Origin of the sequence: Cognaticolwellia aestuarii, from assembly GCF_002000025.1 — a bacterium.
GTDB classification, from domain to species: Bacteria; Pseudomonadota; Gammaproteobacteria; order Enterobacterales; family Alteromonadaceae; genus Cognaticolwellia; species Cognaticolwellia aestuarii.
Genome location: NZ_MUZV01000013.1, coordinates 1 through 57,671, shown reverse-complemented (window position 1 = coordinate 57,671; position 57,671 = coordinate 1). Strand labels below are relative to the sequence as shown.

Sequence of the window (57,671 nt, the reverse complement as noted above, 5' to 3'; positions counted from 1 at the left end):
TTATGCCCGAGGTGATGAACCGGTGAATTATGTTGAGAACATTCGCCGTTACTATGATACGTTAACTTGGATGGATAATCAGACCAAGCAAGTCTTAGTTGAGGCCGAACAAGTTGTTGCCGTTGAACCCTAGCAATGATTTATTAATATTATCCACGCTGTCATGAAACTGTCATATGCCTTAGTGATACTAATAACGTTAAGTGTCGTTAATTAAATAACGACACTAAATTATACAGTATCAACTAACGCTATCGGTAATATGTATGTTAAAGAGGTTAATATGAGAATTAAGAGATATTTAGCAAGTAATCAACGAAAAAGAACGTTACACCGTAATAAGGTTCGCTTGGCTAATCGCCGCCATATGCAGTTTTCTTTAGAACAGTATAGTGAGCAAGCAACTGGTAGTAAAATACACAACGAGCTAAGACCCTGTTAGTTCGAAAATAATAGTTAGTCCTATTCAATAAATGCTGATTACAGCTGCTCCAAATTTTACTACTTGGCTACTGATGTTTTCCTTGGCTCCAGTCTGTTGCTTTTAAAAGTTCTTCACCAGCTTTAACCGCACCATCTTCCATCGTTGTTCCCATAGAGTCGTTCCAACGATTTAAATAGCCAAACAATGAAATAACAGCGAGTATTTCAACTATTTCACCTTCATCCCAATGGCTATGTAGTGCTTGGGAGATATTATCATCAACGGCATTCGGAACACTTGAGGCGGCTAAAGCAAATTCAAAAGCCGCTTTTTCTGCGGCAGTATATAGCTTGCTGTCACGAAAATTCCAAATATTTTCAAGACGTTCATCTGTGCCACCGTAGCGTTGCGCGGCTAATATAGTATGAGCTTCACAATATCTGCAGCCGGTATTGGCGCTAGTAATATAGCCAATTAAGCGTTTTTGTTCGGCACTAACACGACCTTCGTTTGCCATAACAGCCATATTTAAATTAATAAATGCTTTAGCAATTGCAGGACGTCGCTGCATAGTTAAAACGCTATTAGGGCAAAAGCCTAAGGTTTCATTGAAAAATCGCGCAAGTTCAGCAACTTCTTCATTTTCATCGCTAGCAAGCGGGCGAACTAAGGGCATACGTATGATCTCCAAATAATACCAAGGTTGTGTAGCAGTAAACTATTTTTAACATACTTTACAGATATTGCAAATACAATATCTATAAAGTGTTAAGTTTTGCTTTTAAAATGTAAGTGGCATTGAAAATATAAGGATATGACTTGTATCAACTTTAGCTGCGAGGTAAAGTGATTTTTCGATGATTTTACTGATAATTTAAGGTGTCATTATTTCTACTTCAGCGAGAGAACAAGCGTTTAATCTAACTAACTTAGTTGATGAACCATTAAACCTATCCGAACATTTACCCTATCGTGTAGCAATTGTGAGTAATTTACTGGCACTTAATCGTGATTTGAGTATTCGTAGCCTATCGAATTTAGAACCGAGAGAAATGCGAGTATTACTTAATATTGGCTCATATATGCCGATTAAGTCAGCAGATATTGCTTATCAATCTCGACTCGACTCTTCTACGGTTAGCCGCGCGGTTAAAGTGCTTTTAACGAAAAAATTGATCGAGGCGAAACCTGACTCAGTCAGTAAAAATATTAAGTATTTAACCTTAACAGCTCTTGGCGTTGACTTATACAAGCAGCTAATTAATGCTTTAGAGCCTCGTGCTCAAGCACTGGAAAGCGTTTTAAATGATGATGAAAAGCAAGTATTCTATCAATGTTTAACTAAGATAGAAGCGAAAGCTGAGCAACTGTTAGCCCAACAAGCTTTATCATTTGTTAACCAAGGCCTAGAGATTCCTGCAGATCAAAAAGAGTTACTACGTTGGTATAAAAAAAGTCAGCAAAGTTAAAACGAGGAGTTGATTTAAGGATATGGTTGAGCACGGCACTTATACAGTCGAACTTGAAGGCAGCATGATAAAAGTTACCTTAATTGGTATGTTTAATGATCTTGCAACCCAGGCTGTTTGTTTGCAAATAGAAGCACTAGTCGATAGTTTTAATGGGCAAGGTTTCGGTTTATTATTTGACTGTACTGCTTATGAAGGTAGTACACCTGATGCGCATAAAGTATCAAACCAGCATATTTTGTGGTTAAACCGGCAAAATTGTTTAGCTCGGGCAATGGCATATAATCACAAAATTCAGGTTGAAATTGTAAAAAATGCTCAGCCGGCAGTGCTGCAATTAAAAAATCGCCAAGAGTTTTATAACTTACAAGATGCTCGAAATTGGTTATTAACACAGTTGTAAGTTCTTTTTTAGTTAACCGTAGGGAGCAAAGTCAACGATTAATTATTATCTCTTTCGAGCAATACCGGGCCAGTATTTTCACTGGCTAAGATATCTTCAGGGTTATATATCGGGCAGCTTTTCATGGAAAGGCACCCGCAACCGATACAACCATCAAGTGAATCTCTCAGTTTTTCTAAATAAGCTATTTTCTGATTTAATCCTTGCTGCCAGAAGCGAGACAACTGCTGCCAATCATCTTTGGTTGGTGTTCTTTTATCCGGTAAATTGGCAAAGGCGACTTTTACCTCTTCTAACGTTACGCCCATTTTTTGAGCGGCTTTTATGACTGAAATACGCCTTAATACTTCACGTTTGTAGCGCCGTTGATTGCCTTGATTACGTAGACTTTTGATTAAACCTATTTGTTCGTAAAAATGTAAAGTTGATATTTTTACGCCGCAGCGTTTGGCAACTTGTCCAACACTTAACTTAGCTTCCTCGAGCATAGATCTCTTCTTTTTTATAATTTATTGAAAGTAATGCTTTACCTCAAGTTAGCTTGAGGTTTTATGCTTGTACCCAGATTAACGCAAAGGAGCAAGGCAATGAAAGCTTTACTAAAAAGTTATCCGAAAAAACATTCAAAAAACCTAGGGCAAACAGAGACAAGTAATTTTGCTGCAAAGGTTATTTCTCGCACGTTAGAGATTTACTCTGCGACGTTATTAAATAAGTAACGACTTAGTCTATTAAAAATAAAAGAATCATAAGAGGAGTTATCATGTTGTATTTAGAACATTTAAATTTAGTTGTAAAAGATATTTCACCCGCATTAGCATTTTATCAGGCTGCTTTTCCACATTGGCGTATCAGAGGAGAAGGGCAGTCAACATGGTATGGTAAACCAAGGCGCTGGTTGCATTTTGGCGATGATGATATTTACCTCGCTTTTAGCGATCATGGTGAAAGTAATATTCGTGATAATCGTAAATTTCAAGTGGGTCTAAGCCATTTTGCGTTCGTGACTAACGAGTTAGCACAAATAACGCAACGTCTAAAGGTTGCGGGTTTTTTGGGTAAGCAAGGTGATGGTGCCCCAGGCGTTCGTCACAATACTTACTTTGTTGATACAGACGGCTATGAAATTGAATTTGTTGAATATTTAACAGAAGATTTCGAGCAAAGGAACGCTTATTGATTTTGTCAAAAAGGGCTACCTCGGGTATAACCGCTCAAGCGGTTTGCCTACTAAATGCGAAAAAACCATAATCTTCGTCACTTTAAATTTAGTTTAGCGCTATAAGTAACTGAGCAGCAATAACAAAGCTATAAACCCTGCCGCGTATAAAAGGTATTTCCCAAGAGTAGAATTATGCTGAAGTGTCTCTTGATGTTCAGCTTTAAATCTCGCCAATTATGAGCTGGTCAGCACAGAGCAATGGATACATTCATCTAAGGACTTAGGAAAGTATTGCCCACATCGCTCACAACGTTTTTGCTTTTGCTTTTGCTTTAGTTTTGCTTTTTAAGTGAAACTCATACCTATTAACATGATGAACTCCTTTGATAAGTTGTTTGCTGTTAATGAGCAAGAAACGACTTCTTATTGCTCAGTCACTTAACTACGTTATATGCCTAAAAAATAGCTAATATAACTACATGACATCGCGACAGTAATAAAGCTAAGGCCGCTGATGATCAGTGTACGTTCAGGTATTACATGAATCACTAAAGAAGGCATTTGCCGTAATACGCTAAAACAAGGAACAAAAAAAATAGAATAGCGTTCAAACTTGTTGTAGTTAACCATAATCTTAGCAAAAAATAACTTTAGCCCCGAAGCGTACATTAATACAAATGTTGAAGCGCCCAGTAACTCAACCATTGCCATAAGCTCGATACTCATCATGACTTCGGGCCCAGCAACAAGCATGACGATGATGACAGCTAATGAATGCCAAACACCTTTGGACATCGTTTCCTTGATTCGATCAAACACGAGTTTCCCTTTAAGCATTAAATTATTTTTAGCACTAGTTTGAACTTGCACCACTACCCCCGAGAAATATACTAGCCCCTATAAAATAACCAAAATCATACCAACCACCAGTGTTAGGAAAAGAATAAATTCTAATATCGGTAAATACACTCGCAATTAAACTGAATAAAATACAGAAACCATGCAACACCCCCATAAAGAAGCCCGGAGGATCGTAGGCATTTGCTGGCGGTTGAGATGCACAACTTACCAGAAAAACACTCACTAATAGTATTAAAGCTATATTTTTGTATGGCTGAAACCTTTTAAACTTCATAATGTACCTCCTGCACAGTAAAATTAGTGACAATATAGTTAGGCATTCGCATGCGAAGTGCTAGATAATTGCCATTTTTCCTTTTAACCCCCTCGTTATAGGAGAGTTATAGTGAAGTTTCAACCGTTGATTTAGCAACAACATCATTTTTCAATAGTAAAACTATCAGAAAAGCCAAATTAAGGACGACATCATACAAATACAATACCGATTAATGTAGTAACGTGAGAGGCGATTTTTTACGCTTGCCGTAGGTATGACTTAAGCCGCCAACGATGAACATTGAAGAAAAGTAAAAGCCCCTGAGTCAACATGGATAGCGCAACCGTTGTTTATTACCCCTTAGCTGTCATCAAATGTGAAAACTCTGTTTGTGATGCTACTGATACAAAGAAACAATTGATGCACTTAATTTATAGCCCTTATTATCATCGCATTTTACCCTGAATTCATTACGTTATACCTGTTTTAGCTTCTGCCTGGATTGATTAGCACTTGACCGAGTTAACCATAGAGATATAATTTAGCTATTATGGCACTTTGGAATTTTCCAAAATTAAAACTAGCGCGATTTTTAAGTAATAACATATGCGATTAAATGGAAACTTAGATAGCTGTTGTTTAGGCGTGTTTCTTATCTTAAGGCTTTCTTCACTATGTTACATACTTTTATCAGGCACTGGTTAATGCGAGTTTTACTGCTTCTCATCTTTGTTTTTTCCTCTATTAGCACTTATTCAAATGAAGAAAACGTTCAGACTTTTGACACTCCATCTAAAGTAGTCGATCTTTCTGATGCTGAGCTTTTACAAAAGGCCGAGACACTTAAGCTTATTGATCAAAAAATAGCTATTCAGCTAGCTACAGAGGTATTACAGCGAGCTGAACGTAACAATCAGCACTCACTAAGCGCACAAGCACACACATTATTAGGCGTTATAGCTCGACAAAATAAAAACCTCGATCTGTCATTATTTCACCTCTCGCAATCAGTACTTATGTACAGAAGTATCAATGATATAAGTAACCAAATAAGCTCTGCGATGACTTATATTGAGTTATTGATAGCTGAGAAACGTTATCGTGTAGCAGACGAAACAATTAATGAATTATTACCGCTAGCAAAGCAACACAGCGATGACTTTCTTATAGCTGAACTCTTGATCAAGAAGGGCTACAGCTATTATCAACAAAAGCACTATCAAGATGCTGTTGTATATTACACTCAAGCCACCAAGTACTTGTTAAATAAAACTACAAAAGTACAGCACAGCCTTGGCGAGACTTATAAAGTTATTGCACAGTCATACAAGCGTTTAAAAAATAGAGAACAAACAGCGTATTTTTATAAAAAAGCATTGAAGGTATTTACCGAGTTACAAAATAAAAAACTGATGGCCCGCACCCTAAATACTATTGCAGAGGCAGAACGTTATTTAGGTAACTTAGTGACTTCGCTTGATTACTCCATGCAAGGGTTAGCGTTGCATAAAGAGCTTGATGACCCGAACGGTTACGCTAAAGCCTTATTAGGTGCAGGTATCATATACCGACATATTGGTCGCTATGAAAAATCTCTTACGCATATTCATCAAGCGCACCTATATTATAAAAAGGTTAAGGATTCACTTGGCATTGCAAAAACTTCAAACCAAATAGGACTGCTTTATACTCGGCTAAAACAGTATGACGAGGCAAAATCATTCTATCAGCAGACATTAAACTTACCTGAAGGCAAAGTTGAAGATAAAACACTTGCTTCAGCATTGAGAGAGCTAGCGGTTATTAATTTAGACTCGGGTCAGTATGAAGTGGCTATGAAAATGGCCAAAAAAGCTTATGAAATATATAAGCGAAATAACCAAACAGAAAACCAATCAATCACAGCTAGAATTATGGGTAATATCTATCGCGAACAACAAGAAAACAGTAAAGCGGTCACTTATTACAAAGAGTCTTTAGCGTTAGCGGTGAGCGCAAACAGTAATATACACCAAATAAAAGCATTAAACCCGCTTGCTCATGCGCTAATTGAAGTAGATATCAATGAAGCCATTCGCCTACTAAAAGAGTCATTGAGACTTTCAAGTATTGTTGGTGATAAGCACCAAATGTTATATGCCTATCGCCACTTTAGAGCGGCAGAAAAATTTCGAGGACATTTTTTATCAGCATTAAACTATGCAGAAAAAGAGCTTTTACTTCTTGAGGTTATTCAAAAGGAAAATGAAGATAACCAGCTTACGCTAGCAAAAGCAAACTTGCACTCTCATAAAATGGAAGTGGAGCTGGAGTCATTAAGAGAAAAAGCTAGGCTAGATGCACTTGACTTAGCGAGAAAAAATAATGAAATTGAAATATCAACTCAAGCTAAAATGATTACTGAGTTACAGCTCATTAAAAATAAATATGCCAGCATTGCCTTAACCTTACTTCTGATCAGCTGTGTTTTAATCATTGCCTTTATTTACCGTCGGTTTATCGCTTCAAGTAAGCTTAATAAAAAGCTCGGCTATCTTGCGGCACGTGATCCTTTGACCGAGTGTTATAATCGTCGTGTTTTATTCAAGTTGATGAAGCAAAATTTTGCTGATATAGAGTTGCTTGACGAATACTGCATTATTTTGGCTGACATAGATCACTTTAAAGACGTTAATAATAATCATGGTCACAACATGGGTGATGTAGTGCTTAAAGGTGTAGTAGAAACACTGCAAAGTTGTGTGCGACAAAATGATATTGTCGCAAGGTTTGGTGGCGAAGAGTTTTGTATTGTTTTGCACAAGGTCAATCAAAAGCAAGCTATGGTAATCGCTGAAAAAATGCGCAGTAAAATAGCACAAACGAGTTTTGATGGTGTTTCAGTCACGTCTAGTTTTGGTGTAACGTCTATCAGCTTTGGCGCGAAAGATCCTGCGGAGCTGATCGATCAAGCCGATACCGCGCTCTATAAATCAAAATCACAGGGTCGTAATCAAGTCACGTTGTGGGATCAAGCGCTCTAATTTGCTTAAAAATATAAGGTTAATCATTGGTGTCATATCGATGGGTTGACTGAGTTTAGGCCGTATCAATGGCACTTTACATCGATGCAGAAATCATCTAACAAAGGCAGTAAAATAAAGCCTCGGCTAGTCCGTCAATAAAGTTTTAAAATAAGCTCGTGTTAGCGGGGGTATATATAGCTCAAACGCATATTATATGGCTTATCATTGACAACAAATATTGAGTAACAAATACTGGCTAACAAATTTACTGTCAACAACAAAACTAATATCAACAAAGCCAACGCCAACAAAACTAACATCGAAAAGTTAATATAAAAAAACTTCAGGAACAGTTTTTTTATATATTTTTCATTATATAAAAAAGCAGATACTGATTGCAGTATCTGCTTGTAGGTAGGTTAATCGTCGATTTATTTACCAGACCTCAACCTTGATAGGCAATTAACGTTGAGGAGTGATCAAGTACTTTTCACCCGTTGCTTGTTTAGAGTAAGCTGCCATCGACTGTAATTGTAATACCTCTGCTAATGACACTTCATGAGTGTAGTGACTAGCAAATGTTGTTGTGATTTCATCTGCAACACGTTTGCGCATTGCTATAACTGTTTTGGTGTCTAACTTACCTAACGCATTGAATAGTAAGAAACCATTAACACCCCATGCAAAACCAAAGTTACGATTTAATGTAATAGGGCCACGGTCTAACGCACCATAAATATACACTTGTTTGAAGGTATCAGAGCCATAAACACTGTGCTCTTTCATATCTCGAGACGCAGCTACTTCCATACAATTAAGAATATCACTTGTCAGTTTGCCACCACCAATAGGGTCAAATGCAATCGTAGCACCGGTTTCAATAATTGCTGCGGTTAAGTCAGCAAGAAAACTATCACTACTTGAATTCACAACATACTTTGCCCCCATATCACGTAATAATGTTTCTTGTTCGGTTTTACGGACAATGTTAATTAAATCAACGCCATCAGCAAGACAAATACGATTTAACATTTGACCAAGGTTTGATGCAGCCGCGGCATGAATAATGGCTTTATGACCTTCAGCACGCATAGTTTCAACCATAGCTAATGCCGTAAGCGGATTAACAAAAGAAGATGCACCTTCTTTTGCCGTGGTGCCTGCCTTTAATGGTAAACAGCTTTGCACGTTGGCAGCAATATATTGACGATAAGTACCACCACCAATTACGGCCACGGTTTTACCCATTAATGCTTGCGCTGCAGGTGATGAACCTGCCGCTATAACAGTTCCTGCTCCTTCATTACCGACAGGTATTGCTTTGCCAACACGCGTTTTAACCGCAGGCATAAACTTAGCTGGAACATCTGCCGTGATCACAGGGCTTTGCGCACTACCTGATTGCTTGGCTGTTGTCATATCTGCAACACTGAAAAGCACAGCTAAGTCTGATGGATTAAGTGGGGCGGCTTCAATACGAATAACCACTTCATCAGCACTAGGTTTGGGTATGTCGATGTTTTGTAGGGCAAGTGTTAATTTATTGTCTTCATTGATTGTTGAAGTTAGTTGGATATTTGATTCTGTCATAATGTTTGCTCCTGCAAATAGTAAATTTATGAGCCAATATGTTGATTATATTGACTGTACTTTGTTGGTCATTTGAATAAAAAATAGTAATTTTTATGCTGCGTATTTTACCTGTCATGATGCCGCTTGTTTTACAAGCAAACGCTACACTGCATTCGCTGCTTGGATCTGAGCGGTCACTTTCTGCATAAACTCAGGCATGTTTGCTTGGCGATCGGCTTCTACTTTTTGAGCAATGGCCGATTGGCTCATGCTATCGTTCCATGACTTCATTCCAGCTACTTCTGCCAGTACATCCCAGTTAAGTTGACTAGAACCAAAAGCGCTAACAATTGTGTTGACATAGTAAAGATAGATGTCAGCCATGGTAAATTGCTCGCCTGCAACCCAAGGTGAAAACTGACATAAGCGATTTAAACCGGTAATGCCACGTGCTAATACTTGGCGTACCTCAGCTTTAACTGATTCTGGCGCTTCAGTACCTGAAAGTGCATAAGGTATTAGGCGTCTGCTTGGCAGCTCAAAGTAAAGCTCTGCCATTTTCATGATTTGGCGCACAGTGGCACGTTCACTGGCGTTTGCTGGATAAAGTGCTATTTCAGGATAAGTTTCTTCGATAAAGTCACAAATAACACTCGACTCTGAAATATTCAAGCCATCAAGAGTGGTAAGAATAGGTACTTTTCCTGCTGGGCTAATTGCTAATAATGCTTCACTACTAGGGTAAATCAGGTTTTCTTTAAATGGCAACTCTTTGTATAGCAGTGCATGTTTCACTAGGTTGTAATAATTGCTAGCGGCAAAACCGTGTAAAGTCATCATAAGTTAGTTTTCCATCATTGCTGTAAACGTTTTGTTTAGCTGTGTCGAGGCATATCTAGTCGCCAAAAATACAATTAAAATTCCCGCTTCTATTATCTTGCTATAACAGCAAGTTTGTTATGTTAAGGGTATTATTACTTGTTTCAATTTGCTTATATATAAGAGAAAATGCGAATCACTATTGCTTTTAAGGCAATAATAAGGCGAGCTAATCAAGTATTAAATTAACGGAGCAATAAGTTGGATCAACTACGTGCAATACGCTACTTCAGCAAAGTCGTTGAAACCGGGAGTTTTACCAAAGCGGCAAGTGCATTAAATGTGCCGCCATCTTCTTTATCGAGACGTGTTGCTGATCTCGAAAAAAGCTTGGGAGCAACCTTATTAAAACGTTCAACTCGCATTGTTAAGCTGACAGAAGTGGGACAAATTTATTACAACGACATTCAACAAATATTAAGTCAACTAGAGCAAAGTAATGAAACAGTGCGTAGTTATCAAACAACGCCAATGGGTCGCTTATCTATTAGTTCGATGGTCGGCTTTGGAGAAAAAATATTACTCCCTTTGTTAGATGAGTTCAGCGCGTTATACCCTGAAATTGTCTTGGATATCAGCTTAAGCGATGAACTATCAACCCTAGGGCGTGATGATGTCGATATTGCTATTCGTGGAGGTTACGCACCTAATGAGCGCGTGTTAGCGATAAAACTCATGGACAATGGCTTTATTCCTGTTGCGGCACCAAGTTATTTAGAAAAATACGGCGTACCTAGCAATGTTATGGAATTAAAAGAGCACCATGGGATTTATTTTAAAACGCCATCAGGGCCAACGCCTTGGTTATGTAATATGAATGGGCAATGGCATGATGTTTCAGGGCCAGCGATAGCCATTTCAAATAACGGGTCATGGCTAGCGAAAAAAGCCTGTAATGGCGAAGGCATTTTAATGTCGACCCGATGGGCACTAGCGGCATATCTTGAGTCAGGACAATTACAACAGTTGCAGTTTGAGCATGAGCTAGCCATAACGCAAAATTCTGATATGGCAGTTTATTTGTTATATCAAAAACAGCGTTATTTAGTACCAAAAGTAAAAGCGGCAGTAGACTTTTTAGTTGAAAAAATAAAGTGATAGCAGCCGTGAAAACACGGTTAAGGTTAGTAAGTCTTAGCCGTTGAATTTCATGGTGTCGATTGAATTATAGCTGTAGTGCGTAAGTTAATTTAAGCATGTTGTTATGCTTTATTTGGTTCAGATAACATCATTCTTTTTGCTCGCTTTTCGGCTTTTTTTTCGGCTCTACGGCGTTTAAAAAAAGCTGATAGCATAGTACTGCACTCTTCAGCGAACAGTCCTGATTTAACTTTAACTTGATGATTGTGTTGTTGATGATTTAATAATGCGAACGCGCTGCCCGCCGCGCCAGTTTTTAAATCTTTACTGGCAAACACTAACTGTTTTATGCGGCTATGCACTAATAAGCCTGCACACATGCAACAAGGCTCAAGCGTTACGTATAAGGTACAGTCGAGTAGGCGATAATTTGCGATGTTTTTACCGGCATCACGAATCGCCATCATTTCCGCATGAGCTGATGGGTCATTATTCATGATAGATTGATTAAAGCCTTCGCCAATAATTTTACCGTTATGCACCAGCACAGCGCCGACGGGGATTTCGTTGTGGCTTTGTGCTAAATCGGCCAATGCCATAGCACGACGCATAAATGTTTCATCATCACTCGAAAACTTTGTGTTTTTTGACACATCGGATTCTATCAACAGCTCAGACTTAGCAGGCAGGTTGTCGTCACTCATAAGTTATAAAAACATTTCCAATAAATCATTTAAGTACCTATGACCTAATTTACTGACCGACCAAAGCTCGCCATCGAATTGCATCAGGCCTTTAGCTTGAGCTTGCTGTAATGTTGGTAATACAGTATCAATATTTAAACCGGTGTAGGCTTGATAATCATCAAGCGCAAAGCCAGAAAACAATCGTAAGCGATTCATCATGTATTCAAAAGGCAGCTCTTGGGCTGTCACGGTGTGGAGTTTATCAAGCGCCTCTCTGCTGGTATCTAAATAGCCCTTAGGGTGTTTTACTTTTACCGTACGGAAGATTTTTTGATTATCCAGATCAGTGACTTTGCCATGCGCACCGCAGCCAATGCCTAAGTAATCGCCAAACTGCCAATAATTTAGGTTATGCTGACATTGATATTCTGGCTTGCTGTAGGCCGATATTTCATATTGTTGATAGCCAGCTTGATTAAGTAGGGCAATACCTTGGTCTTGAATATTCCATAATATTTCATCTTGCGGCAGTTTTGGTGGTTTTGAATGAAACGCAGTATTGGGTTCAATGGTAAGTTGATACCAAGAAATATGCGTTGGATTTAAACTGATTGCAGTTTTTAAGTCATCAAGCGCATGCTCAACACTTTGATCCGGCAAACCGTGCATTAAATCAAGATTGAAACTTTTAACACCACATTCACTGGCAAGGTTAGCAGCCGTTTTGGCTTGTTGGCTATCGTGAATACGACCTAGCTTTATTAATTTATCTGATGCAAAGCTTTGCACACCAACTGATAAACGAGACACGCCACCATTAAAAAAGCCTATAAATTTATCGGCTTCAACAGTGCCAGGGTTTGCTTCTAAGGTTATTTCAATATCTGCTTTATGCTCAAAGCGTTGTAATACTTGCGTTAGCAATTGCTCGATGGCTGGCGCTGAAAATAAACTCGGTGTACCGCCACCAATAAATATTGAATGCAATGGCCTGTTGCTGAGATTAAAGCGCGCGATATCACTGTCTAAATCGAGCAGGAGTTGCGTGATATAGTCTTGCTCAGGGATCGCATGCTTTAATGCGTGTGAATTAAAGTCACAATAAGGACATTTTTCTACACACCAAGGTATGTGAATATATAACGATAGCGGCGGGGCAATTAACATTTACGTATTTTCTTCAATCAAATTTTTAGCCAGCTCTTTGCTCAATAGTGGCACGAGTTGTTGTAACGCTTGACCACGATGGCTGAGCTGATTTTTTAATGCTCTGGGTAATTGTGCGGAGGTCATCATATGATCCGCTTGCCAAAAAACGGGATCATAGCCAAAGCCTTGCTCTCCAAGTTTTTCACGGCCAATGCTGCCTTGCCAAACACCATGGCAAATCAATGGCGTTGGATCATTTTCATGGCGCATATAAACCAAAACACAATGGAAACGTGCTGTGCGGTTTTCATCGGCAACATTTTCTAATGCTGCTAGCAGTTTATTAGTGTTATCTTCATCGCTAGCGTTTTCACCTGCATAACGAGCAGAATAAACGCCAGGAGCACCATTAAGGGCGTCAACTTCTAAACCAGAGTCATCTGCGATAGCAGGCATGCCGGTAATTTTAGCCGCATGGCGTGCTTTGATAATGGCATTTTCAACAAATGTAGTACCAGTTTCTGCAACGTCAGGTACATTGAATTCGCTCTGCGGCTTGATTTCAATATTTTGTTCAGCTAATAAACTTGCCAACTCTTTAACTTTACCCTGATTGCCGGTTGCTAATACGATAGTGGTCATAAAAAATACCTTTTTTAATATCTGAATTAAATGCGATTAAGCGATTAATTATCACAATGGCGCGCATAATACCTTAAACAACAGCAAAGAGGGAGTGTCAACTGTCTAACTTATCTTGTTATAGCACTATCATATTGATAAAAAATTGATTAAGTCTTGATGCTATTATCTATGGTATAAGGCAACAAAATCAGGCAATAAAAAGCGGCAAATATATTGCCGCGATAGTGAGTTTTATAATGTTTAACTCAGGGGTTAATCAACATAAAACTTTTGCGAAAATTTCAGGTTATGCTGTTGGCCTTTATCGGTAATATTAATGTCAAAATAAATGGTTTCTTCATTGCTGTAACTGACTTGGGCGAGGTAGTAAACTGCTTCACCTTCTACGACTTCAGTAAACTCAAGCGACTTTATTTGCCCAACATCATTACGCGCTTTACCATTAATAATAACTGTTTTAGCAGGGTTACCTTTTTGGGTGTTGTCTAATACCGAAATATTGACTAGCCCCTTATAACGACTGCGCTCAATGCCGTAGGCTTTAGCAATTTCAGGGGTTAAGAATGTTGAGCCTAATGCAATATAATGAACATTAATATCGTCCATTTTTTTCATGTTTTCAGCGCTAGCCGTTGTAATAACAGCTAACGTTAATAATGCCACTGTTAGCAGCTTATTGATGATGTTTTTCATGTTTATGACCTTAATGATTAAGTCGTTTGAATTAAGTATATACGATTAAAAAACAGCTGTTATAACATTGCCCAGTAAGGTACCCAACCGCGTAATAAAATATTCAGTACATTTAAGAGTAAAAAGGCGATTAACACCGATAAATCAAGGCCGCCTATACTTGGGATAATACGTCTAATTGGTGTTAGCACAGGCGCGGTAAGTTGATGGAAAATCATTTGTGTTGGGTTATAACCTTGTACAACCCAGCTCATCAGTGCCATGACCAACATAACAATGAACAACAATACGCCTGTTTGTTTGATGAGGTAAATTAATCCCAGGTACAATGCAGAAATAATATCGATTGGACCAGCATTGATCAGTGGAATGATAATAAAAGTGAGGGTTGCAACAATATAGGCTAAAACAATGGTAGCTAAGTCGACACCACCTAGACCCGGAATAATACGACGCATTGGGATGACCAAAGGGTTACTGACTTTGACAATAAACTGACTTAAAGGATTATAAAAGTCAGCACGCACAAGTTGTAACCATACGCGGAGCACTAAAATCATCAGTACTGCGTCAAAAGCAAATTTAAGCAAGTAATTAATTGCTTCCATCTAAAACTCCAAAATTATGATAATGAATTTAACCGTTATGTATTCGTTATACCTAGCAAATTTACTTATCTCGAGTTCAGGTGCTTAGGTTCTTACGCAAGGAATAGTAATACGATTAAGCTTTTTGTGCCATTTCTTTAGCGCGATTCAATGCGGTATCCATTGCATGAGTAACTAGTTGCTCTAAGCCCCCTTCGCTAAAAGCACTGATGGCTGCCTGTGTTGTACCACCTTTAGAGCAAACATTTTCACGTAACTTGCTGATAGATATTTTATTTTCAACCACCATTTTAGCAGCACCTAGTGCGGTTTGTTGTACTAATTCGCGACTATCTTGTTCATTAAAACCATAGGCTTTCGCTTGTTTCTCCATCGCTTCCATAAACAAGAAAAAATAAGCCGGCCCTGAGCCTGAAACGGCAATAATATGGTCTATTTGCTGCTCTGAATCTAACCACTTTATAATACCAACAGACTCCATAAGCGCAGTAGTAAATGCTTTTTCTTCATCATTGATAAGGGCGTTTGCATATATACCTGTAACACCACAGCCAAGCTGTGACGGTGTATTTGGCATAGTTCTGATCACCGTGCAAGGTTGATTCAGTGCTTGTTCTATTTGTTTAATAGTGCAACCTGCAGCCACTGAAATAAAGCATTTACCGGTAAGATCTAAGTTTTCATTTAACTGCTGGCATACCTCAGCAATAAAGTGTGGCTTTACCCCTAAAACAATCACATCAGCAAATTTTGCCGCCTCAATATTACATGAGGTTTGTAAAATACCATGTGTTGATTGCAAAGCCTCACGTTTCGGTGCTGATGGGTTAGATACCATGATGTTTTTTGGAGCAAATCCGCCTTGTACTAAACCAGAAATAATTGCGCCGTTCATATTGCCTGCGCCGATAAATGCTATTTTTTTCATAATGTTCCTATGTGTTCCTATATAACAGTATTGATATTTAATCGTGAGCTAAATAGCAATACTGTATTGTGTGATACCAAGCTTTTTTGACATTGCTTAGTATGAAAGTATGTTGTCTGTTTGATTGCTACAAATTGTAAACCGCCGTGATGGCTTGTGATAGGCGACTTTTGTATTAGAGTTATTACTTTATTTTGTCGAATGTTAGCTTAGCAATGCATAGTGACGATTGTTTTAACCCCGAGCACCAAATATTGCTGAACCAATACGCACTAATGTCGAACCGGCGTTAATTGCAAGTTGTAAATCATCCGACATGCCCATCGATAATGTGTCCATGGTAGGGTACTGCACTTTAAGTGCCAGAAATAGCTGCTGCATTTGCATAAAGCTCGCTTGTGAGGCGTTTTTTTCTGGAATCGCCATTAAACCACGTAAGCATAAGTGCTCACAAGTTTCGATGAATTCAAGCAGTGCTGGAAGCTCATGAGGTAAAACACCAGATTTAGATATTTCACCGCTAATATTCACTTGTAAACAAATGTTTAGCGGAGTATCTTGATTTGATCTATGCTCGTTAAGACGTTTGGCAACTTTGATTCTATCTATGCTATGTACCCAAGAAAAATGGCTGGCAATTAATTTGGTTTTATTGGTTTGAATAGGACCGATAAAGTGCCAAGTAATATCCGGGTTCCCCTGCAAAGCGATTATCTTATCGACCGCTTCTTGTACATAGCTTTCGCCAAAATGGCGCTGCCCAGCTTGATATGCTTGCTCAAGCATTTCAATGGGTTTAGTTTTACTGACAGCAAGCAAAGTGACTTCATCAGGTTTACGATGAGCCTGTTGACAGGCAGCGGTTATTTGCAGTTCAACTTGGGCAATATTATCTTTAATAGCAATCATATTATTTTATTTCAGTTCTCAATGACTTATTCAGTTGTTAGATCAATTATTAACTCGATTAAGAGGTTTGTATGGACATTACCGAACTACTCGCATTTAGCGTAGAAAACAATGCGTCAGATTTACATTTATCAACCGGAACGCCACCATCTATACGAGTCGATGGTGATGTACGTAAACTTAATATACCGGCATTTGACGAAAAAGACGTTAACGCTTTGGTCTATGATATTATGAATGACCGTCAACGAAAAGAGTATGAAGAAAAGTTAGAGGTTGATTTTTCTTTTGAAGTGCCAAATCTAGCCCGCTTCAGGGTAAATGCTTTTAATCAAAATCGTGGGCCTGCTGCGGTATTTCGTACCATTCCAAGTAAAATTTTATCGTTAGATGACCTAGGTTGTCCTGATATTTTTCGTGACATATCCTCATTGCCGCGAGGTTTAGTGTTGGTTACGGGACCTACAGGCTCAGGTAAGTCAACCACACTTGCTGCTATGGTTGATCATATTAACAAAAATAAACATGATCATATCTTAACCATTGAAGATCCAATTGAATTTGTCCATGAAAATCATTCTTGTTTGATAAATCAACGTGAAGTTCATCGTGATACCTTGAGCTTTAGTGCCGCATTACGCTCGGCTTTACGTGAAGACCCTGATGTAATTTTGGTTGGTGAAATGCGAGATCTTGAAACTATTCGTTTAGCAATGACTGCGGCGGAAACGGGCCACTTAGTTTTTGGTACCTTGCATACCACTTCTGCCCCTAAAACTATTGACCGTATTATAGATGTTTTCCCAGGTGAAGAAAAAGCAATGGTGCGCTCAATGCTTTCAGAGTCTTTACGTGCCGTTATATCGCAAACTTTGATCAAAAAAGTCGGAGGCGGGCGCGTAGCTGCTCATGAAATTATGATGGGCGTACCTGCAATTCGTAATCTGATCCGTGAAGATAAAATTGCCCAAATGTATTCTGCTATTCAAACCGGTATGTCACATGGTATGCAAACGATGGATCAATGTTTACAAAATTTAGTCAACCGCGGCATTATTACGAAACAAGATGCGATGGAAAAAGCGCAAGATAAAAGCCAATTTATGGGTTACTAGTTCCAGCTAGTTCCGAATTAAATTAAAAGGTAACCAAATGAATTTTCATGATTTATTACAAAAGATGGTGCAACATGAAGCATCAGATATGTTTGTTACAGCTAAGTTAGCCGTTAGTGCAAAAATTAATGGCGAACTTGTTGCTATTGATGACAACGTACTTTCGGCTGAGCAAGCGTTAGGTTTAGTACATGATGCAATGTCAGAAAAACAAAAGCGCGAGTTTGATGAAGACAAAGAATGTAACTTTGCTATTTCAATTGACGGTATCGGGCGATTTCGTGTTTCGGCATTTTGGCAGCGTGATATGGCGGGGATGGTTATTCGTCGTATTGTTACTGAAATCCCTGAAGCAGACGAGCTTGGGCTGCCTTCTGTACTCAAAGATGTTGTGATGTCAAAACGTGGTTTAGTTTTATTTGTTGGTGGTACAGGAACCGGTAAATCAACGTCGATGGCAGCATTAATTGGTTATCGCAATAAAAACTCTCGTGGACATATTTTAACCATTGAAGACCCGGTTGAATTTGTTCATGAGCACGACAAGTGTATGGTGACGCAACGTGAGGTAGGGCTTGATACTGAAAGCTTTGACGCCGCACTCAAAAGCTCTTTACGCCAAGCGCCAGATGTAATTTTGATTGGCGAAATTCGCAACCAAGAAACGATGGAACATGCGTTAAGTTTTGCTGAAACAGGGCATTTATGTATTGCCACGTTACATGCTAATAATGCAAATCAAGCTATTGATCGTATTATGCATTTAGTACCAGCTGAGCAACACGGTAAATTACTTTTTGATTTAGCATTGAACTTGCGCGGTATTGTCGCTCAACAATTAATTCCCACTCGTGATGGAAATGGTCGAGTAGCGGCGATTGAAATTCTGTTGAACTCGCCATATATCGCTGAATTGATCAAAAAAGGTGATGTTGGCAGTATTAAAGAAGTGATGGAAAAGTCTACCGAACAAGGTATGCAAACTTTTGATCAAGCTTTATTTAATTTGTATCAACAAGGATTTATTAACTATGCTGATGCTTTACATCATGCTGATTCACCCAATGACTTGCGTTTAATGATTAAACTGCGCAGTAATGAGCAAGGTGGTACAGGCTCATTATCCGGTGTCACCATTGATGGATTGGAACCAAAAGCGTATTGATTATAAATGTACTACTATAAAGTCATAAATCGCTGTAAATAAAAAATACTTTGTCATAAAGTAATTTAAAGTGAGCTTAATAATACATAATCTTGGTGACCTTTGAGTTGCCCTAGAAGGTTAAATAACATTTGATTTCAATGAATAGCCATAATATTCGTTAGGAGAGTTATTTGGAACACAAGCCGTCTTCACTTAAAAAAGCTTCTTATCAAGATATTGCTGAGTTGTTATATGGCAATGCTAAAGCAGGAGTATTTGTAACATTTGTTGCCGCTACTTTGTTAGTTTTTGGTTTTAATACCCCTGAAATACAGACCGAAAAGTATACTTGGTGGGGTATTATGTCGTTGTTAATGCTGACCAGAGCTACTGATGCACTGTATTGGCACAAAAATGAAAACAATCAACAAGATGATGGCCGGCGCGCCATTATTCGCTTTGTTACTGGTACTTTACTCACTGCGGCAATGTGGTGTTTATATTGTATCTATTTTTCTCAATATGCCAGCATTATAGAACTCGCATGTATGATCATTGTTGTTTCTGCCTTTGCCGGTGGCGCCGCGACTGTATTAGGTGCACATAAGTTCACAGCAATCAGCTACGCATTACTTTTATTAGCTCCCTTTTCCATCGTGCTAATGCTATCTTCCGAACAATATAAGCTCATTCTAGGCCTTTTAGGGATTATCTTTAGTTTTGTTATGGTAACAACCGCTAAAAAGTCAGCTGACTTTACATCTAATGCCATTCGTTTAAAAAATGAAAATGCCGAACTTGTTAATAAAATGGAGCAAAAAGTTGCTCGTCGCACAGAAAAAATATATCAATTATCCAACCTTGATCCGCTAACGGGCTTATATAATCGCTCGGCTTTTATGCATAATCTGGAAGCGCAATTAGCGCTCAGTATCGAAAATAATAAGCCAATAGCCTTGTTATTTGTCGATCTAGATGGCTTTAAAAGAATTAATGACACGCTAGGACATGAAACAGGTGATAAAGTTTTAAAGAAAACAGCTGCACGTTTAGAGAATTTACGAGACGAGCATCATTTATTATGCCGATGGGGAGGAGATGAGTTCCTCATTGCTTATCTCGGAGTCGATCAGGACTCTGCCGTTAGTTATGCTGCGACTGTGATTGAAGAAATTTCAAAAGATTACTATTTTGACGGAAACCGCTTATCTGTTGACGCAACCGTTGGCATTGCGCTTTACCCTAAGCATGCGAGTAAAGCCAATGAACTTATTCAACTGGCAGATACTGCTATGTATTATCAGAAAAAAAGCCAGCCTAATTCAGTTGGGGTATTTAATACCGAAATTGGTTTGCGCATCTCTCGTGAAAATCAGCTCAAAATGGGCTTAGCTGAAGCAATAGAAAAACAACAATTTCGTATGGTTTATCAACCGATAGTGCAGTCGACATCTCATAAAATCATTGCCTTTGAAGCACTTTTACGTTGGGACTTTAATGGTGAAAATGTTCCGCCAGATGAGTTTATTACCATTGCCGAACAGTACGGTTTAATCAGTGATATAGGTACTTGGGTATTACAGCAATCTTGTTTAGCCGCAGCGGGTTGGTTAGCACTAAGTAAAGAGCAGCAACCATCAGTAAGTGTTAATGTTTCAGTGCTACAATTGCATGATGCAAATTTTATTAACATTGTTAAGTCTGCGCTAGAAACAGCGCAACTTGCTGCAGAAAAGCTGACCATTGAAATCACAGAGTCGATATTTTCACACGACAAAGAAGTGATCCTTAACTGTATAAAAACATTGCAAGTTCTCGGTGTTCAAGTGTCAATTGATGATTTTGGTACAGAATATTCATCTTTGTCTGTGATTCAAGATCTAGCCGCTAATACCATAAAAATAGATCGCTCTTTCGTCAATATGCTTGATAGTGGTGGCATGGCTATTATTGAAGCAGTAAAACAGATGGCGGTAAAACTTGATTATGCTGTCATTGCCGAGGGAGTAGAAACTCAAGAGCAAGTGGAACAACTGTCAGCCTTAGGCATAGAAATGCTACAAGGTTATTATTTTTCTAAACCGTTAGAGCACAGTCATATTGCCGATTACATGGAGTATAATAGTTAGATTTTATTTATTCATAGTTTATGAAATCAACACTATTAAGCATTCTGCAACCAATATATTCTTTTAAGGGGTTTAAGGGGTTTAAGGGGTTTAAACCTTCTGATCTTATAAGTTAATTTATCGTTCGATAAGCGGATAAAGTTCAAACCAGTCAGCATCAAAATCTGTTAAGACTATCATGATTTTGAAGAGTTAAAATAAATAAACTCCAAAGTTACTATGTTTTTTACGAGAACTAAAAAGGACCATTAACTTAAATCATTTAGATACTTAACCGTAATAGCAACGCACAGTAGTAACTGATTTGCTAATTGATATACGATGACACTGAGGTAAATAACCCCCATATTAAGTCGTTAAAGGTTATCACACTAGCTTACAATATCTTAATATTAGATATGGGTTCATGAAATAACATTTTATCAATACAATAGACTCGTTGAAAATATCTACTTAAGCGTCGAAATACAAACCTATGAGCTCTTTTTAAATATTACCGATGCTGTACAGCCCTTACTTTCGTTGTTCTTAATACTGAATTGCCAATGGTATTTTTCACATATATCACGAACAATATTGAGACCTATACCAAATCCTTCATAACCACGAGGCTTTGCATCGAGGCCAACGCCATTATCAATAACATCAATTCGTTCTGGTGAAATAAATAAATCAACATTTCCAGCAATACTGCAATTTATGGCATTTTTTAGAAGGTTTTTAATAACAGCTGAAAAGAGTAGGCTTTGAGCTGCTATATTAAATTCGCACTGTAATTGTTGATGAAACTCAACCTGGTTTGCTTTAATTGTGGGTTCAATATCTATGATTAAGTTTCTAATGTACTCTTTTGAAATAAAAGAATTCAAACCGGAGAGGTCTTCATCTCTTGCAAGGAGAAGGAAGGTATGAATTAACTGTTCCATCTCTATAACAGCCATGTCAATACGATTACACTGTTTATTAGACTTTTCGTTTTTAAGTAAGCGTAAAACACTAACTGCACCGCGAATAACTGTCATCGGTGTTCGCAGTTCATGACTAATATATCGTGTAAAAGCTTTTTCTCTAATAAATGCGTCTTGAATTCTACTGCGATAACTATTAACACCTTTAAGCGTTTGCATGATCTCAAGTGAAGGCTCACCCTCAACAGTTAATGGGGCATAGCTTTCATTTTTATTGTTCTCTAACTGAACAGCTAAATTTGTAAATGGCATACTAATGCGTCGTGCCATTTTTATACTTACCAGCACAGAAATGATGAAAATAAGCAGGCCTAGGCCAAAAATAATCAGTTGAAATATTGCAAAACTAACGTCATCCCATTCAATTGCATCAATATTCTCTACAGCGTATACAATCCTTTGACCTTTTGACGTCATGATCTTTTGTGCGAACACTCCAAATTCACTATCATCTTCAAAATGGAAATTAATACTTCCTTGCCACTCTTTATGTAGCCTTCGTTTTATCAAGGTTGGTAATATGTCATATTGGTCGTAAATTTTTAGCATCGGGTTAATTTTAATTATGCTAGCGCTATCTTGGTTGAATAAAGCGAAGTGGTATGGTGCAACTAATGCTAACCGTCGTTCGCTGTTCTGGTTTTCTGCATATAGAATTGAGTGGTTAAGAATAGCACAATAAAACATCAGTAGTGCTGTCGCACCGAGTAAATAGACTTGTATTATCTTATTAAGCATTGGTTTGGCATTAATCATTTTTCTGCCACCAATCGATATCCTAATTTAGGCACAGTTTCAATTATATTTTCACTAAAAGGTGTGTCGACCTTGTTACGCAATTGGTATACATGCTTGCGCAATATATCTTGATCGGGTAAATCGTCTGGCCATAGCACCTCTTCAATTTCTTGACGAGAGACAACATTGGGAGATCTTTGCATTAACAGCTTTAATATCTTAAAACCTATAGGGGTTAGCTTTAGCTCATTCTCCCCTCGCCATACTTGGTAGGTGTTTATATCTATCGTCATAGGACCACAAATTATTTGATTGACAAAGCCAATACCTGAGTTCCGACGTATAAGGCTATGTATTCGTGCTTCAAGTAACTCTAAGTTAAAAGGTTTAATAATATAATCGTCAGCACCTTCGCGAAGGCCTGATAGCATATCACTGTTAGTATCACGTGCTGTTAGCATGATTATCGGAGTATTATTGCCCTCAGCCCTTAATTGTTGACACAAGCTAATACCATCTAAACCTGGCAACATAATATCGAGCACAATACAGTCAAATTTTTGTGTTTGAGCTAAATATAGACCTAAAGTACCTGTAGCCGCGTAATCAAGGCTGATATCAGACGCTTCAAAGTAATCAAAAACAACTTCAGCAACGTTTTGACAATCTTCTACGAGTAAAACTTTCAAAATATTATCCTTAATTGCATTTTAGTAATATACGCGCTTCGTTTTGTTTTTCTATTAAGCATACTGTCGATAGCTTATTCTGTAATACTTCAAAATCATCCCTTTTTATAGCAAGGAGAAATCCATCATTCGACGCAAGCAGGTTATTTATTTGTTTAGCATCATCTAGTAATTGCGCTTGGCCTTTAGAATAAAATTGTGCACTAAAAGGGCGCTTTTTCCAGTAGTATAGTTGCACATTTTGTTTAAAACTTCGATCAGAGCCGAGTAGATATGCTTCACTTTTATTACTTATGACTCTTGTGTTAAGTAAGGTTACTATTGAGATTATTGTTACTAGGGTAAATGATGCTAAATAATTATGCATTTTCTTTAATTGGCTATTAATTGCAATCAACACGGCTAAAGCACTAAAACCAGGTAGTACATAAATAGGTAAAATATTACCCGCTAAAGTAAAAAGTAATAATGGCGATATCATCCAACAAATAAGATATTTATTAATCCCCAGTGTTTGGCTTCTACTGTGAGGTAATGTAATGCCGCGATACCTTTTAACGATTAACCCTAAAGCAATAAATGACCAGGGGCAGGCACAGATAACCCAGTAGAGCCAAATCATGCCTCTAGGTTTTACATGTGCACTACCGTATAAGTCACCTTGCCAGCCAGAAACAAGAAATCGCTGAATATGCTCGCCAAGTATAAAGTATTCCAGAAACCCAGGGGTACGTATCTCAGCCGCTATATACCAAGGTAAGATTAAGGTTAATAATAGCAACATACCAGAGAGCCAAGGTAGTGATTTTATGGCATCCCAAAAACATTTTTGCCATACACTCCAACAAACTAGCGCAATACCAATGAGGACAACCGCGACAGGGCCTTTGATTAACATACCTAACGCTAAAGCAACAAAAAACAAATGCCCTGATAACGCCTTATCTTTTTGCCTATAGCACTGCCAGAAGCTCACCATTGCTATGGTGTTTGCCATTAGTAGCGCACTGTCCGTCATGACCATACCAATGGCAAGTATAAAGCCAAGACTAGAAGTGATAATTAATAGCGAAAAAATAGCTGAATTATTATTTGTGAGTGATTTAGTAAAGCGAAAAATTAAAGCACATGTGATCAAACCACAAAAAAAATGTGGTATGCGAGCAGTAATTTCGCTAACCCCGAACCAAGAAAAGCTTAATGCACTGAGCCATGTTTGAAATGGCGGTTTGCCCCAAAAAGGCACGTTGTAATCAAATTGAGGGGTTATCCAGTTATTTGTTTCTGCCATTATCCGTGCCATTTCACCATATCTGGCTTCTGTGGTGTCATACAGTGGAAATAACCCTAGTGAAATTAGTCGCGTGGCGATTAAAGAAAGAATGAGTATTGTTGCCCAATACAGCAGCGACATTGATATTTTATCATTATTGTTATCTAGCTTAACCATGTTTTTTTTCCATTGCATTCATCATGCTATTTTTTTCTTTATCCATAATTAAGTATATTGGACGTGCTTTGGTTTCAGCATAAATACGGCCGACATATTCCCCCAAAATACCAATAGATAACAATTGTACGCCACCTAAAAATAGTTGAATTAACATCATAGTAGGGTAACCGGCGACAGCTTCACCAAAAATAAGCGTTTTGATAACAATCCAAAATCCGTAAAGAAAAGCTGAAGTTGAAATAAGTGCACCAGCCCACGTTGCGATTCTCAGTGGTTTAATACTAAAGGCGGTAATACCCGACAGACCTAACTTAACTAGTTGTATAAACGACCATTTAGTTTCACCGGCAGCGCGTTCAGGACGCTCGAAACTAATCGTGGTTTGTTTATAGCCAGGCCAAGAAAGAATCCCTTTCATGTAGCGGCTGCGCTCAGATAGTTGTTTGATATCCTCAACCACTCTTCTACTTAGTAATCTAAAGTCACCGACATCTTTTTGTAAAGGCACGTCGGATAAATAATCAAGTAAACGATAATAAACGTGAGCTGACCAGCATTTGAATTTCGATTCTCCCAGTCGCGCGCTACGTCTCATGTTAACGACGTCATAACCTTGACGCCATGCTGCTAACATTTCTGGAATGAGTTCTGGTGGATCTTGTAAGTCGGCATCCAATAAAACAATCGCTTGCCCTTTAGCATGATCAATTCCAGCCGTCATCGCTGCTTCTTTACCAAAATTTCGGCTGAGATTGATACACTCAACATTGGCGTAATGACTGTCTAAATTAAGCATGATATTCCAGCTGTCATCAGTGCTACCGTCATTGATATAAACGATTTCAAAACTAGAGTCTGACTGAGTACTTAATACTTTTGCTAGATAATGATGAAATATCGGTAGCATTTCTTGTTCATTATAAACAGGTACTATGATACTTAAGGTTATTTCATCTGTAATCGATGGCGGTGGGGTTACAAGCTGCATTTTTTTCTCCAAAAATTTATGTAGCCACTTTAAAGCCAATGAGGTCTAAAAAAAGTCAATACCAAGTGACACTTTGTAGACATTGCTCGCAATACACTTATCTTAATTTGATGATGACAGTGGCTATGCAAGTGTTCAAAAAATTTTGTTTTATAGGTGGGATAGGTTTTGCTATTGATAGTGTTGTTTTTTCACTATTAGTTATGGTTACTGATAATATAATTCTTTCGCGGTTAGTCGCTTTTTGGTTGGCTGCGAGTGTAACTTGGCTTGGTAATCGTCTGTATACTTATCGGCATCAACAATCCAACTCTATTTTATACCAATGGTATAAGCACATGTTAAGCGCGCACTTTTCCGGGGCTATCAATTTACTAGTCTTTTTTGGGGTGAAAGATTATATATCGCTGCCCATTGCCTTCTGCCTGGGCATAATTTTGGGCCTGTTCAGTAATTATTTTCTTGCGAACCGATTCGTATTTGTAAGCAACTTTAAGTAATGATTATTTTTCAAAAATAAAATCAAAAATTAAATTCTAAGTAAATTAGACACTTTGTAGACAAGTGCTTGGTCAAAATCATCGTCAATAAACTCACCATAGAGTTTGCATTTTTGTATTAAATATTGAGGTACTCACTAATGAAACTATTGAAACTCTCTCTAACTCCTCTAATCTGTATTAGCATTATTAGCTGCGGAGGAGGTAATAATGCTGGAGTAGGTGCTGATAATCAGTTACGAGACTACTCTGCAACCTTTACTCCACTGCCTACCACGTCAATTTACCCGAATAGTAACCCTTATAGCGAATCGAGAGAGCAACTTGGTGAATTATTGTTTTGGGATCCTATACTTTCAGGAGATAAGAACACATCTTGTGCTTCATGTCATCATCCCGACTTCGGTTGGGCTGATGGGCGAGTATTCTCTATCGGCTCTGATGGTATTGGGTTAGGGCCAGCAAGATATGGGCAAGAAGTAACACCTATTCATTCTCCTACTATTATGAATGTTACATTTACTGGTGTAAGTAACACTAATGTGACTAGCGATTTTATATCAGGAGGTTACTTCTGGGACCTAAGAACTAATACCTTAGAAGAGCAAGCGGTTGGGCCGATTAAAAACCCAGTTGAAATGCTCGGTTACAATATTGACGAGAAAGATATCATGGCAGAAATAGTGACTAGGCTAAAAGCTGTACCTGAATATGTAGAATTATTCGAGCGAGCATTTTCCGTAGATGATGCCATTAATAGTGAAAATATAGCAAAAGCTCTCGCGAGTTTTGAAAGAAAAATTATTACTCCGAATACGAGATTTGATCAGTTTCTTTCTGGCGATCAAATGGCTTTAACTCAGCAAGAAATTATAGGTCTTAATAAATTTATTGATAGTGGCTGTGCTCGTTGCCATTCAGGCCCAATGCTTTCTGATAATGACATTCACCCCGGTGAAGCTATCATTGATGATGTAGTTGTACGTACCCCAAGTTTAAGAAACATATCAGCGACAGCGCCTTATATGCATGACGGTTCAAGTGGAAGATTAATAGATGCTATTGCTGTTTATGAAAACAGGGGCGATATTGAGGTGAATATTGATGATGAAGACTTTAATGATATTGAAGCGTTCTTAAGAACGCTTGATAACAATGATTTTTATCAAGGAAAGCCCGATATTGTCCCAAGCGGCTTAACAGTAGGTGGAAATATCGACTAGGCTTCTAGTAATAAATAAGTTGCTGCTTATTCCCACAATCATTCAGTGCTAATGACCATGGGTATAGAGATAAGTGGCAACAATCGAGATAATAGCTTTTATTCTTTATACACCTGTTTATCATGATTACCTGTCTGCACAGACAAGCGAAGAAAAGATGATTTAACACTGCACATTAATAAGATAAAACCATAAGCGACTAGCGGTACGGTTTCTGTTCTGCCTTCTAAGCATTTAGTAAAAAAAAGGGAACAATGATAACCAAAAAATTCGACCTGCGATATCTTCCATTCCTTGAGCAGTACTTTAAGCCACATACGGGTTTCATCAAGGTAGCTTTTTGGCACTTTCGACACTTCAATTATATTAGTTACTTTTTTAGAAGTAAGAGTAGCAAGCCAATCACTAATCGCCGTTATTTCATTTTTTGTTAGTACGGTAGACATGCGATTCATATGGCCTGAATAATCAAGCCGTGTCCCATCAGTAAAGGCCTTCATTTGGGTTTGAATATATTGACTGCCAAGCCCCGAAAACATTACAGTCTCAGGGTAACCAGAGCTCTAAGCTAAGTGACAAGAAGCACAAGCCCACACCTTAGGTGCTTTTCCAAATCTCATAATACTGGTCATTTCATTATACTGATCTGGGAACCAATCAGGGGCTCTAAATTTATCATCAATTTCTTACTGGGTATATTTTATTGTGCTGCCAGCAACGCTTAATAAAGGGGGCTATATTTTTAGTTTTATAAGCTACTTTAGCTGCAGCACTTCGTGCTGGTGCCTACTAGGAAGGGGGCTCCTATTATTTTATTATCTGGGTTAACAGAAGAAGCGACTAGAGATAGTGTAATAATTTGACTGTAGTTTTGCATATACTGTTATTCATTGATCAGATTCATTTTTGCTTCTTGAGTGACGTTTAGGATAAAGACAGTAATACCAATGAAATGCCTAACTACCCGCTACAAATTTTTGTAGTAGTGTAAAAAGATTTATTCGTTATGTGTTACTAATTTGGTGTTTAGCCACTTTAGCGCCTCTGCCTCTGTGTAAAAAAAATCTGTCTGAACATTTTTAAATTTATCATAGGTTTGCTCTAGTAAAGTGTTTTGTAAGCTGTTTGAGCAAATCACGGCTTCAAATTTCTCATTATTTGTATCAGCCCATGCATTAACCTTATCAATTTCGTGCCAAATATCAGGCGTGCCTAACTCCCATAATGACAAATTTACCAAACAGGCCCAAGGAGAATCGTTAATAGTATTGGCTAACTCTTTATACTCTTTGCAACACCTAACCGCTGTCTCAAAATTCCAAGCTCCAAGTGGGCGCATTATTAAAATCTGTCCTTGAATTTCGAATTCAAATGAACCGTGTTCTAAAAACATAGATAACTCTTATATTAAAAACTTATTTGAGGCTAAGTATATACTAGATTTATACCTTCTATAATTTAGCCTTTATTTAAATTTGTATTATTTGTAGTGGTCAACTAATTCCGGACATTAAATTAAGGTTTTCTTCTGCTTTAGCAGGAGAGAACCCGTTGTTATAACTATGTGGCCTACGCCAGTTATAGTAGTTCATTAAATAAGTGCTTATATCCAGCTCTGCTTCTTTAATTGAGTGATAGCCATTAGTTGGTACCCATTCTGATTTTAAACTTCTAAACACACGTTCCATCGGTGCATTGTCCCAACAGTTCCCGCGGCGACTCATACTCTGATTTACTCTATAACGCCATAATCGTTGACGGAATTTTATGCTTCCATATTGACTACCTTGATCAGAATGGAACATCAGCCCCTTAGGCTTTCCACGTTGTTGGTTGGCTCTGTCTAATGCTGAGACTACAAGGTCAGCATTAGGCTTGTTCGATACTGACCAACCAACAACTCGTCTGGAGTATAAGTCGAGTACCACCGCAAGATATACCCAACGACTACCCGCCCAAATATAAGTGATATCCCCACACCAAACATGATTTGGCTGCGACACATTAAATTCTCGGTCCAATAGATTTGGAATGTCAGGTCGTTCAACGGTTGCTTTTTTATAAGCATGCGAACCCGGCTGTTTACTGATTAAGTGCATGTCTTTCATGATACGCCTAACTTTAAAGCGACCTATATTGAGTCCATCTTCACCAAGCATCACAACCAGGCTTCGGCTTCCGGCAGAGCTTCTGCTAAGTTTGAATAACTCATTTACCTTGGCTCGTAACTCTATCTCTTGCTTGTTAATAACTTTTCTAGATTGTTTAAAGTCATAAAAACTAAAACGCGATACTTCAAAAACGTCGCAAATCAACTCTGTAGACTCATGCTCACTTAACTTATTGATTAACGTATATTCTTCATTTCGTCTGACATTAAGAGAGCTGTAGCCTTTTTTAAAATTGATTTTTCCCGCTCGAGACGATTAACTCTGGCTTCTAGTGCTTGGATCTTTTGTTGCTCAGGGGTTAGCGCTTTGGACTTTGGTGTAGTTCCACCACGTTCATCACTTAACTGCTGCATCCAACGTCTTAATGCTGTTTCTCCAACACCAAGCGAACGAGCAGCTTCCGGAACACTATAACTTTGATCAAGCACCAAGCTTGCTGCTTCTAATTTAAATTCTTTTGTAAAAGTTCGACGTTTACTCATCATGTGACACCTCATGTAAGTGGTAATAATACCACCTTAAATTGTGTCCGAGATCATTAAACCACTACAATTTTTGCCATAATAAGTTGGGGGAGGAAGTACCTATTCTTTGTGTTAAGTATTGCCTGAGCCAACGACGCTTAATATTACTAGTCATAAAGTTGAGGACTAGGGAAATATTGAGACATGCTGATTTTTGGTTCAGGAGATTATTCCTAAAAAAATTATATTAATAGGTTAGGGGGGGGGGAATTCGCAAAGCTCAAAATTATGATGTTAAATCGATTGTAGGCTATTTCGGGTACTTATGAGTGATGAATAAATAAGCTAATAAATTGACTGTGACAGCACTGTTAGTAGAGGCGATAAAGTATCAATGGATGACTTTTTCTTTATAGCCATCTTGCGACTTAATTCAAAATAAAGCTAGGCATATTCAATGGGAATCTTAATACAAGCATTAAAGTGTTTTAGTGCCGCAATTACTTCGGCGCTGAAGAGTTAACATATCGTAAGTTCGAGTAAACCTTCACCAAATTAAATATGGCCAAGGTAAATTTAATCTACAATAAGATTCTAGGTAGCATTTCCCCGCCTGCTGACAAACATCTAAACGAATAACCGCTATTATAAAGAAGTAAAATAGCGGTTATTCGTGATAAGCGTTATATCAAAAAGTTAAAACGCATAACTTACATTTAAGTTAACACTACGGCCTTCTTCATAAAAATCAATAGGATTGCTAAGATCGCCATTTCTTTCGTATTCTTTACGTTGTGCATAGCTTTGATCAAATAGGTTAGTTGCCGATAACTTAACCGTTAAGCCACTAACAGCTTTCGGCTCGTAAGTACCGAAAATATCCATGGTAAACCAAGATTCTGAGCCTTCAGCTGGAATTGTTTCGCTGCCACCACCTTCAATAAGTTGCTCTGTCGGTACATTATCATGTGTGAATGAAAATCTTGCACTAGTACCAATAATTAACTCATCGTTGACTGTGTAGTTACTGACAAGGTTAATCTTATTAGATGGCATGCTTTGTAAATACCAACCTGTATTAGTATCTGTGCCGCGAGTTTTACCATAGCTAGCAGAGAAGTCAAAATCTCCTAATAAATAACTTGATGTTACTTCAAAACCTTTTAATTTCGCTTCACCAATATTAACTTTTTCACCATCAGGCCAGTCAACACTGTAAATATCAGTAATAAAGTCTTTGATATCATTTTGGAAGATATTGAATCGTGTTACTAAAGAATCGTTATTAGCAAAAACACTTTGGTAATCAAAAACTACACCTAACTCTTTGTTGTCAGCACGCTCAGACTTTAAGTTCGGATTAGGTTTAAAGCCACGGCCAGAAGTAAATAGCGAGCCATTACCTGGGTTGTTAATTGCTTCAGCATATGAAGCAAAAAACTTAATTTCGTCATTAGCATGGTAAATTACATTTAATGATTTAGACGCACGTGTTTCTGTCCGACCATCTCTTAATAATGCTTCACCATCTAAGCCGATAGCATTAGATGATTCTACGTAAAAGGAATCATAACGAATACCTGGTATCACTTCAAAAGCGTCACCAATAGGTAACTGTACATTCACCCAAGCTGCAAGCTTATGTGCTTCACTTGATGCTTCACTACCTGCACTTTCATCTTCAACTATTTCACCCGTGTTAGCATCAGTCTTGATAATAGCACCAGTGTGCGTTGTAAAATGACCTGATGTACCATAGTGTACTAAACCAAAGTCAGTTAATGAATTGTTGCCAATGCTATAGCCCCAGCTCTCATCTTGAATGTCTTGAATACCTTCAATATCGCCTCTTTCTTCTTCCCAAGAGAATGAATCAACATTGTTCAAATACAATGATGCTTGTAGATCTAGTAAATCATTATCACTGGCAGAGTCACTCCAGACTAATGAGCTACCGGTATACTTAGCGTCACGGAAACCAACATCGTTTCTTACTTGGTATGTACGGCTGTCGTCATAATTAAAAGTAAAGACTAAACGTTGATCGGCACTGAATTGGTTGCCTACTTTAATAAGGCCAGACGTTTGGTCACCACGGGTTCTTTCATTAACGCCGCCGCCACCTATTTCGTAACCATCGCGGTCACTTGTTTGGCCTGCAACTAAATAATCGAACGTATTTGATTTACCAAACAAAGATAAGCCATAATCTGTTTGTGCATTGTTACTACGATAGCCTAAATCAACTTTAGCGCCAAATGTCTCATCTTGCGCTAATAAGTCTAACGCAGACAAGGTTGCAATAGTGACTTTACCTGCTGCTGCACCAGAAGTTGGTCCGGCAGTAACTTTGATACTTTTAACAAAGTTAGGATTTAAGTGCCAGCTGCCTCGCTTGGTTGCATAATTACTTTGATAAATACCATCAATAGCAATGTAAGCGTGCGATTGCGGCAAACCACGAATTGAAATGTTTTCACTCGTTGGCGTTGGTCCGCCCAAAATATCAACATTAGGAATAATGCGTAACGCGGCAGGCACGTTTTTACTTGCTATATTCTTAATCGTTGCTTCATTAAGCGTTGAAATAGCCTGAGGCGCTCTAACAGAATCTTGTTTACTTTCTTCTGAGTCGCTTGCAATAACAGTAATGCTATCAAGTAAGTATTTGTCTGCGTCGTTAACTTCAGCTATTGCTGATTGGCTGCTTAAGGCTAAGCAAACTGCCAGTGAAATTTTAGATGTGTTCATGAAAGTTATCCCTAAATGGTATTGCAAATGAGATTCATTATAATTTAGGGTTTGTATTCTAATTGTCACATGAACGTATTTAGGGTGAAGTAATACAAAACTTTTTAGTTACTGGCTTACTTTTTTACGAGAAAAACGGATAATTACTGGTTGGCATTAAAAATGAGAAGAATTAATTTTAATCGTAATAAGCAGGTTCGTTAATATTGGGAACTTAGCGTAAGAAGGGGATGACGCGGGCTAAGGTCGCCCCCGTCAATTTGGACTTTACATTGTGCTTATTGAGTGATCTCAAATGTTAAGAATTTTTCAATAGATCTAAAATCTGCCATTTCATTATCTTTAAGCTCTACACCGAATTCAACACCCATTAAATAACGTCCAGGGTATTTTGGGTTGAAAGTTACAAGGCCTTTATCTTTTGGAGTCAAGTTAACTTCAACTTTATCGCTGTCTTGGTAATAAAATTCATTTAAGCTTTTTAACGCAATTTCAGCTTCGGGTATAGGTTGTCCGTTATAAGTTAATTTGAAGCTAAAAGCTTTGCCTGCTCTTAATTTATTAGGGTGTTGCATTAGCACAATTTGTAAACCGTCATTACGGGTTTGCTTTATATCACTAAAACCATTATAGCTAACGTATGTTTCTGTAATTATTTGCTTTTCTACTGTTTTCTCAGGTTTAGAACCTTTAGGTAATGTGTGATACTCTGTTTTAGGCATTCTAATTTTATGTTTTTTACCCGTTTCATCAAAATAGAATGAAAGAAACACTTTTGTCATTGGGCTTTCGAAATGATAAGTACCAGATTCATTGAATTCTACTTCAAATACTTCTTTTACTTTACCTGAGTAATCCGCATTCAACGTTGTTGATGTGCCTTTTGGTGACGTCATCATAAGACTTTTAACTTCATGATTTGATTCAGCAACGTATGCTTGAGCTGAACGAGAAACATCTAACGCAAATACTTTTTGTTCTTCGCTATTAATTTCATGAGTATCGGCTTTTATCCAAATATCATGTGCTTTTACGGCAGTACATGTAGCGAATAAAGCGCTGGCTAGTATAATTTTTTTCATTAAGTCGTTTCCTTTAATTGACAACAGCAATCATTATTGCCCAACTTGTATCACCGAATTGTCACTTGGGGGTGACAAATTGTAGACAGCTTTGCCTTTACACTGTAAAAACCATTCAACAGATAGGATATAAATGAGTTATAAACTACAATTTAGACTATTGACTTCTGCGTTAATGTCGCTGTTAATGGCCTCTGTCATGAGCGGCTGTATTATTGCGATGAAATTGAATGGTACTGGCGTGTTATTCCTAGAGGCATGGCGTGATGCTTTTATTTTTGCATGGCCCATTGCCTTTCCAACAGCATTTTTCATGGGCCCAGTGGTGCAATATTTGGTTAAGAAAATGTTGCCGGAAAGCTAGTTATTATTTCCACGTTCAATACAAAACTTTTCTATTTCAAGTTCGCCATTAACGCATGATTTTGTCAGTGAAATAGGGAGAGTGATTAACTCTTTTTTACCATGCTCTCTTGCAACCTCTAAAGAAATTTCATCCCAAGTGCCATTGACAGTGAAGGTATAGTCAAAGGTTTTATTTTTGCTTGTTGCGCCAGTAACCGCGTCACTTTCACTGCGGTTTTCTCGCGCAATACTACGCCAAAACCTTTTCAAATCTCTTAACCATTTGACCTTTTCTCTGATCACTACCAACGCTTTATGTTGATTGTTTTTTTTACTTAGCCAGAGAGCAAAATAAGGATTGAGCTGTTTTCTACCAAAGGATGGCAGCTCCACATGAACGATAATGTCTTGTTTTACCGCAGCCTCGGCGTTAATAAAGGATTTCTCTAGTGCTGATGACTTTTCTTTCGCTGAAGACTCTTCAATAAAAAACAGGCTAGTTATTAAAATGATGCAAACACTTAATTTTATTTTCAATTGTTTATTCCATGAATAGTATAAATGTAATGGCGCTTAATGATAAAAAATATAAATAATTACGACGTTGTTTCTTATCTCTGAGACTTAACCAAATACCGGTAATCGCAATAAGAATGAAAACCAAGGCGGTAATATCAGAAACAGCCTTCCAAACGCTACTGGTATATCGCCCTTGATGCAGCTCATTCAATTGACTGACTAAACCAAAGTCAGTGCTTTCAATAAATAGCTGTTGATCTTCTATATATAATTCAAGTCTTTTTCCTGGGCTTGGTAAAGATAACTCTTTGTGTAAAATTAATTCACTAAGCTTAATTTTACTCAAGGAGATATCAGCTTCACGTAAGAGTAAGTTAAGGCTCTTTATATCAAGGTTATCAATAGTATGATGATTAGTAGTTTGCTCTGGTGTTGCTTCAAACAGCGCCCTATGATTTAAACTGAGCCCTGTTAATGAAAAAACCAGTAACAAAGTGCAGCAAATTAATGAGCAATATATATGCAAGGTTCGAAGATGTTTATGCTTTACTTTCATAAAATACGACTAATAAAAACCTTGAATTTAACACCAACAAGTTCACTCAAAGATCAACCTGACAAATATCACAAAAAATCTCTTCTTTAGGCATAAATTAGACATTAATTAGACATCGCAAGGAGTAAAATCGATGCAAATATTCACGAATGATAATCATTAACATCAGCAGTATTAAGATATGATCTTATTAATTGAAAACAACTTGAAAAGTGCCGAGTCTATTGGGGACTTTTTATCTAACCAGAATATTGAAATTGATTTTGCATTTAATGGTGTTTCAGGCTTTGAACTCGCTTCAAAGAACAAATACGAAGTCATCATTATGAACATTGAACTTACTAAACTAAATGGTTTGGCCCTTTGCCATAAAATTAGAAATGAGCTTTTTATCAGTACACCGATAATATTTTTAAGTGATAAAGATGATATACAAGATAAAATTGCCGCCTTTAGTGCTGGTGCCGATGACTTTATTGTTAGCCCTTTATCATATGACGAACTTCATTGTCGTGTTAAAGCCTTATCCTTACGTGGACCCCGTAGGGATATTGGCCAACAAACAGTAGCAAAACTTAAAATTGACTATAACTTAAGAACCGTAACCTGCAATGACACCACAGTAAAACTACATTTTTTACAAATGAATATCTTAAAAGTGCTAGTGCAGCACTATCCAAATACGGTCTCTCGCCGAATGCTTGAACAAGAGATTTGGGGCGAAGAATCTCCTGCAAGTGCACCGCTTAGAACCCATATTTATCGCTTACGCATCGCACTTGAAAAGCCTTTTCAACAGCCTGTTATCGATACGGTTTATGGGCAAGGGTATCACCTAGTCCACCCTTTTTAATCAGCATTAGTGATTACGCTCAATAGTAATATTCATGATTACCATTACATTCAGATAATATATTTTCAGGAGATAAAAAATGCCTTTATGGTTAGTTCAAGGTGGCTGGAGCTTATGGGTGCTGATTGCACTTTCTGTCATTTCAGTATCAATCGCGAGTTACAAATTGGCGCAATTCATCTGGTTTGGTGTCGCTAACAGTCGTCACTATGCATCATGGATTACAAAGTTTAGTAATAACTCACTTTCTGTCAACTATAGCAAAAAGCATAGCGATGCTTACCTACTGAATGAAATCACTAACCATGCGGTTAATCAGTCAAAAATTCATCATAACAAAGATGACTTTGAAGTGGTGATGGAGCAATACGCTACCAATAAAATAGAGCAAATGCGTGGTGGATTAAAAACCCTTGAGGTGATCAGTATGACCGCTCCTTTACTCGGCCTTTTAGGTACTGTATTAGGGATGATAAATGCTTTTGACCAGTTGAAAAACTCGGGTATGCAAGTTGACCCAAGCATTTTGTCGGCGGGTATATCTCAAGCGTTGTTAACAACCGCTGCAGGCCTTGTTGTTGCCTTACCAGCATTATCGCTGTGGCATCTTTATGAACGAATGTTAGCCAAAGCACAACGTCAAATTGAAACCTTATTAACTGAAATATCGATCAGAACCCAATGGCAAGAGTCAACGCATGAAACTGTCAGCAAAGCCTAAAAGCTCCCCGATAGTAAGTTTAACACCACTGATTGATGTGGTGTTTATCTTATTAATTTTCTTTATGTTAGTTAGCCAATTTATGCAGCTACAACAGCAAAGTGTGCCCTTGAGTGCTGAAGGTAAAGCTTCTACAGAAGCGCATGACAGTCTCAATATTGGCATCATAAAAAATGAAGGGGAAAATACCCTTGATTATCGGGTTAATGGTATCGCAATGAACTTTTCCCAAGTAAGTTCATATTTGCAAGAAAATAAGGTAGCGAAGGTGTTGTTAATGCCAGAAGCGAACATAAGTTTACAAACATTTATTACCGTGAAAGAACGTTTATCACGTTTGGGCATTAAAAAAATTAACAGCGAATTTATTGGCTATGAAGTTAACTAAAGCAGTCACCGCGTCGCCGGTTATTGAACCTATGCTACCGCTAATTAATATTATCTTTTTATTGTTGATATTTTTTATGGTCTCTGCACATATCACCACGCCGATTACTGGTATTTTAATACCTAACCAATCAAAAGAAAATCCTTTAGCGCATAAAGATAACTCGCAAGACAAGTGGCTTTTTATCAGTAAAGACGGCGAGTTAACTTATCAAAAAAATGCCATGGCTTTTTCTGCATTGGCAGATAATTTTCACGATAGAGCAGAGTTGTCGATACTCGCCGATAGCGAGATAACCACAGGGATGCTAGAAAAAATTGTTAGAGAGCTCAGTAAAGCAGGAGTTAAAAACCTCAAGTTAGTAACGCAATTATCACTTCCTACTGCAGAGGACGACTTATGAATTGGCGACCAAAACCTATTGCGACTGGTGTGACCGCCTTAGTTTGCGCACTTTATTTCAATGTGATCTTTTGTGATGAGATGGATCGGGGCAGAAGAAAACATCATCAGGCTTTGCAAGTTGTTGATATGACGTTGACCTTTTCAAGCCCGCTGCCAAGTGCTAATACTGAAAAAAAACAGCAAAATACGCCGCCTGAAACAACGAGTAGCCCCCCTGAACCTGAAGTGCCCAAACCAATGGCTAAACCTGCAGTTAAGCCGAATAAGCCAGTGAAACGTTTAGCTGTTGTACCCGTAAAAAAAACGGAAGTAAAACCAATCGTAAAAAAGAAGCCTATAGCTAAAACAAAGGTAGATATAGCAAGGGCTAAGCATAATGACGATAATAAACCTCATGAAAAAGACTTAGCAAAAAACAATAAACCGACCAATTTTGAAAATAATAGTCAACCATCACCAACTTCCGCTATTGTTCAAAATACTAGCAGTGCTGCCAGCTTACAACGTACGGGTGTGGAATCAGTAATGCATGATTATATGGGACAAGTACGTGATTATATTGCTAAGCAAAAACGCTACCCTATAGAGGCAAAAATAAGACGGCATCAAGGCAATGTCACTATTAGTTTTATTATTGATGCTGACGGACGAGTATCTGAATCTAAAATCATTCGAGCATGTAAAAGTCGCTACATTAATAAAAGTGTAAAAACATTACTTTCAAAACTTAGGTTTAACGCGGCCCCTCAGAAGATAAGAGATCAATTCCCGAAAATAGTCGTATTAGACGTCAATTATCAATTTGGCTAGTACTTTTACTGCATATCAATGACATAAATTAGACCTAAACCGCATTACATTAGTGTAATCATTTTAATCACTCGATCCATATTAAAATAATGGAACTCTCATGAAAAATTATAGTTTAAAACCATTAACTGCACTTATTGCTGTATTAACACTGGTGCTTGCCACTGTAATCCTTGCAACAGCACCCACACAAGCGTTATCGCCACAAAAAGAAAAAGTCTTATCAGTGAGTGTTATGGATGTTGAACCTCAAAGCTTCGCGCCCTCTTATCAGGCATTCGGACGAACAGAGTCAGTGCAAAGATTGTCATTAACTTCGCAAATTGAAGGCGAAGTTATTTATGTTAATCAAGCTTTTATTGCCGGTAATCAACTTAAAAGAGGTGAGTTGGTTTATGAAATTGATGATCGAGACTATTTATTTAAATTAAATCAAAAAAAGAGCGAGTTACAAATAGCGCAAGCAAATTTACAAGTTGAACTTGGTGAGCAAAAGGTTGCTAAGCAAGAATATCTGCGTATTAAAAGTGAATTTAGTGATAAGAATCTATTGCAAAAGTCGCTTATGTTACGAGAGCCACAATTAGCAACTGCAAAAGCAAACGTAACGATTGCACGAAATAGTGTAAACCTTGCTATGAGAGACTTAAAAAGATGCAAGGTTATCAGTAATGGCACCTATACCGTATTAGCAAAAACAATTTATCCGGGTAGCTTTGTTAATAAGGGCGATAGTATTGGTGAACTAGTACAACTTTCACCGCTACGTGTTTCACTCCCTGTGCCTAATGATGTCGCGAGTATGCTAGCGGTAGGGCAACAGGTTGTAGCTATCGGTCAAAATAAGCAAAAGCGCCGAGCCATAGTGTCAGAGGTGTCGCCAAATTTATATGCTAACAGCCAATTAAGACAAGTTTACTTAAGTATAGAAAATCAAGACGAGATTTTTATTTTAGGTGAATTTATTACCGTTGATTTACAGTTAACACCGCAAAGAAACACCCTAAGAATACCGCTTAGCGCAATTGACAACGGAATGTTTTGGATTGTTGACCAAGACAAAAAATTATCAGCAAGGGCCGCAACCGTTATTTGGCAAGATGAGCGTAGTGCAATTGTTAATAACAATATTGCTAAAGGTGACTCCGTCGTTACCAGTGCAATAGCAGGGGCACAAGAAGGTATGCTTGCGAATATCGTGACGGGGATTTTATAATGACCAAAAAAAGCATGTTATCAGCACCTTCTCTATGGATGATTGATAACCCTATTGCTTCAAGCTTATTAACTTTTGGCATAATTATTCTTGGCTTACTGTCTTTTAATAGCATTAATCAGGAAAGTAGTCCTTCTTTTCAGATTAATGAAATTTTAATCAAGGCAAGTTATCCCGGTGCTACGCCTAAAGATATTGAGCAAGGTATCGTATTAAGTATTGAGCATCAATTAAGAGACAATCCGAATATTGACCGAATAAGTGCCGATGCCTATGAAGGCTCGGCTCGTATCACTTTGGATTTAATTGAAGGTGTTAATCCTGATACCATCTTGTCGCAAGTTAAAAACAGTATTGATGGTATTAACAGCTTTCCCGCTGAAATGGAAAATCCAACCATTACTTTTGTTGAAGAGCTCGACAGTATTGTAGAAATTGGACTCCATGGTGAACTCTCAGAATTAGTGCTCTACCGTGAAGCCTCGCAGTTAAAGCAAAGCATGTTAGATGAACTCGATTTAGCCAAAATCAGCATTCAAGGTGCGCGCTCTCCTGAAATCGTTATCGAACTTAATCAGGAGAAGTTGCGCCAATATCAACTGACTTTATCGCAAGTATTATCAAAAGTTAAAGCTTCGGTGACCGATATCCCTGCAGGCAGTATTAATACGCAAGGTGGTGAGATTTTAATTCGTACGCTAGGTCGAAAAGAGCAAAGCGAGCAGTTTGCAGATATAGATATCATCAATGACGGCAATGGCAATCGTGTGACCTTAGCTGAAATTGCTACCATTAGTGACAGCTTTCAAGGGCAAATACGACCATTTCAAGTCAACAGTGAGCCCGGATTAGAGCTTAAGGTTTATCAAAACAAAAGCAGTAAGCCTATGGATATCAGTAAAGATATTCAAGCGTTTATCGCGGACTACCAAGCAGAAATTCCCGCGGGTTTAACCTTAACTATATTGCAAGATGAGTCAGAGCCTTTTGGTCAACGCATTAATTTACTGACCAGTAATGGTCTTATTGGCATCTTGTTGGTGATCTTAGTATTATCACTATTTCTCGATTTAAGATTAGCTTTTTGGGTTAGTATGGGCATACCTATTTCGATTGTTGGCACCCTAGGGCTGATGCCAATACTTGATATTCCCATTAACATGGTGACACTATTTGCTTTTATCATCACCATAGGAATATTGGTTGATGACGCGGTGATTGTGGCTGAAAATATTTACCTGAAAGTTCAGCAAGGCATTGCCATGAATATTGCGCTAAAAGATGGCGTAAAAGAAATGACCTTACCTGTGGTTTTTTCAGTGGCCACTAATATCATTGCGTTTATTCCGCTACTTTATGTGCCGGGTGAACTTGGTGTTATGTATAAACCAATGACCTTACTCATTTTTGCCATTTTCATCGTCTCACTTATCGAAGCGCTATTAATATTGCCTTTGCATTTAAGACATATTGATAAGCCGATGCGCTTTGGTGCGATAACGAAAGTTCAAGCTTATTGCTTTAAACGTTTCGATCACTTTAAAAGTGCGGTTTATGCTCGATGGTTACGCACCAGTTGTCAGAACCCTATTACCGTTATTATCATCTTTTTATCACTGTCTACCATAGTTTTTTCATGGGTGTATAGTGGCCGAGTGGATTCAAGTTTTGTCCCTAAAATTGAATCAACACGTATTGATGCTGAAGTGGAATTCCCCACCGGTGCGCCGTTAAAAGATAAAATCAGTATTATTAATTATATTGAACGCGCTGGTATCGAAGCCATTGCCAGTCTAAACGGACAAAACGATTATAAGTTTCGCATGCAAGATATTGGTTCAAGCAGTGGCTCGTCAACCTTTATGATTGTGCCTGATGACCAACGTGCTTTTACCGCCAAAGAATTTGTTAACGCATGGCGCACTCATATAGGTGAAGTGCCCGGCGTAAAATCAATTTTCTTTGACTACCAAGTAGGCCCAGGTGGCGGTAAAGAGCTAGTAATTGAACTAGGACATAAAAATGCAGAAATATTAACCTTAGCCGCTAATGAATTAATGGATGGGCTAAATAGATTATCAGGCGTTACTGATATTGATAGCGCATTAATGGACGGTAAGCTGCAATATAACCTTACGCCAACACCTTTAGGTAAAAGTCTTGGTTTTACCTCTGACAATTTAGGCGAGCAAATTCGCTTACGCTTTTTTGGTGGCGAAGCCATTCGACAAATAGTGGCCGGAGATGAAGTTAAAGTGAGAGTGATGATGCAAAGAAGCGAGCAATACTATGCTAATCAGCTTAGCCAACTCATCATCACCGCGCCTAATGGCGATAGTGTTGAGTTAGCACAAGTTGCGGACATTTCCACCACTAAGGCCGCCACGAGTATTAACCGTGTCGACGGTATCCAGATAGTGGAAGTTACTGCCAGCATATTGCGCCAAGTGGCGAGTGCGTCACTGATGCTGACCACGGTTGAAGAAAACTTATTAAGCAATTTAAGTGCAAAATACCCTGAGCTTGACGTAGAGCTCGGTGGCGCTGCACGTATTGAGTCAAAAGTTAATTCAGAAATAATTAAGGGGATAGGCCTGGCATTCGCGCTTATTTTTGCCATGTTAGCGATAATATTTAGAAACTATATTGATGCTATTCTCGTACTGCTTATTATCCCATTTTGTTTAGCAGCGGCTATGTTAGGGCATATTGTCATGGGATATTCGTTTAGTGTGATGAGCTTATTTGGCATGATTGCGCTATCTGGTTTAGTCATCAATGGCTCGTTCGTTATGCTCCTTAAAATCAAAGCCCTGCGCAAAGAGGGCATGGATTATAAAAATGCAGTCATAGAAGGCGCTTTAAATCGTTTTCGCCCAGTCGTATTAACGGCAGTAACCACCGCCGCGGGTTTGTTTCCCATGTTATTTGAAACGTCGACGCAGGCCTTGTATTTAGTGCCAATGGTGATCAGTTTGAGCTTTGGCTCGGTATTTTCTATTGCAACAATATTGATACTTAGTCCAGCTATGTTCATGTTGTCAGAGCGATTAAAGGCGACAGAGGTAAATGCTAAGCAACTAGAAAGCAGGATAAGAACAGCAGCCATTTTGGTCGGCGATAAATAGGGGGCAATCAATAGCATGTTTAGATAGAGACTAAGTGACCATTGAAAACTTATCAGTTAATTTTCTTTAACTAACGATTTGAGTTAAATAGTTAAGTTCACCTCTACAAATATCTCTTAGGTTTTACATGCTAACGCCATATAGTTCTTAGTAATTTTCAGCAGTATGGCTGTTTGCTTTTTCTCATTAGCACACTTTTAATTATGATTACTTAGTTAACGAACAGCAAGTGCTAGGTTATTACGTTTCTAAACCGTTAGAGCACAGTCATATTGCCGATTATATGACGCACAGCAAAACTTGATAAACTGATGCTAAAAAGTTAACTTTTAATATATGTTAGTTGTGTTGATAACAATTAACTGACAACAATAAGGGGAGTTTAATGCTATTTTTTGTTCGGGTTTTTATTATGGTTGCTATTGTAACAAGCAATATCGCCATGGCTGGTGCTGATAAGTTTATTACTGGCTCTGCGATCAAAAACTATGGCAAATATGCCAAGGTTCAACAAGATCTGCACTTTGATAAAAATGCCTTGTTCAAAGTCGCTTTTGATATTAGTGAGCAAGGTAAAGTGGGCGAGGTGAATCGAAAAATAGAAACCTTAGCTCGCTTTATTAATATGCATGTGGCGAATGGCGTACCCGCTGAAAATATTCACTTAGCTTTAGTTGTTCACGGTAAAGCCGGTTTTGATTTATTAAAGTCGCCGTTGTACCAAGAAAAATTTAACAGCACTAATGCTAATATTCCACTTTTGCAGGATTTAATGAAAAACCAAGTGCAGATTTATCTGTGTGGACAATCAGCCGCTTATTACGATATTGACAAGCCATTATTGGAGCCTGGCGTTAAAATGGCGCTGTCTGCAATGACAGCTCATGCTGTTTTAAACAGTAAAGGTTATAGTTTGAATCCATTTTAGTCCCATGTCCTGGACTATTGATGAATAATGGTTTGATTAGACAGCGTTAAGGCATATATACCCAAACCACTTGAAAATGCAGGATTCAGCAAGTCGAAAAAGGGTTAGCACCAAGGCATTGATTGAAAGGAATGTTTGTTCCATTGTCGAAATCAATAACGCCGGAGATGACCCTTTATCGCCTTGCCCTGCGGGAGCTAAGCTAGAAAATCAGTGCAGCGTTGCATACATGGATGTATGTACTTAGCTTTTGTCTGGAGCAAAAAAGCTGTGCAGCACTTGATAAGGAAATAACCATTATCTGCGTGCTGTGCCTTGCGCTGATTTCCTAGCTTAACTCTGAAACTGCATTTTCAAGTGGCTTGGGTATAAACACTGGATAAACTCCACAACCATAAAGGTAGCGTAATAATAGACAGTAGGGTGGTGGTAACGACGGTGCCGGCAATTGTTTCTTGGTGCTTTACTTGCTGTTTAGCAACTAAATAAGCATTAACCCCTGTAGGGCTTGCACTTAATATCACCAATGTCATGGTAATGATTGCTGAAAAATTAAAAATATAATGGCTAGTTAATAGTATCAGGCTTGGCAGTAATACTAACTTTAGTAGGCTGGCTGACAGTATAAACTTTATCTCACTACGAATTTTATAAAAAGCTAGCGATGCGCCAAGCAAAAATAAAGCGAGAGTAATAGCAGGTTTACCTAATAGTAATAAACTATCATTAATTATACTTGGTAATTTTAAAGCCATTAAATTAACTAAAAACCCGCTGGTTATAGCGATTAATAGCGGATTGTAAAAAGTTTGTTTGAGAAAAACTCGCCAGTTAAATTGTTTAATATTAACCGCTAAAATACTTGTTACACCAAATAACAACGCACTGTGTAAGCTAACGACAAGAAATACTGTTGGCAGTGCTTGCTCACCTAAAACCATTAATACCACCGGCATACCCACGATAACATTATTTGAATAACTTGCTCCTAGCGCGTAAACAGCAGATGCGGGAAGATCGCGCTTTAAATGTTGATGAAAATAATAGTTTAACGCCCAAGCACAACCATACACCAATAAAGCCGGCAGATAAAAAGCACCATAGATGCTTAAATTTATTGTGCTTAAATCGGCATTGGCGAGCTGTTGAAATAAAAAGGCCGGTATAGCGAGGTTAAAAGTAAATTTAGTTAAAGCATCGATTTGAGCTTTAGTAAACCAAGCTTTTTTTGCGAGTAAAAAACCGATAAAACCAATAATAATCAACGGGCTAATAAGTGAAATAATCGCCATTAATGGACCATATTGTTAGTATTGGTTTTCAAGGTAACTTTCTATGATTAATTTTGCTGATGCGGCGTCAATATTATCTTTTTTAAGATTACGATAGCCACCATCAGCAAACAAAGCCTCTTTTGCGGTTGCGGTTGTTAAGCGTTCATCTTGAAACTCTACTTTTATGCCAAACCGGCCGGCAACACGATTACCGAATTTTTTCGCATCGCGGGTAAGTTGTTGCTCACTACCATCCATGTTGAGAGGTAGCCCAACAACAATAAAGTCAGGCTGCCATTCATTGATGAATTTTGTCATACCATCCCAATCAGGAATACCATCACGGGCTTTTACTGAGCCTAAGGGAGAGGCTGAACCGGTTAACTCTTGACCAACAGCAACACCAATATATTTTTTACCAAAGTCAAAGCCGATGATTGTTCGTTGGCCAATAGCCGCTTTACTTGCCATTATGCATGTCCTACTTCACTAGATAGATGAGCAATATCAATGCCTAACTTCTCAGTGGCTTTTTTCCAGCGCTGCTCGATGGGCGTATCAAAAATAATCGTGTCATCTGCTGGGGTTAACAACCAAGAATTAGCTTTAATCTCTTCCTCTAACTGACCGGGACCCCAGCCGGCATAGCCAAGTGTTACCATGTATTTTTCAGGGGCATCTTCTGTACCGAGCGCCATTAAAATATCTTTTGATGTAGTGATCATAACATCATGACTTAAGGCTAACGAACTGTTCCAGCCAGGCTGTGTACTATGCAAAACAAAGCCTCTATCTTGTGACACAGGGCCACCGGTTAATACTTGTTGAGCAAGTGCAGGGTTGTCCTCCTTAGCTTCATCAATTTGTATCAGCAGTTCATTTAACGTGATGTCGATAGGCAAATTAATAATTAAGCCCATTGCGCCTTCAGCGTTATGTTCACAAATATAAGTCACGGTTTTATTAAAGTAGGAGTCGTCTAAACTTGGCATAGCAATCAAAAGTTGATTTTCAAAACTATCCATAAATACACCTCAATAAGCAAAGGGAAATAGGCTAAAGAGGGTCATCTTTAGCATTAGTTGTCATATTAGATTTAGCGTTTTTTAATATTTTGCTCAATGGCATCCATTAATTTGCCACTAATATTTATCGGGTATGCTGCTTCAATTTCACGAATACAGGTTGGGCTAGTGACATTGATTTCAGTGACTTTATCACCAATGACATCTAAGCCAACAAAGTATAAGCCACGTTTTTTTAATTCTGGTGCGATTGTTTCGGCAATAAGTTTATCACTAGCACTTAACGGACGAGCTTCACCACGGCCACCTGCGGCTAAATTACCACGTGTTTCCCCTTGGGCAGGAATACGGGCTAAACAGTATGGCATTGGCTCACCATTGACAATTAAAATACGTTTATCACCGTCAACAATTTCAGGCATGTACTCTTGAACCATAGCATATTGTGATGAATGAGCCGTTAACGTCTCAAGAATAACACCGACATTAGGATCATTTTCACCAATACGGAAAATAGATGAACCACCCATACCATCTAATGGTTTGATAATTATATCTTTGTTTTCTTTGTGAAATTCTCTAATTTTTTGATTGTTACGAGTAACTAACGTTTTTGGTGTTAGCTCAGGAAACCAAGCCGTAAATAGTTTTTCATTACAATCACGTAAACTTTGTGGTTTGTTAACAATTAATGTCCCGGCAACTTCTGCTCGTTCTAGCATATAAGTGGCATAAATAAACTCAGTATCAAACGGTGGATCCTTACGCATTAATACGGCGTCTAAGTCTGCCACATTGATATCTTCACGTGCGTCGAGTTCATACCAATGTTCTGGGTCATCAAATACTTTTACTTTTGCCGCTGTTGCACGACATACGCCTTGCTCTAAATAAAGATCCTGCATCTCCATGTAATAAATTTCATAACCACGCGCTTGCGCTTCAAGCATCATTGCCATTGAAGAGTCTTTTTTTACTTTGACCTCGGAAATAGGGTCCATTACAACGCCAATTTTTATGCTCATATTTTTTCCTAATTGTCTGAATGTTTTGATAACTGCTTGCTGCCCTAAAGCTAGGTTAAGTCACCGTAGCGACATTGCAAGGCGGTGATTGCTGTTAAAGCTGCTGTTTCTGTTCTTAGTACACGAGGACCAAGTAATACATCGTGAAAGCCTGCACTATTAGCACTGGCAATTTCATCATTACTTAATCCCCCCTCTGGACCTATCAGCAAACGTACGCGATTGTTTTCAATCGGTAGACTCATAATTGAATGCTGAGCTCTGGGATGTAAATTTAACTTTAACGCTGAACTGTCTTGCTGTAACCAGTCATCGAGGTAAATTGGTGCCGCTACAATAGGGACCGTACATCGACCACTTTGTTCACAAGCACTGATGACTATTTTTTGCCATTGCTCATGTTTTTTCTCTAAACGTTCTCCAGTAAGCTTTACACCACAGCGTTCAGTAAATATCGGCGTAATCGTATTTACCCCTAATTCAACTGACTTTTGTAAGGTAAAGTCCATACGATCGCCGCGAGAAATACCTTGGCCTAAATGAATATTAAGTGGCGATTCATTCTCGACTTTATTTTTCGCAATAATTTCAATGTCAGCATGTTTTTTACCCACATTACACAGTTTCGCTTGGTATTCGTAATAGCTTTGCTGTTCAGGCAAACCATTAAATAAAGTAATGTCGTCGCCATCTTTAAGGCGTAAAACCCGCACGGTATGCCCAAAAGCATCATCGCTTAATGCTTGCGTTTGGCCGACTTCAAATGCCTGTGCTTGGTAAATACGAGGATTACGCATAAAAATGTTCCATGTTGCTCATTTGAGATTGTTAGGTTAGCAATAATGCTATTGACAAGATCAGCAGTTAGCGCTTTTTAAAACACTGACTGGCTATTGTTCTTAATATAGCCTGTAAATAAGGGCAACTCATCGAAAATTCAATTGTTTAAGGGAAAAAGATTATATTATTTTGTCGACGGTTTATATTCTAAACCTTGATAGCGGTTAATTTTTCTGAGTTTCGTGAGCCGTTTCACTATTACGATCGGTGATGAGAAAGCTAAACTGCTCGCTGTAGTGCCGCCAGGATGGTTTTAGCAATGGCGGCTAGCACTTTACTTATGGGGCTACATTTACGCGCTTTTTGTGTTGTGGAATAACTAGGTACCTATGTGAGTAATAGTATTTCTACATATTAAATCAATAATTAACGGGTATATTAACTGAAATTAAAAACCCGTTAATTGGTTTTTTATCGTTTACTTAGTGACTACTTGCCAATTGTGAACTTAGTATCGTGATCACGTAATAAGTACAAGGCAAAACATGCTGCCCACATTGGCCATGCGGCAAAAAATAGTAAATGTTTAAAGGCATCTAAATATTGTGCGTAAGCCGATAAGGTTGAACCACCGTGTAGTAAAAAAATAAGACCGTATGAAATACGCTTTTTAAAACCAAAAAGAAATGCGAAAACTAATACCAGTTGCAGTGCACCTAATATATACATGATGGTTTCACTTGAACCACTTAAACCATAGAATTTTTCAAAAATTCGAGTGCCATGACCTGGGTTAACAAATTTGTCGAGTGTCCACATGAACATAACCACAAAAACACCTAATCTTAGTGATAATAATGACCACTGCAAACGATTTTCTACATCTGACGATAATGGTTGAGCCATAAAAGTTCCTTGAAATATTAATAATGAATAAAAACTAATTGAATAGACCATGCAACTCAGCTTTTCTTACAAAATTTAATGATTTGTTATCTTTTATTTTTCATCGTTCAATATTTTATTTACGCCGGTTAGATTATTGAACAGTGCCAAACGATAAGTTTTAGCTTCAAGTTGCATAATGGCTTAGCGTTACAAAATGTGAAATTTAAGTGCCATGTGATTAATCATGGGCTACTTAGAAAGCTGAATTTTTGTCTTCTGCTGTTGAGCGAGTGAGTAACAGCGTATGCTTCTATTGATTATTACGTTTTAACTTAATTATTAGACATAAAAAAACCGCTTATTGAGCGGTTTTTTATACTGAAATTTACTGCATTAGCGGAAACTTATTAGATGCCCGCCGATAAACGTAGTGCTTCAGCTTTATCGGTTTTTTCCCAACTAAATGCGGTAAACGTATCATCACCTACCGTCATTTCAAATGGTTCGCGACCAAAATGACCATAAGCAGCAGTCTGCTTATACATTGGGTGTAGCAAATCTAACATTTTGGTAATGCCGTATGGGCGTAAGTCAAAATGTTCACGCACAAGCTCAACTAAACGTTGTTCAGAAACTTTACCGGTGCCAAAGGTATCAACAGAAATTGATGTTGGCTCTGCAACACCAATAGCGTATGAAACTTGAATTTCACAACGATCAGCTAGACCGGCTGCAACAATATTTTTTGCAACATAACGACCCGCGTATGCCGCACTGCGATCAACTTTTGATGGATCTTTACCAGAGAAGGCACCACCGCCATGACGTGCCATACCACCGTAGGTATCAACAATAATTTTACGACCTGTTAAACCACAATCTCCTACTGGGCCACCAATAACAAATCGGCCGGTTGGGTTGATATGAAATTTAGTATCTTTAGTTAATAGCTCTTCTGGTAAAACATGCTTAATAATGTTTTCCATTACCGCATTGTGTAAATCTTCTTGTTTGATGTCTGGATTATGTTGAGTAGATAATACAACTGTATCAATAGCTACAGGCTTGTTATCTTCATAAATAAAAGTGACCTGGCTTTTTGCATCAGGGCGTAACCAAGGTAATACACCCGATTTACGTGCTTCAGCTTGACGCTCAACTAAACGGTGCGAATAGTATAATGGTGCAGGCATCAATGTTTCGGTTTCATTCGTGGCGTAACCAAACATTAAACCTTGGTCACCAGCGCCTTGATCTTCTGGTTTTACACGGTCAACACCTTGAGCAATTTCAGGTGACTGCTGGCCTATTAGATTCATAATGCCACAGGTTTCTCCGTCAAAGCCTACATCAGAAGAGGTGTAGCCAATGTCAGAAATAACATCTCGAGTGATTTTTTCTAAATCTACCCACGCAGATGTTGTTACTTCACCTGAAATAATGGCAACACCAGTTTTTACCATAGTTTCACAGGCAACGCGTGCATGTTTGTCTTTGGCAATAATAGCATCTAAAACCGCATCAGAAATTTGATCGGCAATTTTATCTGGATGTCCTTCTGATACTGACTCAGAAGTAAAAAGGTGTGTAGACATAAACCCTCTGTGTAAATTAGCTATAAAACTTAATAGCGACATTCTAACCGTTTAGTAAACTATTTCCTAGAGTTTTTTACGCCTAGATGGCTAAACGTCTTTGAGCTACATCAAAATTTGTCGCCATAGCGAGACAAAACTTGTTTTTGATTGATACCAAGGGCATAAATTTTTTAGGGGTAGTGCTTTAATTGCAATGGACGCTGCCAAATATGGCTGAAAAGCGCTTGCTGGGATTCACTATGTTTAGAACTATAAAAGCTAGTGGTGCCTAAGTCCTTACTGGTATTGCTTAATTGGTGCAATGTTAATTGTCGTTGCAATTGCTCTGTGACAGGTTGTGCCGTTTCCATGATAAGTACGCCGTCGCCACAAATTTCACTAATTAGTGCTTTAACTAATGGGTAGTGCGTGCAACCTAATACAATAGTATCAACACCTTGGGCTATTAGCGGCAGTAAATATCCGCTCAACATCTGCTGACATTCAATCGAGGCTTTTTTGTCTTGCTCAATTAGCTCGACTAACCCAGGGCAGGGCTGAATTGTCACGTCACTGTTGTTACGATATTGTGCTACTAAGCTAAGAAAACGCTGATTTTCTGCCGTTGCTTTTGTCACTAAAATGGCGACTTTTTTGTTTTTACTACTGTGGGCTGCAGGCTTTATCGCAGGCTCTACGCCGATAACCGGAATTGAAATATTTTTGCGTAGCTGATCGATAGCATTAACCGTAGCGGTATTGCAGGCAACGACAATAGCTTTAACTTTCTGCTCAATAAACCATTGCGCAATTTCGTTAACGCGCTGTTGGATAAATTGCGCCGACTTTTCTCCGTATGGAGCATTTAAGGTATCTGCAACATAAAGTAAGTTTTCGTGCGGAAGTTGCTGCTGAATACATTGCGTTATCGATAATCCGCCAACCCCTGAGTCAAAAATACCAATAGGATCATCGCTATGCATTTGCTGCAGATTGTCTCGCTTTGAAATCGCTATCTTAGTCTCAGTGTTATTTTGCGAGGGCATTAAATAATTACGGCTTAGAGTGAACATAAAACAATATTGTTAAGTATATTATTAACCGGCAAATGAGATCTATAAATATTTAATCGAACGGCTATCCCATCGCAGAAAAAATCTGCCCATTCTGCCCATATAGTTGCTTTGATGAACTACGAATGCCACATATTGTCCGTTAATGTGGCACTAATGCGCCACTAAAATAGCGTCATATTTTAAGCAACTGCCGTTTTATAAGTAACACCAAAAAATCGCTAGCCGCATCCGTTGTGATAACTAAAACACAACGGATATTTTTTTATATTGGCTATTTATATTGAGCATTAAGTTTTGATAACAGCCACCTTTGCAGAGCATCTTCACTGTAGCGAGGATGCCAAGCGGCAATAACATCAAATGGCTCGGGTGATTGTGCGAGTGGAATTTCGACTAAATTTAGTCCTTTTATTGCTTTTGATGGCAAAAATGCAATTGAATCTGTGGTTTCAAGATACATGGGCACAATAGAAAAACAAGGAGCAGAAACCACTACATTACGCGCTAAGCCAAATTCTTTAAACCAATCATCAATAGAGCCTTTAAAGTTCGGTCGTGAAGGTGAAGCGATAATGCTGGGGTAGCTAGCTATTTCAGCCAGAGAAGGACGAGTTAATGCTATTGATGAGTGAGTTGAAGTTACGCAAACATGGTGCTCTTCAAATAGTTTTATTATCGGATAGCTATCAGGTATGTAATCAGGAAAAGCGATTGCCAAGTTTACTTTGCCACTTTCCATTAAGTCATGCAGCTTATCAATCTCAAAATCTCTAACGATAAGCTTCAGGTTAGGGGACTCTTTTCTTAGTACTGAGATTAACCTAGGTAAAACCACCTGCTGTGCGTAATCGGTGGCTGCAATAACAAAGGTGCCGCTAACGGTTTTAGCATCAAATACTTTAGGTGCTAATAAAGCTTGAAATCCTATCAACAAATGATTGATCTCTATCGCGAGCTCTTCGGCATGTGGTGTGGGAATAAAACCGTTGGTCTTTCTTAGGAATAATCTATCATCAAAAACATCACGCAGTTTTTTCAAGTGCTCACTGACCGCTTGCTGCGTCATCCCTAAACTAGTCGCCGCTTTTGAAGCGCTCTTCTCTTTTATAAGCGCTTGAAATACCCTCAATTGCTTAATGTCTAATCTGTCTAATTTACTCATTGTTTAGTCCTGAAAGTCAGACGCTTAAAAAGTAACGCCCCGCATAACCAAATATTATTGTATCACTTACAAAATATTGTTGTTTCTATTTGTTTAGGCACTTCTTTATCATTCACTTCATCGAATGAAACACGTTAAACAAATGGAGAAAAAAATGAAAACAGTTATTTTAATTGGTGCTTTAGGCAAAATGGGTCAAGCAGCATTAACAGGCTTAGCTAAGCATAAAGTTATTACCGCAGGTCGCTCTGGCGAAGTTGATCATCTTGTTGATATTACCAACGAACAATCAATCAGAGACTTATATGAAAAAGTAGGGCATTTCGATGCGGTGGTCAACACCGTTGGTTTTTGTGAATATGCCAACTTTACTGAGATGACTGAAGCGCAATGGATGACCACTATCATGAGCAAAATGATGGGACAAATTAATCTGGTCCGCATTGGCCAAGAATACATTGCTGACGGTGGTTCATTTACCTTAATCAGTGGCATTTTAAACATGAAACCTATCCCTTTTGCTATTGCAGACGCAACAACAAGTGGCGCAATCGACACCTTTGTAAAATGTGTATCGTTAGAAATGCCAAGAAATACCCGTATTAATGTTGTTAACCCGACGGTACTTGTTGAAGCGTGGGATGTTTACGGTGAAATGATGCCAGGTTTTGAGCCCGTGCCAGGAACGTTAGTTGGAAAAGCCTTTGAGCGCTCTGTTGATGGCTTTATAACCGGCGAAGTTATTGTTGTTGACGCTTAATATCGCTTATTTCAATTGGTACTTAAGGTGAGTGCTAAAAGTACTCACTTCATTTATGCTTTCGGAGTTAATAATGAAAAAATATATCTTGCTACTCATCACGCTTTATATTTCAGCGTGTAGCAATCTGCAAAATGCGACTGATGGGCAAATTGCTGTTAAGCAAGCAGACTCAACGCAAGCGTGTAAAAGAGTATCCGTACACAAAAATATTATAAAGCGTTGCCGACCTGTTATTGCCGACTAAACACATGTGTAATATGTTTATATTCTCGATTTTGTTCTCGCTTTTGTTGTCGCTTGCACTTGCACAGGCTTATAACGTCGAGTTCTTTTAAAAAATAACCAAAGACCCGTAACTGAAAAAGCGCCAGGTAATAACGCAACTAATAGCCAGAAAAACTTAAAGCCGGTGCCCAAAAAATTGCCGATATGAAAAGTATATTTAAAATTCCAAATTCGGGTTGCTAAGTTTGCAGTACTGGCATCGTAGGTTTTTATAACTTCGCCCGAATAAGGGTTTATCCATACCCAACTGTAAGCAAAAAACTCACCAGGCATTTTGACTCTAAGTTTGAGTGCCTGGTCATCAACAGGTAAATAAACTCGAAATAATTCGCCCTGTGCCATGCTTTCAATACCACGGCTAAATGCGAGATCTAATTGCAGCTTTTGCTCTGACTCAGCAATGCTAGGGTGTTGTATTTGTTCAACAGATTGAGTAATTAAAGCTTCTACTCCCCACTTTATTTGGCTTTGCCAGTTAAACGCTATACCTGAAACAGCGATAAGTAATAAAGGTATAAAAGCAAATACGCCAACGACGGTATGCAATTGGTAATACTTAACTCTTGGTTTGGCTTTAAGGTTTATTTTTAAACGCTTGAGTCTATTTTTAGGTTTAAGCCACAACGTTAAACCTATGAGCATTTCTATGATCAACAGCAAGCTAATGATTGATACTACTATTTTTAGTGGTTTTTCGTTTGCCTCATCGCGTAACAGTAACCATCGATGCCAAGCCATTACAAAACCATAAAAGCTATCTTCCTCTAGATAGTGGTGGAGAATATCACCATTAAAGGGATTGATACTAAGCTGCTGACCATCATTAAGTTGAAACTGCCATGCTTTATCTTTTTCAGGGGCTAATTGCACGCGGTTAACCGAATGGCCAGTGCTAGCTTCAGCGATTGAAATTAACTGAGATAGTGGCAGAAAATTAGCTTGTGGTTTTACCTGCCAATACTCAGGTTGGATGTTATTTTGTATTTCTTTACCAAATACTAATAGCGCCCCAGAGATACTCAGGTTAATTAAAAAGAAAACCATCAGTATCGCTAAGACAAGATGAATACGCCTAAACCACTGCTTAAACACAGGCTATGTTCCGGCGATATTCATTTATAAGGGCGCTATTGCTATTAAGAGTTTTTAACATTAAAAGTTATAAGCCAAGCCTAAGTTCATGGTTCGGCCTTTACCTTTAACATTCCAGCCAGTAAAGGTATGAGACTGGGCAATATGAGAAAAGTAATCGTTATTAAACAGGTTTTCGATACCGACAGATAAACGTAATGCTTCACTAAGGTCGTAGCTTGCTGATGCATTTATTACATTATATGACGATACGGGCGCTGTTCTGCCACTATATTTTCCGTCGACAGATTCAAAGCGATCACGACTACCAACACCAATATAATTAATTGCTAAGCGTAGCTTTTCACTCGCTTGATAATTGGCATAAGCCGTAACTTTAGGTGGGTTAATTGAGCCGCCATCAAGGTAAGTATCGTTAGCTTTATTTTTACCTTCAGACCAACTGTAACTAAATCCTATATCGATATTTTCTGTTAATGTCATATCGACAGCCGCTTCAAAGCCCCATATTTTCTGCGGTGCGCGTTCTAATCTATAGGTGCCGGTGCTAGCATCTTCTATCATATTACCACCATAATTATTGGTCGAATAAAATGCCGCCATTTCAAGGTGAATATTTTCATATCGGCTACTAAAACCGATTTCAGAATTTTTTACGATAGAAGCTTTAGTATCAAGTAAACTTAATTCATTGAATGTTGCATTACGTAACAAGCTGCCAACATTGGCAATATCAAAACCTTCAGAGTAACTAATAAATGGGCTGAAAAGCTCGCTATTACTATAACGAATACCCACATTATAAGTTGTGGCGTCATACTTTAGTGTTCCGCCTGATACTGCCACAGGTACAGTACAATCTTTACCAGGGTTGCAGATCATTAGCGTACTAAAATCATCAACGCCAATTTCTATTGATTCTTGACGCACACCAGCTTTTAACACCCAATTCTCGTCAAATATTACTTTGGCTTGTAAATAACCAGCAATATTATCCATGTCCATTTCAGGTGTCCACATACGGCCATCGACTAACGGTTGAGCCGTAGTGTCATTTAAAATATCAACACCGTATATCAGTGTGGCTTCAACGTTATCGAAATCAAAAATACTATTAAAGTTTAAACGTAAGCCGGTTTTATCTGACGTGATCATTGATTGACCACCAATAAAGCCTAGGCCTTCATCTTTGAATTTTTCATGATAAAAAAATACATTTTCAATTTTCTGCCAATATGCATCCACGGTAAAGTCAGTATTATTAAATATCTCCATATCACGATACTGTAATCTTGCGTTGTGATTACCACGTGGGCCTTGCGGATCGCCAGGTACATTAATGCCAGCTATGTTTTCAATTGCATAGCTTTTAATGCCTGAATTTACATTGCCTTCAACTGCTATGTAATCGCTATCTTGCTGACCTTCAAAGTAATTATAACTAAATTGAACTGAACGTAAGTCATCAATGTAATAATTGAATTTGGTAAATAAATTATCAGATTTGAAGTTTGACAAGCCATAAGTAAGCCCTAAAGCATCACCTTCTGCATCACGGACAACGCCAGATTCATCACTAACAGCACTAACGACATAATCAAAATTCCCTAGTGTACCGTCTATTTCAGTTTCAATACGTCGACCTGCACTATCTTCAAATTTTACCGTTGAAAAACTACTACTCACGGCTACTCGCCCTGATAATGCTTTTTCACTACTTGCGGTTTTCGTAATGTAATTAATAATACCGCCAGCAGCACCATTACCATAAATAGAGGTGGCACCTTTGATCACCTCAATACGTTCGATCACACTGGGGTCTAATGAGCGTATTCCAAGTTTACCATCACGTAATGGTGTTGACTGTGGCACACCATCAATCATCACAAGTGCGCTTCTTCCACGCAGAGATTGCCCTGAGTTAGTATTAGTGCCGGTATTTGCAGCACCCATGCCCGGCACATGAAGAGCTAGCATGGTTTGAATCTCAGCCGATGTCAGTAAATCTTGTGTTAAGGTTTTGTTATCGATAATTGATACGGATGCAGGGACTTCATCTAGGCTTTCTTCAATACGGCTGCCTGTTACAATAACTCTTTCGATATCTTTAAAGTTAGCTAGTTGGCTATCTACTTCTGCGTGAACAGTGAAGGTGGCACATACAGCAAGTGCGATGACTGAGTAGTTCTTAAAATTCATTGAACAAAATCCTTTCTAAATACAATAATTACATGACAATTTTAATTTTCGCAAATGATAATGATTTGCATTGTTATTGCAAGTAATAACGTTAAAAACCGCAAAATAATTGATAAGTATCAATATAAAGCCTGCTAGTTAGGCGCTTTACACTGGCATGAAGAGAAAATCAGAAATTTAGGAAGAAAATAAAATCAAGCTGAAGCAATAACTTTAACAAAAATGAGCAGGGGATGATTTTAATCATCTGGTCAACTTTAGAGTGCTGAGCGGAAATATCGTTGGTATTTATAACCAGCGTAAGTTTAATGTTTTTAGTCTTTGAAAGAATACGAATGTATTAAGAGTAGGAATTTAAGTGCCTTCCAAGGTGCCGCCGCTCACATAGTCCTGAACACCGGGGGCTTTTCTAGAGCTGCGCGGAAATATCGTTGATATATTTAACGTGGTATTTGAAGTTGAATAATTTGAAGGGGGGGAATTTAAGTGCCTTCCAAGGTGCCGTAGCT

The 57,671-nt window shown here is 38.3% G+C and carries 59 protein-coding genes (1 of these 59 running past the window's edge); 24 read left to right on the top strand and 35 right to left on the bottom strand.

What is annotated here, in order from left to right:
• Positions 1-133, top strand: partial view of a membrane-bound lytic murein transglycosylase MltF gene (gene mltF / locus B0169_RS16825; RefSeq protein WP_077288072.1) — the end only. It extends 1,301 nt beyond the left edge of the window; 133 of the gene's 1,434 nt are visible here — the last part of the coding sequence; its start codon lies off the left edge, out of view; the stop codon is at positions 131-133.
• A gap of 150 nt (positions 134-283) precedes the next feature.
• The gene (locus tag B0169_RS19285) at positions 284-442 is read left to right on the top strand and encodes a hypothetical protein (protein ID WP_158077115.1); all 159 of its coding nucleotides are present in this window, start codon (positions 284-286) and stop codon (positions 440-442) included.
• Between the two features lie 67 nt (positions 443-509).
• On the opposite strand, the gene B0169_RS16820 is transcribed toward B0169_RS19285, so the two are convergent.
• On the bottom strand, positions 510-1,100 hold the full coding sequence (locus B0169_RS16820) for a carboxymuconolactone decarboxylase family protein (RefSeq protein ID WP_077288071.1): 591 nt from the start codon (positions 1,098-1,100) through the stop codon (positions 510-512).
• 307 nt (positions 1,101-1,407) lie between these two features.
• On the opposite strand from B0169_RS16820, the gene B0169_RS16815 reads away from it, so the two are divergent.
• Positions 1,408-1,893, top strand: a complete 486-nt coding sequence (locus tag B0169_RS16815; protein ID WP_077288070.1) for a MarR family winged helix-turn-helix transcriptional regulator — start codon at positions 1,408-1,410, stop codon at positions 1,891-1,893.
• 22 nt (positions 1,894-1,915) lie between these two features.
• Positions 1,916-2,296 carry a hypothetical protein gene (locus B0169_RS16810; protein WP_077288069.1) on the top strand — a complete coding sequence of 127 codons (381 nt, stop codon included), beginning with the start codon at positions 1,916-1,918 and terminating at the stop codon, positions 2,294-2,296.
• A gap of 38 nt (positions 2,297-2,334) precedes the next feature.
• Here the strand turns inward: B0169_RS16810 and soxR are convergent, their stop codons facing one another.
• A complete protein-coding gene (gene soxR, locus B0169_RS16805) occupies positions 2,335-2,784 on the bottom strand; it encodes a redox-sensitive transcriptional activator SoxR (protein ID WP_077288068.1) in 450 nt (149 codons plus the stop codon).
• A 99-nt stretch (positions 2,785-2,883) separates the two neighbouring features.
• Here soxR and B0169_RS19660 point away from each other — a divergent pair, with 99 nt between their 5' ends.
• The gene (locus tag B0169_RS19660; protein WP_268875732.1) at positions 2,884-3,015 is read left to right on the top strand and encodes a hypothetical protein; all 132 of its coding nucleotides are present in this window, start codon (positions 2,884-2,886) and stop codon (positions 3,013-3,015) included.
• Between the two features lie 44 nt (positions 3,016-3,059).
• Positions 3,060-3,476, top strand: a complete 417-nt coding sequence (locus tag B0169_RS16800) for a VOC family protein (RefSeq protein WP_077288062.1) — start codon at positions 3,060-3,062, stop codon at positions 3,474-3,476.
• Between the two features lie 429 nt (positions 3,477-3,905).
• On the opposite strand, the gene B0169_RS16795 is transcribed toward B0169_RS16800, so the two are convergent.
• The gene (locus B0169_RS16795; RefSeq protein WP_143323582.1) at positions 3,906-4,277 is read right to left on the bottom strand and encodes a hypothetical protein; all 372 of its coding nucleotides are present in this window, start codon (positions 4,275-4,277) and stop codon (positions 3,906-3,908) included.
• A gap of 34 nt (positions 4,278-4,311) precedes the next feature.
• A complete protein-coding gene (locus B0169_RS16790; protein ID WP_179143624.1) occupies positions 4,312-4,593 on the bottom strand; it encodes a hypothetical protein in 282 nt (93 codons plus the stop codon).
• A gap of 686 nt (positions 4,594-5,279) precedes the next feature.
• Between B0169_RS16790 and B0169_RS16785 the strand changes: the two genes are divergently transcribed.
• Positions 5,280-7,598 carry a diguanylate cyclase gene (locus B0169_RS16785; protein ID WP_235838616.1) on the top strand — a complete coding sequence of 773 codons (2,319 nt, stop codon included), beginning with the start codon at positions 5,280-5,282 and terminating at the stop codon, positions 7,596-7,598.
• Between the two features lie 444 nt (positions 7,599-8,042).
• On the opposite strand, the gene B0169_RS16780 is transcribed toward B0169_RS16785, so the two are convergent.
• Together B0169_RS16780 and B0169_RS16775 are read right to left on the bottom strand one after the other, a co-directional pair.
• Positions 8,043-9,170, bottom strand: coding sequence for a zinc-binding dehydrogenase (locus B0169_RS16780; protein WP_077288056.1), 1,128 nt, complete (start codon positions 9,168-9,170; stop codon positions 8,043-8,045).
• Positions 9,171-9,314: 144 nt separating this feature from the next.
• A complete protein-coding gene (locus B0169_RS16775) occupies positions 9,315-9,992 on the bottom strand; it encodes a glutathione S-transferase family protein (protein WP_077288054.1) in 678 nt (225 codons plus the stop codon).
• Positions 9,993-10,232: 240 nt separating this feature from the next.
• Here B0169_RS16775 and B0169_RS16770 point away from each other — a divergent pair, with 240 nt between their 5' ends.
• Positions 10,233-11,129 carry a LysR family transcriptional regulator gene (locus B0169_RS16770; RefSeq protein WP_077288052.1) on the top strand — a complete coding sequence of 299 codons (897 nt, stop codon included), beginning with the start codon at positions 10,233-10,235 and terminating at the stop codon, positions 11,127-11,129.
• 104 nt (positions 11,130-11,233) lie between these two features.
• On the opposite strand, the gene tadA is transcribed toward B0169_RS16770, so the two are convergent.
• The 7 genes from tadA to B0169_RS16735 form a co-directional block, all read right to left on the bottom strand.
• Positions 11,234-11,764, bottom strand: a complete 531-nt coding sequence (gene tadA, locus B0169_RS16765; RefSeq protein ID WP_268875731.1) for a tRNA adenosine(34) deaminase TadA — start codon at positions 11,762-11,764, stop codon at positions 11,234-11,236.
• A 54-nt stretch (positions 11,765-11,818) separates the two neighbouring features.
• On the bottom strand, positions 11,819-12,964 hold the full coding sequence (gene hemW / locus B0169_RS16760) for a radical SAM family heme chaperone HemW (RefSeq protein ID WP_077287934.1): 1,146 nt from the start codon (positions 12,962-12,964) through the stop codon (positions 11,819-11,821).
• Positions 12,965-13,588, bottom strand: a complete 624-nt coding sequence (locus B0169_RS16755) for an XTP/dITP diphosphatase (protein WP_077287932.1) — start codon at positions 13,586-13,588, stop codon at positions 12,965-12,967. It abuts the gene before it with no gap.
• A 255-nt stretch (positions 13,589-13,843) separates the two neighbouring features.
• On the bottom strand, positions 13,844-14,284 hold the full coding sequence (locus B0169_RS16750) for a DUF4426 domain-containing protein (RefSeq protein ID WP_077287930.1): 441 nt from the start codon (positions 14,282-14,284) through the stop codon (positions 13,844-13,846).
• A gap of 59 nt (positions 14,285-14,343) precedes the next feature.
• Positions 14,344-14,892, bottom strand: coding sequence for a YggT family protein (locus tag B0169_RS16745; RefSeq protein ID WP_077287928.1), 549 nt, complete (start codon positions 14,890-14,892; stop codon positions 14,344-14,346).
• A 115-nt stretch (positions 14,893-15,007) separates the two neighbouring features.
• Positions 15,008-15,820 carry a pyrroline-5-carboxylate reductase gene (proC, locus tag B0169_RS16740; RefSeq protein WP_077287926.1) on the bottom strand — a complete coding sequence of 271 codons (813 nt, stop codon included), beginning with the start codon at positions 15,818-15,820 and terminating at the stop codon, positions 15,008-15,010.
• A gap of 234 nt (positions 15,821-16,054) precedes the next feature.
• Entirely contained in the window at positions 16,055-16,729 is a 675-nt protein-coding gene (locus B0169_RS16735) for a YggS family pyridoxal phosphate-dependent enzyme (RefSeq protein ID WP_077287924.1), read from the bottom strand.
• Positions 16,730-16,800: 71 nt separating this feature from the next.
• Here B0169_RS16735 and B0169_RS16730 point away from each other — a divergent pair, with 71 nt between their 5' ends.
• The 3 genes from B0169_RS16730 (at position 16,801) to B0169_RS16720 (ending at position 21,120) form a co-directional block, all read left to right on the top strand.
• Positions 16,801-17,844 (top strand): type IV pilus twitching motility protein PilT, encoded by a 1,044-nt coding sequence (locus B0169_RS16730; protein WP_077287922.1) that lies wholly within the window; start codon positions 16,801-16,803, stop codon positions 17,842-17,844.
• A 37-nt stretch (positions 17,845-17,881) separates the two neighbouring features.
• On the top strand, positions 17,882-19,009 hold the full coding sequence (locus B0169_RS16725) for a PilT/PilU family type 4a pilus ATPase (protein WP_077287920.1): 1,128 nt from the start codon (positions 17,882-17,884) through the stop codon (positions 19,007-19,009).
• A 173-nt stretch (positions 19,010-19,182) separates the two neighbouring features.
• Complete coding sequence (locus B0169_RS16720; protein ID WP_235838615.1) at positions 19,183-21,120, top strand: putative bifunctional diguanylate cyclase/phosphodiesterase; 1,938 nt, start codon at positions 19,183-19,185, stop codon at positions 21,118-21,120.
• A 473-nt stretch (positions 21,121-21,593) separates the two neighbouring features.
• Here B0169_RS16720 and B0169_RS16715 read toward each other — a convergent pair whose 3' ends face one another.
• Genes B0169_RS16715 through B0169_RS16700 form a run of 4 tightly spaced genes read right to left on the bottom strand, consistent with a single transcriptional unit; the run spans position 21,594 to position 25,956 of the window.
• Entirely contained in the window at positions 21,594-22,844 is a 1,251-nt protein-coding gene (locus tag B0169_RS16715; protein WP_077287918.1) for a sensor histidine kinase, read from the bottom strand.
• A complete protein-coding gene (locus B0169_RS16710) occupies positions 22,841-23,515 on the bottom strand; it encodes a response regulator transcription factor (protein WP_202971838.1) in 675 nt (224 codons plus the stop codon). The genes B0169_RS16715 and B0169_RS16710 overlap by 4 nt, the downstream gene beginning before the upstream one ends.
• A 10-nt stretch (positions 23,516-23,525) precedes the next feature.
• Complete coding sequence (locus B0169_RS16705) at positions 23,526-24,983, bottom strand: ArnT family glycosyltransferase (RefSeq protein ID WP_077287914.1); 1,458 nt, start codon at positions 24,981-24,983, stop codon at positions 23,526-23,528.
• Positions 24,958-25,956 (bottom strand): glycosyltransferase family 2 protein, encoded by a 999-nt coding sequence (locus B0169_RS16700; RefSeq protein WP_077287912.1) that lies wholly within the window; start codon positions 25,954-25,956, stop codon positions 24,958-24,960. The genes B0169_RS16705 and B0169_RS16700 overlap by 26 nt, the downstream gene beginning before the upstream one ends.
• Here B0169_RS16700 and B0169_RS19750 point away from each other — a divergent pair.
• Both B0169_RS19750 and B0169_RS16690 read left to right on the top strand, forming a co-directional pair.
• Positions 25,932-26,456 (top strand): GtrA family protein, encoded by a 525-nt coding sequence (locus B0169_RS19750; protein ID WP_077287910.1) that lies wholly within the window; start codon positions 25,932-25,934, stop codon positions 26,454-26,456. The two genes, B0169_RS16700 and B0169_RS19750, sit on opposite strands and share 25 nt — an antisense overlap.
• A gap of 140 nt (positions 26,457-26,596) precedes the next feature.
• A complete protein-coding gene (locus B0169_RS16690) occupies positions 26,597-27,679 on the top strand; it encodes a cytochrome-c peroxidase (protein ID WP_077287908.1) in 1,083 nt (360 codons plus the stop codon).
• A 98-nt stretch (positions 27,680-27,777) separates the two neighbouring features.
• On the opposite strand, the gene B0169_RS16685 is transcribed toward B0169_RS16690, so the two are convergent.
• From B0169_RS16685 to B0169_RS16665, 5 genes are all read right to left on the bottom strand, one after another.
• Positions 27,778-28,218, bottom strand: coding sequence for a c-type cytochrome (locus B0169_RS16685; protein ID WP_077287906.1), 441 nt, complete (start codon positions 28,216-28,218; stop codon positions 27,778-27,780).
• 458 nt (positions 28,219-28,676) lie between these two features.
• Complete coding sequence (locus tag B0169_RS16680; protein WP_077287904.1) at positions 28,677-29,072, bottom strand: hypothetical protein; 396 nt, start codon at positions 29,070-29,072, stop codon at positions 28,677-28,679.
• A gap of 100 nt (positions 29,073-29,172) precedes the next feature.
• Positions 29,173-30,335 (bottom strand): IS3 family transposase gene (locus tag B0169_RS16675; RefSeq protein ID WP_143323581.1). Its coding sequence is split into 2 segments (ribosomal slippage): positions 29,173-30,080 and positions 30,080-30,335, totalling 1,164 coding nucleotides; the frame shifts between segments, so codons are not numbered across the junction.
• A gap of 675 nt (positions 30,336-31,010) precedes the next feature.
• A complete protein-coding gene (locus tag B0169_RS16670; RefSeq protein ID WP_077287902.1) occupies positions 31,011-33,065 on the bottom strand; it encodes a TonB-dependent receptor domain-containing protein in 2,055 nt (684 codons plus the stop codon).
• A 278-nt stretch (positions 33,066-33,343) separates the two neighbouring features.
• The gene (locus B0169_RS16665; RefSeq protein WP_077287900.1) at positions 33,344-34,147 is read right to left on the bottom strand and encodes a DUF4198 domain-containing protein; all 804 of its coding nucleotides are present in this window, start codon (positions 34,145-34,147) and stop codon (positions 33,344-33,346) included.
• Positions 34,148-34,280: 133 nt separating this feature from the next.
• Here B0169_RS16665 and B0169_RS16660 point away from each other — a divergent pair, with 133 nt between their 5' ends.
• Entirely contained in the window at positions 34,281-34,511 is a 231-nt protein-coding gene (locus B0169_RS16660) for a DUF2798 domain-containing protein (protein ID WP_077287898.1), read from the top strand.
• On the opposite strand, the gene B0169_RS16655 is transcribed toward B0169_RS16660, so the two are convergent.
• Together B0169_RS16655 and B0169_RS16650 are read right to left on the bottom strand one after the other, a co-directional pair.
• A complete protein-coding gene (locus tag B0169_RS16655) occupies positions 34,508-35,029 on the bottom strand; it encodes a DUF2271 domain-containing protein (RefSeq protein WP_077287896.1) in 522 nt (173 codons plus the stop codon). The genes B0169_RS16660 and B0169_RS16655 overlap by 4 nt on opposite strands.
• Positions 35,030-35,033: 4 nt before the next feature.
• Positions 35,034-35,567, bottom strand: coding sequence for a PepSY-associated TM helix domain-containing protein (locus tag B0169_RS16650; RefSeq protein WP_077287894.1), 534 nt, complete (start codon positions 35,565-35,567; stop codon positions 35,034-35,036).
• A 181-nt stretch (positions 35,568-35,748) separates the two neighbouring features.
• On the opposite strand from B0169_RS16650, the gene B0169_RS16645 reads away from it, so the two are divergent.
• From B0169_RS16645 to B0169_RS16610, 8 genes are all read left to right on the top strand, one after another.
• On the top strand, positions 35,749-36,420 hold the full coding sequence (locus B0169_RS16645; RefSeq protein WP_077287892.1) for a response regulator transcription factor: 672 nt from the start codon (positions 35,749-35,751) through the stop codon (positions 36,418-36,420).
• Positions 36,421-36,499: 79 nt separating this feature from the next.
• Positions 36,500-37,141 (top strand): MotA/TolQ/ExbB proton channel family protein, encoded by a 642-nt coding sequence (locus B0169_RS16640; RefSeq protein WP_077287890.1) that lies wholly within the window; start codon positions 36,500-36,502, stop codon positions 37,139-37,141.
• Complete coding sequence (locus tag B0169_RS16635) at positions 37,119-37,529, top strand: ExbD/TolR family protein (protein WP_077287888.1); 411 nt, start codon at positions 37,119-37,121, stop codon at positions 37,527-37,529. Before B0169_RS16640 ends, B0169_RS16635 begins: the two co-directional genes overlap by 23 nt.
• Positions 37,516-37,932, top strand: coding sequence for a biopolymer transporter ExbD (locus B0169_RS16630; protein ID WP_077287886.1), 417 nt, complete (start codon positions 37,516-37,518; stop codon positions 37,930-37,932). Before B0169_RS16635 ends, B0169_RS16630 begins: the two co-directional genes overlap by 14 nt.
• A complete protein-coding gene (locus tag B0169_RS16625; protein WP_077287884.1) occupies positions 37,929-38,744 on the top strand; it encodes an energy transducer TonB in 816 nt (271 codons plus the stop codon). Before B0169_RS16630 ends, B0169_RS16625 begins: the two co-directional genes overlap by 4 nt.
• 100 nt (positions 38,745-38,844) lie before the next feature.
• A complete protein-coding gene (locus tag B0169_RS16620) occupies positions 38,845-39,960 on the top strand; it encodes an efflux RND transporter periplasmic adaptor subunit (RefSeq protein WP_077287882.1) in 1,116 nt (371 codons plus the stop codon).
• Positions 39,960-43,088: an efflux RND transporter permease subunit gene (locus B0169_RS16615; RefSeq protein ID WP_077287880.1), complete on the top strand. Its 3,129-nt coding sequence runs from the start codon at positions 39,960-39,962 to the stop codon at positions 43,086-43,088. The genes B0169_RS16620 and B0169_RS16615 overlap by 1 nt, the downstream gene beginning before the upstream one ends.
• Before the next feature lie 385 nt (positions 43,089-43,473).
• Positions 43,474-44,016, top strand: coding sequence for a DsrE family protein (locus tag B0169_RS16610; protein ID WP_235838614.1), 543 nt, complete (start codon positions 43,474-43,476; stop codon positions 44,014-44,016).
• Positions 44,017-44,369: 353 nt separating this feature from the next.
• On the opposite strand, the gene B0169_RS16605 is transcribed toward B0169_RS16610, so the two are convergent.
• From B0169_RS16605 to B0169_RS16565, 9 genes are all read right to left on the bottom strand, one after another.
• A complete protein-coding gene (locus tag B0169_RS16605; protein WP_077287878.1) occupies positions 44,370-45,308 on the bottom strand; it encodes an AEC family transporter in 939 nt (312 codons plus the stop codon).
• A gap of 15 nt (positions 45,309-45,323) precedes the next feature.
• Positions 45,324-45,761, bottom strand: a complete 438-nt coding sequence (gene ruvX / locus B0169_RS16600; protein WP_077287876.1) for a Holliday junction resolvase RuvX — start codon at positions 45,759-45,761, stop codon at positions 45,324-45,326.
• On the bottom strand, positions 45,761-46,315 hold the full coding sequence (locus tag B0169_RS16595) for a YqgE/AlgH family protein (RefSeq protein WP_077287874.1): 555 nt from the start codon (positions 46,313-46,315) through the stop codon (positions 45,761-45,763). The genes ruvX and B0169_RS16595 overlap by 1 nt, the downstream gene beginning before the upstream one ends.
• 71 nt (positions 46,316-46,386) lie before the next feature.
• Positions 46,387-47,340 (bottom strand): glutathione synthase, encoded by a 954-nt coding sequence (gene gshB, locus B0169_RS16590; protein WP_077287872.1) that lies wholly within the window; start codon positions 47,338-47,340, stop codon positions 46,387-46,389.
• A 50-nt stretch (positions 47,341-47,390) separates the two neighbouring features.
• Positions 47,391-48,137, bottom strand: coding sequence for a 16S rRNA (uracil(1498)-N(3))-methyltransferase (gene rsmE, locus B0169_RS16585; RefSeq protein WP_077287870.1), 747 nt, complete (start codon positions 48,135-48,137; stop codon positions 47,391-47,393).
• A gap of 472 nt (positions 48,138-48,609) precedes the next feature.
• Entirely contained in the window at positions 48,610-49,026 is a 417-nt protein-coding gene (locus B0169_RS16580; RefSeq protein ID WP_077288096.1) for a hypothetical protein, read from the bottom strand.
• A gap of 389 nt (positions 49,027-49,415) precedes the next feature.
• Positions 49,416-50,603, bottom strand: coding sequence for a methionine adenosyltransferase (metK, locus tag B0169_RS16575; protein ID WP_077288095.1), 1,188 nt, complete (start codon positions 50,601-50,603; stop codon positions 49,416-49,418).
• Positions 50,604-50,776: 173 nt separating this feature from the next.
• A complete protein-coding gene (gene murI, locus B0169_RS16570; RefSeq protein WP_235838613.1) occupies positions 50,777-51,631 on the bottom strand; it encodes a glutamate racemase in 855 nt (284 codons plus the stop codon).
• Positions 51,632-51,932: 301 nt separating this feature from the next.
• Positions 51,933-52,823: a LysR family transcriptional regulator gene (locus B0169_RS16565; protein ID WP_077287868.1), complete on the bottom strand. Its 891-nt coding sequence runs from the start codon at positions 52,821-52,823 to the stop codon at positions 51,933-51,935.
• Positions 52,824-52,977: 154 nt separating this feature from the next.
• Between B0169_RS16565 and B0169_RS16560 the strand changes: the two genes are divergently transcribed.
• Both B0169_RS16560 and B0169_RS19280 read left to right on the top strand, forming a co-directional pair.
• Positions 52,978-53,583 carry a short chain dehydrogenase gene (locus B0169_RS16560; protein WP_077287866.1) on the top strand — a complete coding sequence of 202 codons (606 nt, stop codon included), beginning with the start codon at positions 52,978-52,980 and terminating at the stop codon, positions 53,581-53,583.
• A gap of 73 nt (positions 53,584-53,656) precedes the next feature.
• Complete coding sequence (locus B0169_RS19280) at positions 53,657-53,830, top strand: hypothetical protein (RefSeq protein WP_158077113.1); 174 nt, start codon at positions 53,657-53,659, stop codon at positions 53,828-53,830.
• Between the two features lie 17 nt (positions 53,831-53,847).
• Here B0169_RS19280 and B0169_RS16555 read toward each other — a convergent pair whose 3' ends face one another.
• Both B0169_RS16555 and B0169_RS16550 read right to left on the bottom strand, forming a co-directional pair.
• Positions 53,848-54,963 (bottom strand): PepSY-associated TM helix domain-containing protein, encoded by a 1,116-nt coding sequence (locus B0169_RS16555; protein ID WP_143323580.1) that lies wholly within the window; start codon positions 54,961-54,963, stop codon positions 53,848-53,850.
• Positions 54,964-55,023: 60 nt separating this feature from the next.
• On the bottom strand, positions 55,024-57,162 hold the full coding sequence (locus tag B0169_RS16550) for a TonB-dependent receptor (protein ID WP_077287862.1): 2,139 nt from the start codon (positions 57,160-57,162) through the stop codon (positions 55,024-55,026).
• Positions 57,163-57,671: the final 509 nt, after the last annotated feature.

Excerpts from the sequence above, each read along its gene's own strand:
- B0169_RS16785 (WP_235838616.1), top strand. The coding sequence starts at position 5,280 with ATGCGAGTTTTACTGCTTCTCATCTTTGTTTTTTCCTCTATTAGCACT.
- B0169_RS16610 (WP_235838614.1), top strand. The coding sequence starts at position 43,474 with ATGCTATTTTTTGTTCGGGTTTTTATTATGGTTGCTATTGTAACAAGC.
- B0169_RS16715 (WP_077287918.1), bottom strand. The coding sequence starts at position 22,844 with ATGATTAATGCCAAACCAATGCTTAATAAGATAATACAAGTCTATTTA.
- B0169_RS16635 (WP_077287888.1), top strand. The coding sequence starts at position 37,119 with ATGAAACTGTCAGCAAAGCCTAAAAGCTCCCCGATAGTAAGTTTAACA.
- B0169_RS16820 (WP_077288071.1), bottom strand. The coding sequence starts at position 1,100 with ATGCCCTTAGTTCGCCCGCTTGCTAGCGATGAAAATGAAGAAGTTGCT.
- rsmE (WP_077287870.1), bottom strand. The coding sequence starts at position 48,137 with ATGCGTAATCCTCGTATTTACCAAGCACAGGCATTTGAAGTCGGCCAA.
- B0169_RS16615 (WP_077287880.1), top strand. The coding sequence starts at position 39,960 with ATGACCAAAAAAAGCATGTTATCAGCACCTTCTCTATGGATGATTGAT.
- proC (WP_077287926.1), bottom strand. The coding sequence starts at position 15,820 with ATGAAAAAAATAGCATTTATCGGCGCAGGCAATATGAACGGCGCAATT.
- hemW (WP_077287934.1), bottom strand. The coding sequence starts at position 12,964 with ATGTTAATTGCCCCGCCGCTATCGTTATATATTCACATACCTTGGTGT.
- B0169_RS16730 (WP_077287922.1), top strand. The coding sequence starts at position 16,801 with ATGGACATTACCGAACTACTCGCATTTAGCGTAGAAAACAATGCGTCA.
- B0169_RS16630 (WP_077287886.1), top strand. The coding sequence starts at position 37,516 with ATGAAGTTAACTAAAGCAGTCACCGCGTCGCCGGTTATTGAACCTATG.
- metK (WP_077288095.1), bottom strand. The coding sequence starts at position 50,603 with ATGTCTACACACCTTTTTACTTCTGAGTCAGTATCAGAAGGACATCCA.
- B0169_RS19280 (WP_158077113.1), top strand. The coding sequence starts at position 53,657 with ATGAAAAAATATATCTTGCTACTCATCACGCTTTATATTTCAGCGTGT.
- B0169_RS16565 (WP_077287868.1), bottom strand. The coding sequence starts at position 52,823 with ATGAGTAAATTAGACAGATTAGACATTAAGCAATTGAGGGTATTTCAA.
- B0169_RS16680 (WP_077287904.1), bottom strand. The coding sequence starts at position 29,072 with ATGTTTTTAGAACACGGTTCATTTGAATTCGAAATTCAAGGACAGATT.
- B0169_RS16800 (WP_077288062.1), top strand. The coding sequence starts at position 3,060 with ATGTTGTATTTAGAACATTTAAATTTAGTTGTAAAAGATATTTCACCC.
- B0169_RS16775 (WP_077288054.1), bottom strand. The coding sequence starts at position 9,992 with ATGATGACTTTACACGGTTTTGCCGCTAGCAATTATTACAACCTAGTG.
- B0169_RS16660 (WP_077287898.1), top strand. The coding sequence starts at position 34,281 with ATGAGTTATAAACTACAATTTAGACTATTGACTTCTGCGTTAATGTCG.
- B0169_RS16670 (WP_077287902.1), bottom strand. The coding sequence starts at position 33,065 with ATGAACACATCTAAAATTTCACTGGCAGTTTGCTTAGCCTTAAGCAGC.
- B0169_RS16685 (WP_077287906.1), bottom strand. The coding sequence starts at position 28,218 with ATGTTTTCGGGGCTTGGCAGTCAATATATTCAAACCCAAATGAAGGCC.
- B0169_RS16665 (WP_077287900.1), bottom strand. The coding sequence starts at position 34,147 with ATGAAAAAAATTATACTAGCCAGCGCTTTATTCGCTACATGTACTGCC.
- B0169_RS16745 (WP_077287928.1), bottom strand. The coding sequence starts at position 14,892 with ATGGAAGCAATTAATTACTTGCTTAAATTTGCTTTTGACGCAGTACTG.
- B0169_RS16780 (WP_077288056.1), bottom strand. The coding sequence starts at position 9,170 with ATGACAGAATCAAATATCCAACTAACTTCAACAATCAATGAAGACAAT.
- B0169_RS16620 (WP_077287882.1), top strand. The coding sequence starts at position 38,845 with ATGAAAAATTATAGTTTAAAACCATTAACTGCACTTATTGCTGTATTA.
- B0169_RS16755 (WP_077287932.1), bottom strand. The coding sequence starts at position 13,588 with ATGACCACTATCGTATTAGCAACCGGCAATCAGGGTAAAGTTAAAGAG.
- B0169_RS16595 (WP_077287874.1), bottom strand. The coding sequence starts at position 46,315 with ATGGATAGTTTTGAAAATCAACTTTTGATTGCTATGCCAAGTTTAGAC.
- B0169_RS16725 (WP_077287920.1), top strand. The coding sequence starts at position 17,882 with ATGAATTTTCATGATTTATTACAAAAGATGGTGCAACATGAAGCATCA.
- B0169_RS16625 (WP_077287884.1), top strand. The coding sequence starts at position 37,929 with ATGAATTGGCGACCAAAACCTATTGCGACTGGTGTGACCGCCTTAGTT.
- soxR (WP_077288068.1), bottom strand. The coding sequence starts at position 2,784 with ATGCTCGAGGAAGCTAAGTTAAGTGTTGGACAAGTTGCCAAACGCTGC.
- ruvX (WP_077287876.1), bottom strand. The coding sequence starts at position 45,761 with ATGGCAAGTAAAGCGGCTATTGGCCAACGAACAATCATCGGCTTTGAC.
- B0169_RS16550 (WP_077287862.1), bottom strand. The coding sequence starts at position 57,162 with ATGAATTTTAAGAACTACTCAGTCATCGCACTTGCTGTATGTGCCACC.
- B0169_RS19285 (WP_158077115.1), top strand. The coding sequence starts at position 284 with ATGAGAATTAAGAGATATTTAGCAAGTAATCAACGAAAAAGAACGTTA.
- B0169_RS16640 (WP_077287890.1), top strand. The coding sequence starts at position 36,500 with ATGCCTTTATGGTTAGTTCAAGGTGGCTGGAGCTTATGGGTGCTGATT.
- murI (WP_235838613.1), bottom strand. The coding sequence starts at position 51,631 with ATGCCCTCGCAAAATAACACTGAGACTAAGATAGCGATTTCAAAGCGA.
- B0169_RS16645 (WP_077287892.1), top strand. The coding sequence starts at position 35,749 with ATGATCTTATTAATTGAAAACAACTTGAAAAGTGCCGAGTCTATTGGG.
- B0169_RS16735 (WP_077287924.1), bottom strand. The coding sequence starts at position 16,729 with ATGATTGCTATTAAAGATAATATTGCCCAAGTTGAACTGCAAATAACC.
- B0169_RS19750 (WP_077287910.1), top strand. The coding sequence starts at position 25,932 with ATGGCGGTGGGGTTACAAGCTGCATTTTTTTCTCCAAAAATTTATGTA.
- B0169_RS16705 (WP_077287914.1), bottom strand. The coding sequence starts at position 24,983 with ATGCAATGGAAAAAAAACATGGTTAAGCTAGATAACAATAATGATAAA.
- B0169_RS16650 (WP_077287894.1), bottom strand. The coding sequence starts at position 35,567 with ATGAAAGTAAAGCATAAACATCTTCGAACCTTGCATATATATTGCTCA.
- B0169_RS16560 (WP_077287866.1), top strand. The coding sequence starts at position 52,978 with ATGAAAACAGTTATTTTAATTGGTGCTTTAGGCAAAATGGGTCAAGCA.
- B0169_RS16605 (WP_077287878.1), bottom strand. The coding sequence starts at position 45,308 with ATGGCGATTATTTCACTTATTAGCCCGTTGATTATTATTGGTTTTATC.
- B0169_RS16750 (WP_077287930.1), bottom strand. The coding sequence starts at position 14,284 with ATGAAAAACATCATCAATAAGCTGCTAACAGTGGCATTATTAACGTTA.
- B0169_RS16700 (WP_077287912.1), bottom strand. The coding sequence starts at position 25,956 with ATGCAGCTTGTAACCCCACCGCCATCGATTACAGATGAAATAACCTTA.
- B0169_RS16790 (WP_179143624.1), bottom strand. The coding sequence starts at position 4,593 with ATGAAGTTTAAAAGGTTTCAGCCATACAAAAATATAGCTTTAATACTA.
- gshB (WP_077287872.1), bottom strand. The coding sequence starts at position 47,340 with ATGAGCATAAAAATTGGCGTTGTAATGGACCCTATTTCCGAGGTCAAA.
- B0169_RS16690 (WP_077287908.1), top strand. The coding sequence starts at position 26,597 with ATGAAACTATTGAAACTCTCTCTAACTCCTCTAATCTGTATTAGCATT.
- B0169_RS16810 (WP_077288069.1), top strand. The coding sequence starts at position 1,916 with ATGGTTGAGCACGGCACTTATACAGTCGAACTTGAAGGCAGCATGATA.
- B0169_RS16580 (WP_077288096.1), bottom strand. The coding sequence starts at position 49,026 with ATGGCTCAACCATTATCGTCAGATGTAGAAAATCGTTTGCAGTGGTCA.
- B0169_RS19660 (WP_268875732.1), top strand. The coding sequence starts at position 2,884 with ATGAAAGCTTTACTAAAAAGTTATCCGAAAAAACATTCAAAAAACCTA.